The sequence below is a fragment of the Prevotella sp. tf2-5 genome (genome assembly GCF_900115435.1).
Taxonomy (GTDB): domain Bacteria; phylum Bacteroidota; class Bacteroidia; order Bacteroidales; family Bacteroidaceae; genus Prevotella.
Genome location: NZ_FOWK01000001.1, coordinates 346,029 through 403,699, shown reverse-complemented (window position 1 = coordinate 403,699; position 57,671 = coordinate 346,029). Strand labels below are relative to the sequence as shown.

Sequence of the window (57,671 nt, the reverse complement as noted above, 5' to 3'; positions counted from 1 at the left end):
GAATAACACGATGCGCAGCGACCGTTCCGGAGCCGTCACCACCCTGAACGCACAGGCGATGTCTGTGATACCGACAGTAGGTCACACCATGACAGACATCATGAAGATGACGCCACAGTCAAGCTCTGCCAGTGGTATGGCTATCGGAGGTGGAAACTACCGCCAGTCGAGTGTGACCATCGATGGTGCTTCTTTCAATAATGCCTTTGGTCTCGGTGGTGTCGGTGGTGCCTCCCCGCTTCCTGGTGGCGGTACCCCTATCTCCCTGGAAGCCCTTGAGCAGATGACTATCAGTGTCACACCCTATGATGTCCGTCAGAGCGGATTCACAGGTGGTGGTATCAATGCTGTCACTAAGAGTGGTACGAATGAGTTCAAGGGCAGCGTCTATACCTATCTTACCAGTACCAGTCTGAGGGGATCACGTGTAGGTGACGCCACCCTTACCATTGATAATGGTCATAATAACACCTACGGACTGACCTTTGGAGGTCCTATCCTGAAAGACAAGCTCTTTTTCTTCGTGAATGGTGAGATAGATGATAATGTGACGACAGGACCTGCGTCACGTGCCGGAAATGGGGCTCCTCCATATACCGTCACAAACACTCGTCCGCAGCTCAGTGAGTTGGAAAGTCTTTCTTCCTATATGAAGGACACCTACGGTTTTACGACGGGTCCCTGGCAAAGTTATAATGTCAAGACCCCGAGCTACCGTATCCTTGCCCGTCTCGACTGGAATATCAATGACAACCATAAGTTCAATATCCGTTTCACGAAGTCGAACCGAAAACTGTCCAATAATGCCTCTGCCTCCCGTTCTATCGGCAGCAGCCAGGCGACAGCGATCTATGGCGGTAACCAGAACAGTTATGGTAGTCTGACCACTTATTCGATGAACTCGCTCTCCAGCCGTTACTATGCTGAGTACCGTTTCACCTCCTTCGCCGCGGAGTTGAACAGTAAGTTCGGGAAGATCCAAAACACACTACGTGGCACCTATTCTTTCCAGGACCAGCCCCGCTCGACAGAATATAATGACGCGGCTCCTGTGGTGGAGATCGTGATGAGTGACGGACAGGGTCATTATCCCTCTTGGGCGATGATGGGTGACCTCTTCACCTATGGTAATCTGGGACAGACCAAGACGACGGTGATTACTGATGAGCTTAACATGATGCTTGGCAAGCATAACCTCTTCGCTGGTATCCAGTATGAGCATAACTATGCGTCCAACGGTTACGCACAGGCTGCCGCCGGTTATTATGCCTATGAGGCGACACCAGAAGAGGTGAGCACAGGGAACTGGGGAGCCGTCTTCGGTCGCCAGCCCCGTCTGTTTGGTATCACCTATGGGAATAACGATGCCCATTCGATGTTCGTCTCTGAGATGAAGACCAACCAGTGGTCGTTCTATCTGCAGGATAATATCAGCTGGTCGGACCGTTTCCGCACCTCCGTCGGTGTGCGTTTCGAGCTGCCTACCTATCCCTCCCTGAAAAACAATTTCAATAAGGAATACTATGATATCGATTTCGGAGGCAGACATTTCCGCACGGATAACGTGCCTGATGCCAGCATCAGTGTCTCTCCACGTATCGGCTTCAACTGGGATATCACAGGTAATAGAAAGTATATCCTCCGTGGTGGTACGGGTATCTTCGTAGGACGTATGCCGTTTGTATGGCTCGTCTCCGCTGTCGGTAACTCGGGAATGGGACAGACCTCCTATGTGGCTACCGCTGCCAATGGTAAGACGATGCCTGCCTTTACGATGAGTCAGCAGGAGATGCTGCAACAGATAGGAGCCACCAGCACCACTACCGTGCCTGTCAGTCCTACCATTCTCAGCGAGGACCTCCGTATGCCGAAGACATGGAAGGCGTCTCTTGCTTTTGATGCGAAGCTGCCCTGGGATATTGACTTCACCCTGGAGGGGATCTTCAACAAAGACCTGAACCCTGTCGTGGTGTCTAACGCGGATATCTATTGGGACGGGAACTCCACCGTCGACCTTGGTCATGGGGATATACGCCATAAGATGTCGTACTATGACGCGGGGCATTCCGCCTATGTGTTGGAGAACGCAGGCTCGAAGGCTTATTACATGTCCCTGAGTGCTCAGCTGCGTAAGTCGTTTGACTTTGGACTCGACCTCTCTGCCTCCTATACCATCTCCAAGGCGAAGAGCTATACAGAGGGTATTGGCGACCAGGTGTCGTCTGCCTATAGTAACTTCCTTAGCTCTATTCATGCCGTCAACGACCATGAGACGGGCTATGCCAGCTACGTGGCTCCTAATCGCTTGTTGCTCTCCGCCAGTTACAGACTCAAAGAGTCAAAGTATGCGACTTCCACGTTCAGTCTCGTTTACGATGGTTATCAGTATGGGTTCCTTGGTAATTACTCATACAGCCGGTACTCTTATATCTTCAGCAGTAATGTCAACAGCGACCCCTCTGCCCCGGGTAACCTGATCTATGTGCCTGCCTCCCGTGAGGAGCTTGACGGATGGGATTTCGCAGAGAACGGTGTCATCGACGGACAGCCGTATACTGCTGACATGCAGCGTGACGACTTCTGGACGTTCATCAATCAGGACGACTACCTGAAGGATCGTAAGGGGCAGTATACGGAACGTGGAGGTGCCAAGATGCCGTGGCATCACCAGCTCGACTTCAAGTATACTCGTGACATGAGTATTCAGTGGGGGAAGACCAGGCATACCCTGCAGTTGGGTATTGACATCCTCAACCTGCCTAACTTCCTCTGTAAAGACTGGGGTGTCTACAAACAGATTACCGGCAATGACCTGTTGACTTACAAGAAAGGTAAGTATTCTTATAATATGGTGAATGGAGAGCGTCATCTCAGTACCTCCCAGAACTTCCTGGATATAGCCTCCACCTACCAGATCATGTTCACCATCAGATATCTGTTTAATTGATGAGAAGAGTTTTCCTTTCTTTATTACTCACAGGTGTCATCTTGTCGCTGGAAGCACAGCAACTACCCATGCGTCTGTGGTACGACAAACCTGCACGGTATTTTGAGGAGTCACTGCCTATAGGAAATGGAAAGTTAGGTGCATTGGTCTATGGCGGGACAGATACCTGTCTCATCCATCTGAATGATATCACGTTCTGGACAGGGAAACCGGTAGACTGCCAACTTGACGCGGAGGCTCACCAGTGGATCCCGGAGATCCGCAAGGCACTCTTCAATGAGGACTATCAACTTGCCGACTCGCTGCAACTGCATGTGCAGGGTCCGAACTCACAGTTCTACCAACCCCTGGGCTCCCTCTGTCTCATTGACGAGAACGAGGGTGCGGTGACCAACTATCAGAGAGTGCTCGACCTCGACAGTGCTCTGGTAAACGACCGTTTCGAACGGAACGGAAAGTCTTTCGTTAGAGAATATTTCGCCTCCTATCCCGATAAGCTTATCGCCATCCGACTGAAGGGTGACATCAACTGCAGATTAGTGATGACGGCACAGGTGCCCCATCAGGTAAGTGGCAAGGGTAACCAGTTGACGATGACAGGACACGCGACGGGTAACCCGATGGAAACGATCCATTTCTGTACAATGCTATTGGTGTGTACAGACGGAGCGGTGAGTGCCGCAGACTCCACGCTGACAATCACAGAGGGAAAGGAAGCAACGATCTATCTGGTCAACGAGACCAGCTTCAACGGCTATGACAAACATCCTGTCCAGGAAGCAACCCCCTATTTGGAAAAGGTGACTGATGAGTTGTGGCACACCCGGAACCTGACTTATGCGGAGTTCCGTGACCGTCATATCAAAGACTATCAGCAATATTATGACAGGGTGAAACTGGATCTGGGAGGAGAGATGCCTTCTGTACCTACAGACCAGCTGTTGAAACGCCTCTCCTCTACAGAGGAAAGGCTACGGGTAGGCGAACAAAGTTCGGGAATGGTAGGAGGGACCTTCGACCGTTATCTGGAAACCCTCTATTTCCAATATGGACGTTACCTGCTCATCTCTTGTTCACGGACACCTGGCGTTCCTGCTAACCTGCAAGGACTATGGACTCCTTATCTATGGTCACCATGGAGAGGAAACTATACCGTGAACATCAACTTGGAGGAGAACTACTGGCCTGCCTTTGTCGCCAACCTCGCAGAGATGGCACAACCCTTGGACGGTTTTGTCAAGGCTCTCTCAGAGAACGGCAAATATACGGCAAAGAACTACTATGGCATCCATAAAGGATGGTGCTCCAGTCATAACTCCGACCTCTGGGCGATGACGAACCCGGTGGGTGAGAAACGGGAGTGGCCTGAGTGGGCTAACTGGAACATGGGGGGTGCCTGGCTCGTACAGACACTCTGGGAGCGGTACTTGTTCACACAAGACAAGGAATACCTGCGTACTGTCGCCTATCCGTTGATGAAGGGTGCTGCCGACTTCTGTCTGAAATGGCTGGTCATCAACCCCAAGAATCCCAAAGAGCTGATCACGGCACCCTCGACATCACCTGAGAATGAGTATATCACAGACAAGGGCTATCATGGTATGACCTGTTATGGAGGTACTGCCGACCTTGCCATCATCCGTGAGCTGCTGGGGAATGTCATCTCCGCAGGTCCTCTCTGCAACGATGATGTCACAGCCTATAAGACCGCCCTGCGGAAGCTCCATCCTTATACCATCGGCAAGGAAGGTGACCTGAACGAGTGGTATTATGACTGGCAGGACAAAGACCCCCGACATCGTCACCAGAGTCACCTCATCGGACTCTATCCGGGGAGTCACCTCGGAGGACTCGGAGAACTCGGAGAACTCAGAGAACTCAGAAAAGCCTGCGAGCAGACCCTCATCCAGAAAGGTGACGAGACGACAGGATGGAGCACGGGCTGGCGTATCAACCTGTGGGCGCGCCTTCATCATGGTGAGGAGGCATATAAGATATACCGTAAGCTCCTTACCTTCACAGATGCTCAGGACGACCAGCGTCCTGGCACCCGTCATGCCGGTGGTACCTATGCCAACCTGATGGACGCTCATCCTCCTTTCCAGATTGATGGGAACTTCGGAGGTACGGCTGGTGTCTGTGAGATGCTGATGCAGTCGTCAGCCAACGCTCACTCCACTACCATCGCCCTTCTTCCCGCCCTTCCCCAAGCATGGAGCGAGGGAAAAGTCAGTGGGCTCTGTGCCCGTGGCGGCTACGAGGTCAGTTTCCAGTGGAAGGGTGGCTATGTGCGTCAAGCCCAGATTAAAGCGAGGAAGTCTGGTACCGTTACCTTATTATATAATAACCAGAGCAAGACGCTCAAGCTAAAAGCAGGACAGACCCTGCCCGTGAAGACATGGTAAAGAAAAAGAATCACATCAGAGAGACGACTCTCGAGGAGGCGAAGCTATGGGGTAATGCCGAGTATATGGAGGAGGGTTTGATCCTGACAGACAATATTGCCAACGCCCCCATCCCACAGGAGCCTACCCGTATGAATTTTATCATGATGGCATTATGCCGTCGTGGTAAGGCACAGTATTCCATTGACACCTGTGAGCAGACAGTACATCCCGGTGATCTGTTGTTTATCTCCGAGAAACGTATCATCGACAATTATACGGCATCACCGGATTTCGAGTGTCTGTGTATCATCGTGTCCACCGCCTACTATCATGGCTTTATCCAGAATGTAAAGAACGTGTCCTCCCTGTTGTTATTCTCGATGAATAACCCCGTGGTGCCTTTGACACCCAGAGAGATACAGGTGTTCAGCTCCTATTTCCAGATGATTCGTGAGAAGATGGGCGACAAGGAGCATCATTATCGGAAAGACCTGATCAAGAGCCTGTTGCTGGCGATGTTCTATGATATGAGTAATGTCATCTGGCGTGTCGAGCAGAACGAGACCAAGACGAAGTCCCGTGCGGATGCTATCTTCGCGGATTTCGTCCGTTTGCTGGAACAGCATTTCCGTCATGAGCGTCGTGTCAGCTGGTATGCCGAACAACTCTGTATCACCCCCAAGTATCTCTCGGAGGTCGTCAAACAGGTCAGCAAGCGTACCCCTAACGAGTGGATAGAGAGTTATGTGGTACTGGAGATCCGTGTCTTGCTCAAGAACTCCACCAAGAATATCAAGGAGATCACCGAGGAGCTCTGTTTCCCCAACCAGTCATTCTTGGGGAAATACTTCAAGGAGCATGTCGGGGTCAGTCCTTCGGAGTATCGAAAAGGGTAGCGACCTCACAGAGCTCGTCGTACCACTCTTGTCCGAAGCGACGGATCAGGGGCTCTTTCAAGAACTGATAGACGGGAAGGTGTAATGCCTTCCCTTTCTCTACGGCATCCTTGCATACCGCCCAGCGGTTATAGTTGAGTCCGATGAGCCCGCCGGAGAATTTCTTCTCACGGATAGGGTAGAGGGCACAGCTGATAGGTTTGCAAAACTGCGTCTTGTCGTTGCGGTAGGCTTTCTCTAAGGCACACAGGCAGTTGTCTCCGTCATAACAGGTAAACACACAGTCTTTGCCTCTGACGATACTCGTCACTAAGTCCCCGTCTTTGTCGGTATAGGCGACGCCCTGCTTGTCTATCACACTCTGAGCCGATGCGGAGAGGTCGCCCCAGACGGTATCCAGCACCTCCTCGATATCGGCGATCTCCTCCATGGTGACAGGAGCACCGGCATCACCCTCTACGCAGCAGATGCCTTTGCATTTCTCATAGTCACAGCAGAAATACTCTGTGAAAAGGTCGGAGGATACCAGGATGCCTCCTATTTCTATTATGGGGGGAATCTTATCTACCATTGGATGGGTGTGGTGCCGTTTTGTTCCAGATAGGCATTACAACGAGAGAACTGGTGTTGCCCGAACCAGCCTCCACGGTTAGCACTGAGAGGAGAGGGGTGTACAGACTCCAGGACGAGGTTCTGCGACTTGTCAATCATATACGCCTTCGAGCGGGCATAGCCTCCCCATAACAGATATACCAGATGGTGACGATGGGCGGCTAATGCCTGTATGGCGGCATCCGTGAATTTCTGCCATCCTAACATGGAATGGCTGTTTGCCTGATGGGCACGGACCGTCAGGGTGGCATTGAGCAGCAGCACCCCTTGTTCTGCCCAGCGAGTCAGGTTTCCTGATGTGGGGACGGGGATTCCCAGGTCAGCTTGTATCTCCTTGAAGATATTCTGCAGGGAGGGAGGAAACTGAACCCCGTCCTGTACGGAGAAGCTCAGTCCGTGAGCCTGTCCTGGCTCATGATACGGGTCCTGGCCGATGATCACCACCTTCACCTTGTCGAACGGACAGAGGTTAAAGGCGTTGAAGATCAGTTTTCCTGGCGGATAGCAGGTGCCGGCACTATATTCCTGTCTGACGGCATCGGTGAGTTGTTGGAAGTAAGGTTTCTCAAACTCCTGGCTGAGATACGCTTTCCAGCTCTCCTCTATCTGTACACTCATAACACTTTTTTCTGGTTTTGCTTGCAAAGGTAAGACAAAAAATGTATCTTTGCAAACAAATTATAGAGATTATGTTACCTTTCCTCAAGAAAAAACCGATAACAGGTTATCCAAAGTCTTTTGCCAAACAACTCATATGGCGTATCATGCTGAGGATGCTCATTATCATGATTTTACCTGTGTTCCTGCTGTTCTGGTTGACATACGGTGTTGTGACGATAGGTGCCCTGGGGATCGGTGACCGTGTGCTGAAAGGTGAGAAAGAAGAGGTACGGCGTATCGCATCCGACCTCTATATGGCAGCTAACAATATAAGACCTTTCATTGAAGAGGATCTGGACAAGCCTGATAAGATGTATGACATCATGAATCAGACGCTTAAACTGAATCCGTATATGCGCAGTTGTGGCATTTACTTCATTGAAAGTTATTTCCCACAGAAAGGGCGTTTGTTCGCACCCTATGCCTCACGGCGTGACAGTGTCATCATGGAGTCGCAGGACGCTTGTGATCAGGGAAATGATTACGTGAAAGCGGAGTGGTTCAAGGAAGCCGTTTCCAGCAAGGAAGGCTATTGGGCAAAGCCTTTCCTTGACAACGACAGTGCGCAGTCGCCATTGGTGTCCTACCTCCTGCCCATCCATGACCGTCAGCATCGTACGGTAGCGGTATTAGGTGTTGACCTGTCACTCTCCTGGTTGAATGAGAAGATACAACCTTACACCTTTATCCAACATCAGGACGAGATATGGAATCCGGAATATCAGATCTATTACTACATGACTGACAGTGCGGGCACGGTGTTGATACATCCTGACACGAGGCGTTTGGTAATAGAGAACATTAAGTCTTATATGACAAATGAAGCGGACAACGCTCTCGGGCATCTGACAATCAACGATAGCAAGCAAGACCAGATCGTCCTGGATGGCGAGAATGTTTTTATCAATACCCAGAGTGTGAAACACACCGACTGGTACATCTCCATCGTCATACCTAAGTTCTTTATCCATACCGCCGGGTTTATCGTTGCCGGTATCGCCATCACATTTATCCTGATAGGTCTGCTGGTCGTCTATTTCTTCGGTCGCAAATCCATTAAAAAGGCTGTCAGACCGCTGAATCAGTTGGCAACCACTGCCGACGAGGTGGCAAAGGGAAACTTCAAGACAGAGCTGCCAGAGCTGGAGAGTCACGATGAGATACACCTGCTGCGCGACTCCTTCGAGGAGATGCAGCTCTCCCTGACACAGTATATTGAGCAGCTACAGACCACCACAGCCCAGAAAGCCACGATGGAGAGTGAGCTGAACATCGCCCATAACATACAGATGTCGATGCTGCCAAAGACCTTCCCGCCATACCCGCAGCGCTCCGATGTCGATATCTATGGCATGCTGGCACCAGCCAGAGCCGTCGGTGGCGACCTCTTCGACTTCTACATCCGTGACGAGCATCTGTTCTTCTGCATTGGCGACGTGTCAGGCAAGGGAATCCCTGCCTCACTGGTCATGGCGGTCACCAGGTCACTGTTCCGCAATATCTCTGCGCATATCTCCGAGCCTGCTGCCATTGTGAGCTCCATCAACGAGGCACTTGTCGACAGCAACGATACGGGTATGTTTGTCACTTTGTTCGTCGGTGTCCTCGACCTGAAGACGGGACGCCTGCTCTACTGCAACGGAGGTCATAACCCTCCTTTGCTCATCAGTGATAAGGTGGTGGAAATGACCTGCGACCCCAATCTGGTGGTCGGTGTCATGCCGGGCTTTACGTTCGTTGCGGAGGAGATCACCCTTTCCCACGGCACCACCGTCTTCCTGTTTACCGATGGGTTGAACGAGGCAGAGAATGCCGCCCTCTCCCAGTTCGGTGACAAGCGCATCCATGATGTTGCCACCTCAGCCGTCGCCGAGCATATCACCAAGCCCGCCGACCTCGTCAGACACATGGAAAATGCCGTCCGCCAATTTGTGGGGACGGCAGAGCAGAGTGACGACCTGACCATGCTGGCGATCAGGTACTACTAAGCTTATCTCAGGATCACTTTCTTTCCGTTGATGATATACAGACCCTTGCCCGTCTTGCCGCTGACACGACGGCCCTGCAGGTCGTAGATGTCCCTCGTCAGCTGACGGTCCTGTCGTACGACGTTGATACCCGTCGGTGTGCCGTCGTTCACCAGGTAGAGGTCGGAGAAATACAAAGGTATTTCCTCACCTAAGTAATCAGGGATGAATGTGATCTCAAAATCCACCATCACGCTATAGTCCGGATCCGTCACCAGTCCCTCCATGTCGAAGACCTGTGAGTAGTCCACACTGCCGTTGGCAGGGATGGTCACCTCCGTCGCATAGATCTTGTCGCAGTCGATGTAGTAGTCGCCGTCCTCGTCCTGCTCCACTTCCTCACTCATGTCTATCGTGTAGCGTTTGATCATCACGAGACCATTGAAAGCCTTATCCTCGGGATTGCTGATCTTACCGCTCACCGTAGCCTGGTTGCCGTTGATGATATAATCGGCATACGCGTCCTCAACGGCTTTAGAGGGTGTCACGCTGAAATTACTGAACTGCAGGTCATAGACAGGACGGACGGAGAACTCCTCGCTGTTGTCCACCGCGAATAGCTGACCGTCGTTGTTATAAGAGACGACATCTATCCTATGTATCTGGCGGGGGTTGTCCTCGTTACTGATCGTCAGTCTCAGCTCCCCTGTCTCATCAGGTTGCAGTCTTACCAGATCACCATGGCGTAGGTAATCCTCGAAATCCATGTCATCAATGTCTCTGACAGTGTCAATCAATCCCAGATAACCGGCGAAATAGGCAGTCCCTGCGTTCTTAAACTGATAGACCACCTCATAGGTGTCGTCAGCCTTCAGCACATACGACTTGTCAGGCAGTTGCTGGAGGTCGCTTGTCAGGTTGAAGCTGCCTTCAACCGAGGGCGATCCTGATGTCGTGGGGACATCTATCTCAGCCTTGCACAGCGGTGTTCCTTCCTCCATCGTTGACAGGTAAAGTGATTTGGGAGTATAGAAATCCGCCTCGTAGAGTATGTTGTAAACCTTTTCCTCCCCGGGTTCCACTAAGGCGGCGATTCTCGGATTCTGCGTAGTCCTGCCATTGTTGTCAAGTGACAGGATCAGGGACCGGTGGAACGTCTTGTCGGTGCTGTTGTTCTTCAGGTTCACATTAATCACATAACAATCCTCTTCCGTATCCTCCACTTTTGTCGCTATCATCTTCGCCTCCAACCAGTCGGGGCAGCTGCTGAAGGTAAGGGTGTTGCCGGTAATCTTAAACATCACGTTGATGTTAGGATAGAAGGAGTGCCACTCTCCCCCTTCACCGACGCGATACTGGAACTCCAGGAAGTAAGTGCCGTCTCCCAGTCCCGCACCCAGTTTCAGGGGCTGGGTGTTAAAATAGATACTACGACCAGGTTCTAACGAGAAACTCTTCGTCTCGTCGCTTAGCGGCAGCAACTCCTGCACCTTTGTCCCGTCCTCTTTCTTGACGACGACACCATAGCCGAAAGGTTGAGAGACGTGTACATAGCTTTGGGCATTCTGGAGAATGGTATTTGTCAAGTCGAAAGGGTCGTTGACAGACGCCCGCTGGTGGCTGTCTTTGTTCGTCCACTTGAAGAATCCCTTCAGTACGGGGTCAGCGTGCTGCGGAGAGGTTGCCGGCTTGATGCCTATGATAGCCTCCTGGCGACATGCGTATCCTTGTGAGCCGCTGCCGCCGCCCTCATATTTCTTCTTGGCGTCACACAGTTGCAGACGGAAAGCATTGTCCTGGTTGCCGTACCATCCCCAGTTGATGTAGAAGAAGTCCTCGTTCTTATAGCCCTCCACCACAAAAGCGTGGCCGGCGCTGCTGGATTTTCCGCCATAGTACACAGGTCTCCTTTCTTTCGCCACTTCGTTATATATGATCTTGACCCACTCATCGTATGAATAGTCACTCCGCTGGATGTGCTTGATAGATTGTGCGTCGTAGTTGAAGAAATTGACGAAACTTGAATAGGCGGCGCTCTCGTTTGAGCCGGAGGAGGAAGGCGTATATGTCATACAGACAGACTGTCCCACCAGTCGCAGCAGTTTCGCAACGGCGTCCTGCTGCTCCTGGGTGCCCCCAACGTCATAGCGTGTACCATACGTGGGCAGCATCTTGTCCCACTCCAGCGTCTTACTGGAGAACGACGGCTGGGGTACCATCTTACCCTTACCCTTATTGTAGTAAGCCCCCGGTATCTCGTTGATCTCAGCAGGATACTTATGGTAATACATGATCTGCGCCATCGCCACGGCGACACATCCTGCCAGACTCGACGTAAGGGTCTTGTTTTTTTTGTATTTCGGACTCATGTAGTTATAGGGCGCACCCTGTCCCCACTTCGATGCCATCAGCGGCTTGACCTCTTCCCCGAGGGTGGCTGTCTCACTGGCTTGCAGACCGTTCTGTATCATGAACTGCATGTCCTCCTGATACTGCTCAAAGAGATACTTCATACCGTCGGGGATGTCCTGAGGGTCAATCACCGATTTCTCACTGAAGCCCAGGATGGCTGGCGCACAGTCGTCACCTGCCACCACCACAAAGCCGCCACCCTCGATGTTGAAGGCATAAACCAGCGACTGTCCTGTCTCCACTTCATGGAGGGAGATCGTCCCTGCTGTCCTTCGTGCGGCACTCTTCTCACTAAAGTTCTTTGACATATAGTCGCGGGCAAGCTGGGCAGCCTGCTGGCGGTTAATACCCGTCGCGTAGACGGCACACGATATAAACACGGCAACAGCCAGTGTGAATAAATTCCTTTTCATCATTCTTATCACGTAGATTTAAATATGGTTTCCTATTTGTTGACGTACTTGTGGCCTTTGTAGATGACGAGACCCTTATACGACTTATCCACTTGCTGTCCCTGCATGTTATATACCGGAGCATCAATGCTGTACATAGTAGCAGGGGTCGCATGACGGTGTTTGTCGTTAGTGACGACGTCGATGTCTGTATTGTTCAGTATTTTCTTCAAACCAGCTAGACAGTCTATCTTTCCATAGCCCGCCTGCGTCTTGTTGTGAGAAGGAATCTTGTCAATGTTGGTGGTCCACTCATCATTGATGCTGGTTTCTTTCATTATCTGTTTTATTTCATTGACGGTGAGGTTCGGATTTGCCTGCATCCACAGAGCCACGATGCCCGCAACCACAGGACTCGCTAGAGAAGTACCTTCAGAAAGTGCATACCAGTTGGTGCGTCCGAACTTTGTAACCTCAGGGCATAGGGTTGTGAAGTCTTTGTCTTTATTATCTTTATTAATCACTCCTGGCTGTCCACTGATAAAGTAGTCGTCGTAGTCGTAGTTATTAGCTGCCGCAATGATGCCCTTTCCTGGTGCCAACACTGTGGGGTGAGCCAGACCGTTGTCATCAATGCCATAGCTGGAGAAGTCGGCTATCTCGCCTATTTCCTGCTTCTTGCCTGTCAGCCTCGACTCTGAATAGCTTTGGCTTTTGCCGTCGTAGCTGGTCCAGTCGGTGCGAGTTACATAGGCTCCCACACTGATAGCTGCATCAACGCAAAAGTCCGTACCAAAGTTAAAGTCGCCGTTGCCTTTGGTGTAACCAGCTTTGGCAAAATCGTAGTTGTTCCAATTGGGCGCGTCGAAGCAAGGCTCTCCATTTTCGTCAGCGTCACACATCAGTTTTACGGTCTGTCCAGCATTTCCTGCTTTAACCACCAAGGCAAGACGATATTTCGGGTCGTCCATCTTATAGTTTTTGAGTCCCCAATTATAGTATACAGCATCTTTGCCGTCTAAGTTTTTGATGATCTCTCTGTGTTTCTTCTTCAAATCGATTACAGGTATGACGGCACCAGTCTTGGCATCTCTCACATGTTCTGCCCAGTCACAAAACGTACCGTTAGAGGTGTCCACCACCTTCAGTTCTATCATGAAGTCCTGATAATCGTCGGCATAGGCGCTGTAAAATGCATCATAGGTCACAGGCTTCGTAGGTTCTTCCACGATAGAAAAGGTATTGGAACCCAGCACCGTTTTCAGTTCCTCGCTGGTGCTGTTGAATTTCCTTGTTATTGACTGCCAGTTTGATGCAGAGTTGCCTGTAGCAAAGATGATAGCGCGACCTGGCTTCGAGCCGTTTTCTGTCTGTATGGCTGTGGCTATGGCGGTCACATCACTGCCATCGTGCAGTCCTAAATTGTCTCCGAGGCTGATATTTATTACTGCAGGTTTGCCCACACTGGTAGCGTAGTCGAAGATTTCTTTTATGCACTCGTTGACGTTTTCGCCACCGATGTAATCTCCCATTCCGCACAAGATGAGGTCGGCCTCAGGAGCCATACCCTGCAGGCCATTTCCCAAGTCAGAACCTCCAGCGATAGACGAAGTCATAGTGCCATGTGAGTCGTTTTTGTCTGCAGTCAGCGCCATGATTTCCTGTTCGGTTGAGAACACCCTCTTATTCTTTTGCGAGAAATCTATGACCTTCACAATGCGCGACTTGCCGTCAGTGGGGTTGCGGAAGGCAGCGTGATTGTAGTCTATACCGCTATCTATGACACCCAGCACGACCCCCTTGCCTGTATAGGCTTGGGGCAAGTGCTGCGCCTGGGCTTCCTCTGCGGTATTCACCTTCTCTACATTCGTATATTTGCGAGCCTCATGGGTCAACGTGCGTTTCTTCTCACCAGCCTTCACTCCTGTTGCCGTCAGTAGCAGCAAGGTAGCTATCATTAGGATATTTCTTTTCTTCATTCTTATCACGTAGATTTAAATATAATTCAATAGTTTTAAACAACAAAGGTACACCTTTTCCCGATAAACAGGATTCATATTTCTCTTAAAAAATATTAATGAACCCTTCCTCCTGTCTCAGCAAGCTCCGACGTGGGAGGTCGTTCCTAATGCCATCGAGCAGGTGCTGGACAAGTATCTCAGTGGTAAGTAAAAAAAGCCCTGCCAAGCATGATGCCTAACAGGGCTTTTACTTTGTTCAGCAGGCTCCGACGCAGGAGGTCGTTCCTAATGCCGTCAGCAGGGCTGTGGCGATGGAAGCGATGATCTGAACGATCCATTTGAGCGTTTCTTTCTTCATTACTCACCTCCCTCCTCTGCTTTCTCCGACTCCACGCTGTTCTCGTGCGTCTCCTCGAAGACTACATCCTTGACCAGCTGCTTCGCTACGGCAAACTTCTGGTAGATGGTGCCGTTGGCACGGCGAGCCTGACCAGTGATCACTCGGACGGTCTCAGGGGCGAACAGCACTCGGCGGGTCGTGATGTTCTGCGCTCCCACATCCTCAGGCTTGGTGGCACCGATGCTGGAGAAGCCCACCTTGAAGATGCCGATGCCGTCGAGTTTCACCTTCTGACCCATCTCGAAGAAGTGCTTCATGGCAGCTCCTAGCTCATCGAGCACTGCGATGATGTCGCTTCGCTTCACACTTGCCTGCGACTGGATGTACTCGGCGAGTGCCTTGGTCCCGATGAAGTTCTTGTCGTAGACTGCCTTGGCGAAGTACTTGCCGCATGCGCTGGATCGAGCGTTTGTGTTCTGTTGCTTGATAAATTTCTGACTCATAGTTTTTGTGTGTTTAAAGGGTTAATGATTTGGTTGATTGTGTGTCTTTCATCGTTGCGCAACATCTGATTGACAATGCAAAGGTACTATATTTAACACGCCATGTCAATAGTTTGGCGGATATTTTCTGTGAAAATCTGTTAATAAAATGCGAATTTCATGTTAATTTGTGTTAACATATTCTTAGAAATTTATAGTAGTATCTACTATCCCTTATTCCAGTATCTATTATCGTTAATCCCAGTATCTACCGAAGGGCACGGGAGATACTACTATACCCCTTTACAGGCTATTCCAATGGAGGGATGGCAGTGCGTTGAATGTGTTTGCTGCGGTAAAATCTCAAATCTCAAATCTCAGTTTTTTGTTTTAAATTTCCGACCGAGTGTTATTTTTATATTATTATATATATATAATATATATATTATATATATATAATAAAAATAAATACGAATTTTTTTTCAATAACTGAGATTTGAGATTTGAGATTTGTGATATTTCTGACACACAACCAATGTTTAGAAGAATGTGATTTCCGCATAATCTGTGAAGGTTGTGCGGATTTTTAATGTTTTTAACTCAAAATCGATGGGGATGAGACAAATATATAAGGAATTGAGACAAATTTGAAAATTTGTCTCCCTTTTGTTTCGTAAATTTGCAGGCGATATGGAACACAATGTAAAGTCAATCCGGAATCACTCTTAAAGGCATAATTATTATTAAAAATAAAAGACATCAATACTTTTCTAACAAATAATGTGTAAATTTGCAGCTAAATGAAAAGAAGTGTAAGTACAGACATGAATCTCGAGTCCTTTCCCGAAGAAATAACAGAAGAAGGTGTAAAAATATATGGCACAACCTCTTATGAGACACAAGTTGCCATATTAAGCCATCATCTTCACTCTTTGGATGGTAAGCACGACATAAAATCGGGTGAAAAACGTGACGAGATTATTGCCACAATACGTGACTATATTAGCTATAAACAACAGCATGACAAGAAAAACCCGAAGTGGGAGGACGTTAGTGATGACGAAGTAGCAAAGGCGGCAGAGAGCCCACTTGAAAGTGATCTCTTCTCGGATTTTTTCAATGTGCCATTCCCAGCTCCTAAAAATCCCAAGTTTACATTTATCGACTTGTTTGCCGGAATGGGGGGCTTTCGTTTGGCGATGCAGGCTCAAGGAGGAAAATGTGTTTTTTCATCTGAGTGGAATTCCTATTCTCAGAAGACCTATTTTGCCAACTTCGGTGACATGCCTTTTGGCGATATAACAAAAGAAATAACCAAATCTTTCATTCCAAAGAATTTTGACGTATTATGTGCAGGTTTTCCTTGTCAGCCATTCTCTATCGCAGGTGTTTCAAAGAAAAAAAGCCTAGGCAGAGAAACAGGATTCAAAGATAAAACGCAAGGCACGCTATTCTTTGATGTTGCCGATATAATCAGTAGACATCGCCCAAAAGCTTTCTACCTTGAAAATGTTAAAAATCTTACTTCACATGATAAAGGAAATACGTTCCGAATTATTCGTGAGACTTTGGAAGAATTAAACTATTCACTTCATTATCAAGTGATGGACGGGCAAACATACGTACCACAACATCGTGAACGTATCATGATAGTTGGATTTGATAAAGAACGGTTTTATGGTGAGGAAAATTTTGTTTTTCCAGAACAGCATGAGGCAACCAAAACGATCAAGGAGATTCTCGACCCAAACATTGATCCAAAATATACACTAAGTGATAAGTTATGGCTGTATCTTCAAAAATATGCCGAGAAACATAAAGCTAAAGGAAATGGTTTTGGGTTCGGACTTGTTGACCTTAATGGCATTTCAAGGACATTGAGTGCAAGATATTATAAAGATGGATCTGAGATTCTGATACCACAAGATAAGGGAAGGAACCCACGAAGATTGTCACCACGAGAGTGTGCTCGTTTAATGGGTTATCCTGATATCTACAGAATAGACTGTGTTTCGGATGTCCAAGCCTACAGGCAATGCGGAAACTCAGTAATTGTACCATTAATTACAGCTGTATCTGAGCAAATTATAAAAACTATACATAGCGCATAATTATTATGAGTGAAATCCTAAATTTAGTAACTAGCAAGGTCCAACAAGCTAAAAGTGCTCTATGCAAGTTTATTACTGCCAACGATACAGGCTTAACAGGCGGTCATCAGTGTGGCTTTCATATTTCTAAAGAAGCGTGGACAATGTTTCTTGATAAGGAGCCTATCAAGGGGGTAAATATTGATATACCCATAAGGATTCATTGGCAAAATGATTTTGATACCGACAGTAGATTCAAATACTATGGTGTAGGTACAAGAAACGAATATCGTATTACACGTTTTGGGCGAGGCTTTCCATTTTTAAATGATGAAAACGTAGGCGATCTGCTGGTTCTTGCCCGTTTTGATAAAGATTATTATGAAGCTTTTGTATTACAAACAGACGATGATATTGATGAATTCTTCTCTTTCTTCAATTTGTCATACGATAAAACCAATCAGATTATCGACGTTAAGCAAACAGGGCAACCTGAGCAACGTTTGAAAAATTTGATTAATTCATTTGTGGCTAAGTTTGACAGATTCCCAGAAACCCGTATAATGGCAAAGGGTGCTAGAGACTGCTATAATGAAGCTAACAGAATCATAAATCAAAATATATTAAAGGCTCCAGATGATGTCCTTCTTGGTTGGCTGGATACAGAATATACACTTTTCAAGTATATGGAAGAAAAGGTTTATTCAGATGTTATTTCAATGCCTTTTCCATCTATTGATGCTTTTGTATCAATGGCCAATGAAGTCTTAAATCGTAGAAAATCACGTGCAGGAAAGTCGCTAGAACACCATTTGGCAGACATCTTCACACAAAACAGTTTGCTGTTTGAAGAACAAGTAATCACGGAGGATAATAAGAAACCGGATTTCGTTTTCCCTAATGGTGAATGTTATCATAATTTGGCTTTCCCAGGCGATTTGCTCACAGTGTTAGGGGCAAAAACTACATGTAAAGATAGATGGAGGCAAGTTCTTAACGAAGCAGACCGTGTTGACGACAAATTTTTGTTTACTCTTCAGCAGGGTGTGTCATCAAATCAACTAAAGGAAATGCAAGACTATCATTTACATCTAGTTGTCCCTCACAAATACCTGACATGTTTTCCTAAAGAATACAGGACGGGAATATGTGATTTGTATACGTTCATCGGGATGGTGAAAGAAAGACAGGAAAGAATGCCTAAACAATATTTATTTTTATAGTAAACACACAGGGGACATCCCCTTGTGATAAAGTCATATCAAACTTTTACATTATATCATTAAAAGATGTAAAAGCCTTTGCATATTGTCAATAATTTTATACCTTTGCAAACATATTGGGCTGAGCCCGTAGTATTCGTATTCCCAATAGTCCGCAACTAAAAAGAATTACGTCTACGAAACTACCTGCTCGCACCCCTAGGGGCGCGGGTATAGGTGTTGTTTCAACATGACGTTAGGGAAGCGGACCCCTTGGGAATATGTTGTTAACTTACCATTCCTTTGCGCCCCTTCTTTTTAATAATTTATAAAGTCAAACGCAATGGAAAAATTCTTTAACACCTCATGAGAAATATTTTATATTTCGAGATCATTTAGTCATTGGTATTTTTCACAAATTACTAACGACTTATTAACAACTGTAATTTTAAAACCTATAGCAAAACTATGAATCAAAAAGAAGAAAATTTTGTGATGTCTCTCATTCGTGAGAGACTTAAAATGCAATCGTTAGGTAATAGTATTGTAATCAATACGCAAATACACATTGTAAACACATACAATCTTAATTTCTTTGCCCCTGTAGCAAAAGTAACGGATAATCATTTTTCAAGAAAGGAGGATTCTTATGGATCGTGATGGAAAGCCAACCTTTAATATTAACTTTCACGGACCTGTAGGAAGTTATCAGTATATTGAGAATTTTGGTACCCTCAACCAGTTCAAAGATGGTGAATATGTGGACGCAGAGGAAGTAAAGGAAGTAGAGATACCAGAGCCGTTAAAGACGGACGAGGCAAAAGATGTTTTGGGTAACTTTATCTATAACAGGCTACTTACAGAAGAGTTACAGCCTATTGACCTTAGTAAACCCGAACAGGCAATATTAGCAAGAGTCATAAGTGAAAGACTGGAGATAAAAGATGTCTGGCAGGTGTTCGGCAAACTATGGCAAGTACGACCAGAAACACTAAGAAATTATTATAACAAAGCACTTGATCAAAGAAAGTCTTTAGATTTTCAAGATAAGTTGAAAAATATTTTAGACTGATTATCAATTACTTAGATTAATCCGTACCCCCTACGCGTACCCCCTACGTAGGGGGTTTTTCTTTTTTTGATGCTGTACCTTTGCACTGTCAACGAACGGAAACGGGAAAATGACAGCGCTCTTTGAAATGTTGAAACAAAAATCCAAACGGCTGGGGAAAAAATGTCGAAAATCGAATACGCACACACACGCACACACACGTACATTTTATTAATTAATTAACCAATTCAAAAATAAAAGATAAATGGAAAATTTAACAACCGTCGTCGAGGAGCTTGCAAAGGCAACTCGCCATAATGAAAAAACTGTTGGCTGCGTCACTACCACTGACATAGCTAAGATGTACAATATGTCAACAAAGGATATGGTTTCCTTCCTGCGTGACATTGGTATCCTGACGCCTAGAGGTATGCACCTCACCCCCAAATACATTGGGATGGGGCTGACACTGGAAAGGCAATGCGTGCATTTCTCTTTGGAGGGACAGATGAAAAGTCACACCTACTTGGTATGGACACAGAAGGGTAAGAGTTTTCTTAAGGAACTCATTGGGAAATACAACTAATTCAATTTTTATTTATTAACCCCGAGTTGGAGTGGAGGGAATTCTAGAATACAAAGGTGGCCACCTTCCTAAAACTTCTCTCACAAATCCAACTAAAATGAAAAATTCGATTAAGAGAGAGCAGAGAAAACAAGTTTACTCTGCCGAACGTGAGAATTTTGGACAAAGTGTCAAGAAATTAATTCTAATCAGTGAAGAAACAGTAAACGCCTTGAAACAAGGCAAGTGTGTAGACGGTTCCATCCGCATGACCCCGGAAGGTCTTGCTTTCCGAGCTTATAACCATCAGAAAAAGTGCGGCAGCCGTGAGCCGGACAAGATCCTCTACCAGACAGGATGCGGGCACCTCAAGGAGAGCCGCCAGCGTTACAGGCTGTGGGTCAGCGTCCCCAAGGCGATGGGAACATGCAGGGCTGCAGGGCTGATGAGCCAGGAGAGCAATGAGATGACCAATTTCCTCTATGTCAAAGGCGAGGAGGAAGAAGGCGGTGTAGTAGAGTTCAAACGATAAGAAAGGAGGTAGCGAGTGTTTAGTTTACAATATAACTTACCCCTTCCCACGAAACCCTGTACGAAGGAGGACTTCTACAAAATCGTCAGTTCCGACCGTGTGAAGAACAAGATCACCGATTTCCGCAAGCTGAAAGCGGAGGGTAACGACAAGGAGGCTGATGCCAAGAAACGGTCACTGCCTATCTTCATCTACCAGGCTACCTTTGAGGAGACAGAGTCGAAGAACGGCTCGAAGGCTTGTTGGCGCAAGCAGGAAGCCGCCCACCTGAACGGACTGGTGATGCTCGACATCGACCACATCGACAATCCCGCCAAGTTGTTCATGCACATGCCACCTAACTTATTCGAGGACGGTGCCAAGAACCAGGTGATGCTGGTACACATAACCCCGTCGGGCAAAGGGTTGCGGGTGGTCTTCAAGGCAGATATGGCCGTCGGTGACCTCAGTGCCAACCAGCACCATCTAGCCACCCTGTTAGGTGTGGAGCCTGACGAGGCTTGCAAGGATGCCAGCCGAGCTTCCTTCTCTCCACAACAGGAGGAAATCCTCTATATCAACGACGCAATCTTTGACTATCACGATGACGAGTTTGAGAAACAATTCGGAGAACAGTATAGAAAAGGCTTACCTTCGACAGCTGTTATCTCGACACCAGTACAACCCACAGTTGAGAAAAATAATCTGTCATTCAACGGAATTCCTTACTCTAAGATAATTGAAGAATGGTGGCGAAGAACTGGAGGAATACCCGTTGAGGGTGAGCGTAATGTAAGACTTCATAAGTTGGCGGTCAACCTCCGTGCCATCTGTGACAACAAACGAGAGGTGTTATTACAGGTCATGCCACGATTGGGGTTGTCGGAACAAGAACTGGCAAATATCGTTGACTCTGCTTGTAAGGAAAATCCTAAAGGATTCTCAAAACACCTGTCAAGTATCATTTATGATTTAACACCTGTAAAAGAGGAAGAGGAAGAAAAGGTGGAGACACCTCCAGAGATGCCTAAGAAACTACCCAAGCTCATCCAGCTTCTGATCTCCCGCACTCCTGATGTCTATAAGCCTGCGGTGGCTCATGCGGTGTTCCCCTCTCTTGCCGCCCATCTCTACAAGGTACGCTTCCGCTATATAGACAATGTGTTGCATGAGGCGACTCTGATGAATGTCCTGATGGCTGGAACGGGTGCCGGTAAGGATTGTATCTCACAACCGATTAACTACATCATGGCGGACATCCGTAAGCGTGACGAGGAGAACCTGCAGCGTGAGAAGCAATGGAAACAGGAGGTCAATTCGAAAGGTGCCAACAAGGATAAGCGTCAGCGTCCTGAAGGGCTCATCATCCAAGAGGTGGACCCCGATATGACGAACCCTGCCTTCGTGATGCGTATGGCAGAGGCTGACGGTCATTTCCTCTATACCAAGATGAACGAGATAGACCAGTTTGATGCTCTTCGTGGCTCCAGCAAAGGCAGTCAGCAGTTCCAGATCATGTGTCTTGCCTTCGACCCTGGCAACCGCTACGGACAGACCCGTGTGGGTACCGGCTCGGTGACGGAGAAGGTATGTATCCGCTTCAACTGGAATGCGGCGACGACCATCAACAAAGGTCAGCGTTACTTCCGTAACGTCCTCACGGATGGACCGATCAGTCGTATCAACTTCTGTACGATACCAGAACGTGAGATTGGTGCGGAAATGCCTGTATATGGCACCTACGATGCTGCCTTCGAGGAGGAGCTTCGACCTTACATCGAGAAGCTGACCAAGGCTGTCGGGGAGGTAAACTGTCCGCAGGCTTTCAAACTAGCTCAGAAGATGGTGGAGGAAAATGCGGAGTTCGCAAGACTCTCTCAATCAAGGGTTTATGAAAACCTCTCCTTCCGTGCCAATGTCATCGCATGGCTGAAAGGTTGTCTGCTGTATGTCGCCAACGACTGCAAATGGGACAAGTCCATCGAGGACTTCGTGCGCTGGTCGCTGCAATATGATATGTGGTGCAAGATGCAGTTCTTCGGGGAGGATATTGCGAATGCGGATAAGGTTCAGGATAAAATCAACAAAACAGGACCTCGTAATCTTTTAGATCTATTGCCTGACGAATTCACCTTGCAAGATGCCATCAATGTGAGAAGGAAACAGGGATTAGATGGGAGAAATTGTAAACACATGATTGATGTATGGAAAAATCGTGGATATATCTCTCAAATCTCAAATCTCAGTTATCAAAAATTAAAATTTAAAAACTAAAATCATCATGGAACTAATATTAGAAAGATTCATAAAAACAGAAGAATGCACAGTTGGTCGACTGAGCATCATCAACAGAACGTTCGACGAGTACCTGGGTCGTGAGGATAAGGAGTTTATATGTGACACCCTGGAGCCGCCCATCAAGAAAATGGGGAAAGACCCTGATTATGTACGGCAGTTCAAGTCCGCCATGCCCCCGGGTCGTTACCCTGTAGTCATCAGGCATTCTGAGTCCTTCGACCTCTGTCTGCCCTTGGTGGTAGGTGTCCCCAAGATGACGAGTAAGCAGGTGTTCTTCCAAATCGGCAATTCCGTGGAGGAGATAGAGGTAGGGCTGATACCTGGTGCTTATCGTGGTGACGGAAAGATGGTTGCCTCTCGCAACATGATCTTCACACTCAAGAAACTCATCTTCCAGGCGAAAGCTCGGGGAGAAGGAGTGTTTCTCACTGTCGTGAGAAAGATTAAAGATGAAAGATGAAAAATTAAAGATTAAAAAATTATGAGTACAAAAAAACAAGCAAGAGGATTGCGGAATAATAATCCGCTGAATATCATCAAGAGTAAGTCACAGATATGGTTGGGGGAGACCAACCTCGGAGGTGAGACTCACTTCTGTCAGTTCTCATCCATGCAGTATGGGTTCCGTGCAGCCCTGAAACTGTTGCGGACGTACTACTCCAAGTATGGGTGTATCACCATCCGACAGATCATCTGCCGGTGGGCACCCGAGACGGAGAATCAGGTGGAGGCGTATATCAAGACGGTATGCAGGATCACCCAGATGGGTGCCGATGTCCCCCTGCCCCCGATGAAGTCTGAGACCAAGATTGTCTGGTGTGAGCTCGTCCTAGCCATGGCAAGTGTGGAGTGCGGTCTGTCAGCCGACGATCGGGACACCCTCCGCTATTCCGTCGCCAAAGGGTGGAACATGTTGTTTTAATAGTTCATAATAATTAAGTGTTTTGTGAGGAGTATCATTCCCCTACGTCGTGAGACGTGGGGGATTTTGACTTTCAGTCGAAGGTACTCACGCTCGAGAAAATTCAAATAAAATTTGGTTTTTTGCTCGGTTTGCACTAACTTTGTCACCGATAAACGAAAACCATTAAAACAATTATATTTATGAAAGTAAAACTACTCTTAACTTTTGCCCTCCTGCTGACGGCAGTGACGGGCGCGTGGGCGGACGACAGTGGGTCGTGCGGAACTGATGTTTCTTACTCCTACGAGGAGTCTACTCACACCCTCACCATCAGTGGCACGGGTGCCATGGCGGATTATCCCAATCCTTCCGAACGTCCATGGGATAGTTATGCGACAGAGATCGAAACTGTCATTATCGAGGATGGTGTGACGAGCATCGGTGATTGTGCCTTCGATTATTGCGAAGGTCTGACATCAGTCGCCATCCCTGCCAGTGTGACGAGCATTGGTGTTGGTGTCTTCTATGGTTGCCTTGGTTTGACATCAGTCACCATCGGCAGTGGTGTGACGAGCATCGGTTATGATGCCTTCCGGTCTTGCTCTAGTTTGACATCAGTCACCATCCCAGCCAGTGTGACGAGCATTAGTGTTGGTGCCTTCGCTAATTGCAGTAACTTAGCAACAATGACAGTGGAAGCAGGTAATACGGTTTATGACTCTCGCAATAGTTGTAATGCGATTATAGAAAAAGAGAGCAACACATTGATAATCGGATGTAATGGCTCAACCATCCCTGGCGATGTGACGAGCATCGGCGAGAATTCCTTTCTGGGTTGCGATGGTCTGACGACCATCACCATCCCTGCCAGTGTGACGAGCATCGGTGATTATGCCTTCGATGGTTGCAGCAACTTAGCAACAATGACAGTGGAAACCGGTAATACGGTCTATGACTCTCGCAACGGCTGTAATGCGATTATTGAAAAAGAGAGCAATACAATGATATTCGGATGTAAAAATACTAAAATTCCTGATGATGTGACGAGCATCGGCGATGATGCCTTCCAGGGCTGCGTTGGTCTGACATCAGTCACCATCCCTGATGGCGTGACGAGCATCGGCATTTATGCCTTCGAGAGTTGCACTGGTATGACGACCGTCACCATCGGCAGTGGTGTGACCTATATAGGACGTGATGCGTTCTTTAATTGCACGAAGGTCGAAGTCGTTTATTGCAATGCCGACCCGGAAAAGTTGGAGTGGGAAGAAGATGGCTGTGATGACTTTAAGTATAACGGCTCCACCATTATCAAAGTTGCTGACGCGGCTCCTTGGATTGCCAAGTTTACTGATGTGGTCAATGGTACTTTCAGTGACAAACCTTACGTGCCTCTCACTTGGAATTACGACGCAGGCACCAAGACGCTGACCTTCAGCGGCACAATGATTCCTTCTTATAATGATCCGGATGAGCGCCCTTGGATAGCTTATGTTGCAGAAGTTGAGAATATAGTAATTGAGGATGATGTGACGAGCATCGGCAATTATGCCTTCTATGATTGCACTGGTATGACGACCGTCACCATCGGTAGTGGTGTGACCTATATAGGATATGATGCGTTCTATGATTGCAAGAATGTCGAAGTCGTTTATTGCAATGCTGACCCTACAAAGTTGACGTGGGATGAAAGTGGCTGTGATGACTTTAAACCTGACGGCACCACCATTATCAATGTTGCTGACGCAGCTCCTTGGTATACGAAGTTTGGTAGTGTGGTCCATGGTATTTTCAGAGATCCCTCTACCGTACCTTTCAGTTGGAATTACGACGCAGGCACCAAGACGCTGACCTTCAGCGGCACAGAGGCTATCCCTTCTTGTAATGATTCGGATAAACGCCCTTGGATAGATTATGTTTCAGAAGTTGAGAATATCGTTATTAATGAGGGCGTGAGGGGCATCGGTAAGTATGCCTTCTATGATTGCATTGGTCTGACGACCGTCACCATCCCTGCCAGTTTGACGAGCATCGGCTATGCTGCCTTCGCTGGTTGCAGTAACTTAGCAACAATGATGGTGGATGCCGGTAATACGAAATATGACTCTCGCAACGGCTGTAATGCGATTATAGAAAAAGAGACCAACACATTGATAGTCGGATGTAAAAATACTAAAATTCCTGATGATGTGACGAATATCGGTGACAATGCTTTCGAGGGTTGCATTAGTCTGACGACCGTCACCATCCCTGCGGGTGTGACGCGCATCGGCAAAAGAGCCTTCGAAGGTTGCGGTGGTCTGACGACCGTCACCATCGGCAGTGGTGTGACCTATATAGGAAGTGATGCGTTCTTTAATTGCAAGAATGTCGAAGTCGTTTATTGCAATGCCGACCCGGAAAAGTTGGAGTGGGACGAAAATGGCTGTGATGACTTTAAGTATGACGGCTCCACCATTATACAAGTTGCTGACGCGGCTCCTTGGATAGCCAAGTTTACTGGCAAAGTCAATGGTATTTTCAGCGACAAACCTTACGTGCCTCTCACTTGGAATTACGACGCAGCCACCAAGACGCTGACCTTCAGCGGCACAGCGATTCCGTCTTATAATGATCCAGATGAGCGCCCTTGGATAGCTTATGTTGCAGAAGTTGAGAAGATAGTTATTGAGGATGGCGTGACGAGCATCGGTCATAATGCCTTCGGGTATTGTGCTAGTCTGACGACCGTCACCATCCCTGCCAGCGTGACGAGCATCGGCAGCAGTGCCTTCAGTGATTGCTCAGGTCTGACATCAGTTACCATCCCTTCCAGCGTGACGAGCATCGGCGATTATGCCTTCTATTATTGCACTGGTCTGACTTCGATTGAAATCCCTGCCGGTGTGACGACCATCGGAGAGGCAGCCTTCCAAGAATGCTCTGATTTGGCTACCGTCACTTTTGCTACAGGTTCGAAGTTGGAGACCATCGACGATGCAGCCTTCGCTAGCACTGGTCTGACATCGATTGAGATTCCTGCCAGCGTGACGACCATCGATGATTTTGCCTTCCAAGAATGCTCTGATTTGGCTACGGTCACTTTTGCCTCAGGTGCGAAGTTGGAGACCATCGGTATAGAAGTCTTCGGTAGTTGTAAAAGCTTGAATTCTGTCACCATCCCAGCCAGCGTGACGAGCATAGGTACGAATGCCTTCATTTCCTGCACTGGTCTGACGACCGTAACTTTTGATTCAGGTTCGAAGTTGGAGACCATCGGTGAGGCAGCCTTCGATGGTACTGGTCTGACATCTATCAATATCCCCGCCAGCGTGACGAGTATCGGTGATTATGCCTTCGATGGTTGCAGCAACTTAGTAACAATGACTGTGGAAGCAGATAATACGGTCTATGACTCTCGCAACGGCTGTAATGCGATTATAGAAAAAAAGAGCAACACATTGATAGCCGGATGTAATAGCTCTTTCATCCCTGATGATGTGACGGCCATTGGCGATGGTGCTTTCTTTTATTGTACTGGTCTGACGACCGTCACCATTCCTGCCAGCGTGACGAACATAGGTATGAATGCCTTCCAGGGCTGCACTGGTCTGACAACCGTCACCATCGGCAGTGGTGTGACCTATATAGGAGATGATGCGTTCTATCTATGTACTAATGTCACAGATGTCTATTGCTATGCCGACCCTGACGCTTTGACGTGGAACGAAAGTGGATGTAATGACTTTAAGGATGGAAAAGCCACGAAATGTCATGTGACTGACGCGGATCCTTGGAGTGCGTTTACTGACGTCAATGTCGACTTTGTGGGCGACTTGGCTCCAGAAGCGGAAACAAAGGTTGCAGGAGAGGAATACTGGTCGAGCTATTATAACAGTGCCGCTCATCTGAAGGCTGACAATAATACGACGGTCTACAAGGCGACGCTGAGTGGCACTACCGTTACCCTGACCGAGATCACCGACAAGGTGATCACCGCAGGACAAGCCGTTCTCCTGAAGAAGACGACTGCCGAGCCTGTTGAGTTGACACCATGCGCCGCTGGCAGCGAGGATGACTATTCCGACAATGACCTTGAGGGTGTTGATGCGGAGACGGCGAAGGAATCGGGCTCCGATTACTATGTGCTGAGCTATCAGGCCTCCAAGCTCTCGTTCTACAAGTATTCCGGTGCGACACTGGGCGCTAACAAGGCATTCTTCAAGATTCCAGCTAACAGCAGCCGTGAGTTCCTTGACATCTTAGGCGAGGTGACAGGTATTGATGGAAGATATAAGATGGAAGATGGAAGAAGTGATGTATACTATGACCTCAACGGTCGTCGTGTCATGAATCCGACGAAGGGCATTTACATCGTAAATGGCTCAAAAGTCGTAGTGAAGTAAAATGTAAAAATGTAATAATGTAAAAATTATGAAAAGATTATATATTAAACCGACGATGGAGACCGTTCAGTTGAACGTTCATCAGCCGATGCTGACCATGAGTCTCACTGAAACAGAGTCGCCCATCCAGTACTCGCGAGAACTTGACCCGTTCTCCGATCCTCTTGATGTCCTGTCGCCAACGGACTTCTTCCCTGACATGAACCCGTAATTTACGGTGAGAAATTAATGAGAAATAAATGAGTAGTTTTTTTTATATATTTAAATTTTAATGGCTATTGCTTCCCGCATGGTCTGTGAAGATCGTGCGGTTTTTTTGTTCAAAAAGTTTGTGGTGTTAAGAAAAGTTTGTACCTTTGACCTCTGAAATGAAGAATACAAGATATCTCTACACGACATTATGGCTACTTCTGTCGAGCATGATGCTCCCGGCAGCGGAGATCAGTGAGCAGCAGGCATTGGAGCAGGCTCGTCAGTTTATGCTCCAGGTGACAAACAACAGTCAGACGACATCTCGCCGCACCATGCAGCAGGTCAGCATGAGGGCGGCAGAGACGGGGATCCCCGAGCTCTACGTCTTCAATATCGAGGGCGGCGGCTATGTGATAGCCTCGGCGGACGACCGCACGCTGCCCGTACTGGGATATAGTCTGACAGGAAGCTTCGATGCCAGCAGGATACCTGACAATATGCGAGGCTGGCTGCAAGGCTATGCCGAACAGATCAGACAGCTGGGCGATGCCGTCGTCACCTCAACGGCAGTGAGTGATCCCGGCATGACAGCCATCGAGCCGCTCATCAAGACCCGTTGGGGACAAGATGAGCCTTATAACCTGCAGACACCAATCACTGGTGGTGTCCACGCGGTAACGGGCTGTGTCGCTACTGCTATGGCGCAGTTGTTGTACTATCATCAGTGGCCCCAAACGGCTACCACTGTCATCCCGGCTTATAGTTATTTATTATCAATTACTGAAAGTGCCGCAGTAAAAGGTCTGCCCGCCACCACCTTCAAGTGGGACAAGATGCTGCCAACCTACACCAAGGAGAACCCTGGCACGGAGGAACAACGGCAGGCTGTCGCCGAGCTGATGCGCTACTGCGGACAGTCCGTCAGCATGAAGTATGGTGTTTCTACTTCCGCTTCTCTTACAGAAGAAATCGCCAATGCCCTGAGATACTATTTTGGATACTCGAAAACCGTTCATTCCGTCCAACGTGAAGGTTATACACTCGAGAGTTGGAAGAAACTCATCTGGGACGAACTGAACCAGAAACGCCCTGTCTGTATGGGAGCGTCCTCTAGTGATGGCGGTCATTCCTTTGTTATCGACGGATATGACGGCAACGGTATGTTCCACGTCAACTGGGGATGGGACGGCGGTAGTGACAACTATTACGCCATCGATGTGATGAACCCTGACCCCGACAAATTACCAACAGGATATATCTCTACACAGAGAATTGTCGTAGGTGCCAAGCCAAGACCCGCCAATGAGGAGACACTCCCTGATATAACCAGCGGTCTCCAACTGCGAGGATTCCCATACGTCACCAGAGAAAGTCTGAAGGCCCCCGTCTTTTGTATCGATATGGCGTGTGACGAAATGATATATGACATAGCCCTGGGCACCAAGAATACCGACGGCACCATCTCATTGAAACAGACCTTGAAAGAGTATATAGAAGTTTCCTCAGGGGGAACTGATGTGGCAGGTCTTGAATTGAAGAATCTCACGCTTCCCGACGGCACCTATCAACTGTATGCTTTCTACAGGAAGTCTGGCGATGCAGGGGACACCTGGCACCAATTAGGCTCTGACAGGGACTATTGGGGTGTTCATGTCAAAGACTCGAAGATGTCTTTCTTCTTCGACGCGAAGCTGAAAATCACCAACGCCTATTTAGAGGGTGACAACCAAGCTCCTCTGGACGAGTGTACACTGGTGGTGGAGGTAGAGAACCAAGGCGATGTGATGTTCTGCGCACAGACATTACTCAAGGCAGGAAGAATGGGGGAAGAAGATTTTAAGATGGCAAACGACTATGATAAGTCAAAGACATACCTGATATTACAGCCCAAGGAAAAGACTACGCTACGCTGTCCCCTTATGGTTCCCTCCAAGGGTGATATGGAGGTACGCTTATGTGTACATGAAGCAGACGAGGGTCTGGCGACAGCCGTGGTGCCCATCGATAAGGAGCCTCACTACTATGACATCCAGTTGACGGACTACAAGGTGGAGTACAAGGCTGGTGAGAGTGACCTGACGAAAGCCTTCACATGTACATTATATTTCAAGAATAACGACAGCCGTCCCTTCGATTACTCCATTGTGTCAAGAGTAGGTACAGACGACAGTGTGTATGGCGACTTTAATCTCAACCATCTTTCCTCATTATCATTAAAACCAGGTGAGGATGGGGACGGAACACCTAATCTGTCGTATGACCTGGAGAAGATCAAGGAGCCGACAGACCTCCATCTCGTCATATCGATAGATTATAAATATCCGTTATTCCCTCTCTTCAAATTACTCGACATCGTCGTCAAGCCTGGCACTACCGTCACTCCCAAGGGTACTACAGGGGTGGAAGAATTGAAAAATGGAAGATGGAAGATGGAAGATGGAAGAAGTGATGTATACTATGACCTCAACGGTCGTCGTGTCATGAATCCGACGAAGGGTGTTTACATCGTAAATGGCAAAAAGATTCTCGAGAAATAAAAAAGAAGGAAGGAGAAATAAGGTAACAAAAAAAAGGTCGAATTCTCGACCTTTTTTTATGAATCATATCGGAGAAGCTTAATTGTCCGAAATCAAGCACTCACCCGTCATGTCTGCAGGTTGCTCCAAGCCCATGATATGGAGGATAGAGGGAGCCACGTCGGCAAGACGACCGTCCTTCACAGTAGCACTGTTGTTGTTGGTCACATAGATGAACGGAACGGGGTTCAGGGAGTGAGCGGTATTGGGAGTGCCGTCGGCGTTGATGGCGTTATCGGCATTACCGTGGTCGGCAATGATGATCGCCTCGTAGTCATTAGCCTTGGCAGCCTCGATGACCTCACGGACGCAGTTGTCGACAGCCCATACAGCCTTGGCGATGGCATTATAGACACCAGTGTGTCCCACCATATCACCATTGGCGAAGTTGACGACGATGAAGTCGTACTTGTTCTCATTGATGGCGGCGACGAGCTTGTCCTTGACCTCATAGGCACTCATCTCAGGCTTCAGGTCGTAGGTAGCCACCTTCGGAGAAGGAACCAGGATACGGTCCTCACCCTCGTAAGGAGCCTCACGACCACCGTTGAAGAAGAAGGTGACGTGTGCGTATTTCTCTGTCTCGGCAGTGTGCAGCTGTTTCTTACCCTGCTTGGAGAGGTACTCACCTAAGGTGTCCTCCACGTTCTCCTTGGGGAAGAGGATATGAACACCCTTGAAGTTAGCGTCGTATGGGGTCATACAGTAGTACTGCAGGTTAGGAATCGTCTTCATGCCCTGCTCCGGCATATCCTCCTGGGTCAGTGCGATGGTCATCTCCTTGGCACGGTCGTTACGGAAATTGATGAAGATAACGACATCACCCTCCTCGATGCAGCCGTTGACAGAAGCATTGTGGATCGGTTTGATGAACTCGTCCGTCACACCCTCGTCATAGCTCTCCTGCATGGCGGCAACCATATCCGTAGCCTGCTTGCCGGTGCCGTTGACGATGAGGTCGTAACCCTCCTTCACACGCTCCCAGCGCTTGTCACGGTCCATCGCATAGAAACGACCGACGATAGAGGCGATAGCGGCATCATTGTCGGCACATACCTTGCTGACCTGCTCGATGAAGCCCTTGCCAGAGCGTGGGTCCGTGTCACGACCGTCCATATAGCAATGTACGAACACCTGGTTCTTCAGACCGTATGTCTTACCAATCTCGATGAGCTTGAACAGATGGTCGAGGCTGGAGTGTACGCCACCATCAGAGGTCAGACCCATCAGGTGCAGTTTCTTGTTATTCTCCTTGGCATAGCTGTAGGCAGCCTTCACCTGCGGGTTCTCCAGGATAGAGCCGTCCTTGCAGGCGCGGTTGATCTTCACGAGGTCCTGATAGACGATGCGTCCGGCACCGATATTGAGGTGACCGACCTCCGAGTTACCCATCTGTCCGTCGGGCAGACCGACATCCTCACCAGATGCCATCAGTTGGGAGTGAGCCGAAGTGGCTGTTAACAAATCGAGATACGGAGTCGGCGTGTTATAGATCACGTCACCCTTGCCATGCTTACCGATTCCCCATCCGTCGAGAATCATGAGTAATGCTTTCTTTGCCATAATCTTATTCTAAATTATTAATACTTTGAAATTTGGGTGCAAAGGTACGAATAAGTGAGTAAAGAACAAAATAAATTCATTTATTTTTTCTTTCAAACGAAAGTACCTTCGACAAAGTCAAAGGTACACTTTTTTTTTCAAACTACAGGCAATGGTGGTAAAAATATAATATGAAATTTGGCTACTTGCGTAAAAAACACTATCTTTGCAAGACACTAACGAAACAGCAAAGAATCCAAACATTATGAAAACAGGGAAAGTACTATTATTTGGCATGATAGCCAGTATGACTATGACAACAGCAAATGCACAACCCAAATTGAGAGCCGACAATATCGACGAGGTACTGAAGGCAATGACACTGGAGGAGAAAGCACAACTATTGGTAGGTGGAGGTAATGACTCTTTCACAGGGTCAGGAGCCATGCTGGGACACCAGAAAAGACTGGTTGCCGGCGCAGCAGGTATCACCGTGGCTATTGAGCGGCTGGGTATTCCTGCCACCGTGTTGAGTGACGGACCTGCCGGCGTACATATTGACGCCAAGCGTGAGAACGACCCTCACTCCTATGCCGCAACAGGATTTCCTATCGGTACCTGCCTTGCTTCCACATGGAACACCGATCTGGTGCAACAGGTGGGTGAGGCGATTGGTAATGAGACGTTGGAGTATGGATGTGATGTTATCCTTGGTCCAGGTATGAACCTGCATCGCTCTCCCTTATGCGGTCGTAATTTTGAGTATTATTCTGAGGACCCGATCTTGACAGGACTGATCGGTACGGCGATGACCCTTGGCATCCAGAGTCAGGGTGTTGGTGTCTCTGCCAAGCACTTCGCTGTCAACTCACAGGAGACAGACCGTACCAGTGTCGATGAGCGTGTCAGTCAGCGTGCGGCACGTGAACTTTACCTTCGTGGTTTTGAGATCATGGTGCGCAAGAGTAACCCATGGACACTGATGTCCGCTTATAATAAGGTAAACGGGGAGTTCGCACAAGGCAATAAGGACCTGCTGACGGATATCCTCAGGAAAGACTGGGGATTCAAGGGAATTGTCATGACTGACTGGATTGGCAAGCGTAAGGGACTGCTCACCACAACTGAGGTGACGGCAGGCAATGACCTGATGATGCCGGGGTATGCGGAACAGGCAGAGGATATTGTCAAAGGCGTGAAGGACGGTACCGTGAAGATAGAGGATGTCGACCGTAACGTGCGCCGTATGCTGGAGTATATTGTCAAGACTCCTCGTTTCCGTGGCTATAAGTTCTCTAATCGTCCTGACCTAAAAGCGCATGCCCAGATTACCCGTCAAAGTTCGACAGAAGGTATGGTACTTTTGAAGAACGACGGGGTGCTTCCCATCCGCAACCTCAAGACGGTGGCATTGTTTGGTGTCAACAGTTACGACTTCATGTCCGGTGGTTTGGGATCCGGTGCCGTGAATGTTCCCTATGTGGTCGATATGGTGGAAGGTTTGAGGAATGTGGGTGTTCAGACGACCCCGCAGTTGACGGATATCTATCAGAGTTATGTGAAATATGCCCGTCTGAAACTGAGAGCCGACAAGAACCCCATCATGTGGTTCCTGGATACCGGTACGCCGAAAGTTGAGGAGATAGAGATCTCTAACCGCTGCATAGCCCATGAGGTGAAAGAGGCGGATGCCGCTATTATCACTATCGGGCGACAGGCTGGTGAGGGACTGGACCGTGAGATAGAGGGAGAGTTCAACCTCACTACTACGGAAAAGGACATGATAGCACGTGTCAGCGACCAGTTCCGTCCGCTTGGCAAACCCGTCATCGTCATTATCAATAGTGGCTCTGTGATGGAGACTGCGTCATGGCGTGACCGTGTGGATGCTATCCTCTGTGCCTGGCAGCCCGGTGAGGAGGGTGGAAACTCCATTGCCGACCTGTTGACGGGTAAGGTCAATCCTTCTGGCAAACTGACGATGACATGGCCAATCTCTGCTACTGACCATCCGTCCACGAAGAATTTCCCACAGGAGATGGACAACTACACTTTCCGTGAGGCATTGGGATGGGGTGCCCAGATTCCCGGTCACGACTATACCAACCATGAGGAGGATATCTATGTGGGCTACCGCTATTTCGACAGTTTCGACAAGAGCGTCGCCTATCCTTTCGGTTATGGTCTGAGTTATACAACCTTTGAGTACAGCAAGCCTGCCGTGAAGGTCAGTGGTGACAATATCACAGTCAGTGTGACGGTCAAGAATACAGGAAAGGTGGCTGGCAAGGAGATCGCACAGGTGTATGTCGCTGCCCCCAAGGGAACGATAGAGAAACCTTGTCACGAGCTGAAGGGATTCGCCAAGACCCGTGAGCTGAAACCGGGAGAGAGTCAGACACTGACCATCCAGATGGCGAAGCGCGACCTTGCCTCTTTTGACGAGGCTAACAGCCGCTGGCTCGTCGAGGCAGGACAATATGTCTTCGAGATCGGTGCGTCCAGCCGTGACATCAGGACAAATGTCACAACGAGCCTGACAGCATATACTGAGCAGGTGAGCAATGTGCTGGCTCCGAAGGAGAAACTGAACCTGTTGAAAAGGTAGTAATAGAAACCATACTAGCATCATTACATGAGGAACTTATATCATCAACTATTACTGTCTGCCATGCTTCTCTTCTGTATGAGAGGTATGGCAGACATTGGTCATCTCTATACGCCAGACAAACTGTCGAGTGGCTTGATAACCTGTATCTGTCAGGATCGCTACGGCTATCTCTGGATCGGTACGGAGTATGGCCTGAATAAATTTGACGGTTACCGCTATACCGCTTATCATCATAACAGAAAAGACTCTACGACCATCTCCGACAATGAGGTCGCGTCTTTGTTCGTCGATAAGAGTGGCAACCTATGGGTCGGTGGCTCCAAGGGACTGGCACGCTATGATTATGAGCATGACTGTTTTAAGCGTTATCAATTCCCGGACAACAGATCCCCTCGTGTCAACTCACTGATAGAGTCTGCCACGGGAGACTTGTTGATAGGAACAGCAGGCTATGGTCTCTTCTCCTTGAAAAAGGGGAGTGAGGATATCCACTATGAGGAACTGTTCTGTCAACGGCATATAGACGATTTCTGCAGCCGTATCCATATCGACCGAAACGGTAATCTCTGGCGTAGCAGTCATATCCCCACCATCACCCGCTATACCCTTAAGAACAAGAAGACGGCATCCCTGCGTGACTATCAGTCGGAATGCGGACATCCTGTGGGCTATATCGAATACTCCCCTAAGGAGATGCTGATCGTGTGTATGTATGGGATTATGAGCTATAACTATGAGACGGGGGAGCTACAGAGGGCAGACTTTGACCTCACACTGCTGGATCGTAATGTGAGTATCGAGGGGGTGACGATGGACAGCCAGGGGAATATCTACTTTGCCACTGCCGGTTGCGGACTGATGGTCATCCCCAAAGGGGAGCGCCGCATGCAGCGCATTGAGAACGTCACCGCTAGGATCGACATGACTTCTGCCAATGTGGTGGATGTCATAGAGGACAAAGATCATAACTTATGGGCAGCATTCTACAACAAAGGACTCCTCCTCATCTCCAAACAAAAGGCTTCCTTTAACTCATGGAGCTTCTCTAATCAGCATTATGTGACAGGTGGTAATGTGGCATCTGTCGTACAGGGAGAAGGGGAGGATATCTGGTGTACGGTACAGAATAACGGAATCTATCGTCTCAACGAGATGGGGCATATTATAGAGCATCCTGCCTCGCCAGGTGGTACGCGTATTATGTACCGGGACCGCCTGGGGCAATACTGGCTGACGACGGAGAACACACTCTACAGGTTTCATCCTGCGACGAGACAGGCTGTCATGGAGAAGACTTTTGACGGACGAGGGCTGAACTGTATGGTAGACGACGGACAAGGGCGACTCTATATCTGTGTCTTCGGAATGGGACTCTGCATCTATGATACCCATACCCATGAGACACAGATGGTCAGTATGCAACAGACGCATCGCAGTGAGGGCTATCTTTGTAACGACTGGATCAAGGCAATGACTTTCGACTCACGGGGGATGCTGTGGATAGCGACGACCAATGGTATATCCATGATGAACCCTGAAGGTCTTGTCTTCAACAGCAGGGGATGGAACGCATTGCTCGAAGGACTGCAGTGCTATTCTGTCTGTGAGACACAAAACGGGGATATGCTCATAGGTACTGAGTCTGGACTCTACCGCTATAGCTGGAAGACCAATCAGGTGAAGGAGGACCCTAAAGCCCAGCTTCTCAATGACAGGATGATATGCTCCATGGTGAGGGATAGTCAAGGGGAAATATGGATATCAACGACAAATGGTATCTGGCAATATTCAGATAAACGCAAACAACCAATCGGTTATATTGGAGACAATGGGTTGATGGCGAAAGAGTATATCCTCGGTGCAGCACTCCATCGCAGCGACGACCGTATCTTCTTCGGTACCGCAGATGGCATCACCACTTTCCGTCCTCAGGATATCAACAACCGACAGTATCATCTGGGGAAGGTATATCTCACACGCTTCTTCTGCAACGGACACTCACTGAATCCCTTGGAGGACTATTTCCAGTTAGAGTATGCCGACAACACTTTTACGCTGGAGTTCTCCTTGCTCGACTATCAGAATACGGACAATATCGTCTTCCAATATCGTGTCAACGGGAGCCCTACATGGATGCAGACGAACGAGGGGGCTAACCAGATCACTTTCACGCAACTGCCTCCCGGTCAGTATTTCATGGAGGTGAGAGCCAGCAGCAATGGTATCTTCAGTGAAGATGTACATACCCTTCATATCATAGTATTGAAACCTTGGTATAAGTCGTGGTGGGCATACCTGATCTATATGGCAATCATCATGGGTTTCCTGGCTCTAATCGTTTTTAATGTCGAGAGACAACGTCGTCGTGACTTGGAGGAGTCGAAGATGCGCTTCCTCATCAACGCCACCCATGACATCCGCTCTCCGCTCACCATGATTATGGGACCTCTGGAGAAGTTGAAAAAACGACTGACAGACACGGAGAGCCAGGTCGACCTCAATACTATCGACAAGAACGCCAACCGATTGCTACTGCTGGTCAACCAGATACTGGATGAGCGTAAGATTGACAAGAAACAAATGAGGCTCTCCTGTAAGGAGACTGACTTGACGGCTTTTATCCGTGGTATCTTCAAGTTTTATGAATATAACGCACAACAACGTAATATCAACTTCCGCTTCGAGTATCCGGAAGAACCTGTCAAAGCATGGATTGACCATACGCAATTTGATAAAGTGATCTCCAACCTCTTGTCGAATGCTTTCAAATATACTTTCGACAATGGTGAGGTCATCGTCCGTCTTAGTCAACGGACTGATGTTAAGCAGGTAGCCATCGAGGTCATCGACAGCGGGGTGGGTTTCGAGGATGACAAGACAGAACGGTTTTTCGAACGTTTCTATCAAGGTAAGCACTCTAACGACCTGCATATCGACGGAACGGGTATAGGACTGAACCTCTGTCGTGCCCTGACAGAGATGCACGGAGGAAAAATCAGTGCTGCCAATCGGACGGACGGTACTTCTGGTGCGATACTGACCATCCTGTTGCCCATGGGTAAAAAGCACCTGAAACCGGAGGAGATCGAAGGGAGACAGAAAGCGGAATATGGCACCCATCCTAAGAAACAACGTGCCTCTCGCAATTTCAAGGTATTAATAGTTGACGATGATGAGGAAATAGGAAAGTATATCCATCATGAGCTACAGGAATGGTATCGCTTCTACTATGCCTCCAATGGAAAGGAGGGACTGAAGAAACTGATCACCAATCAGTATGACCTTGTCATTACTGATGTGATGATGCCTGTCATGGATGGTATCTCCTTGCTGCGTGCCATTAAGTCTAATCCTAAGATCAGTGACATCCCGGTCATCCTGCTGACGTCTAAGTCGGAAGTGTCCTTCCGTCTGGAAGGGTTGAAGAAAGGTGCGGATGCTTTCCTTGCCAAACCTTTCGCTATGGAGGAACTGCATATCCTGATTGACAATCTGGTAGATAATGTCAGACGGTTGAAAGGGAAATACTCTGTCGTTTCATTAAAAGAGGAGAAAGTGGAGGATGTAGAGGTGAAAGGGAACGACGAGATCCTGATGGATAAAGTGGTGAACTGCATTAATGAGCATTTGGATGATTCTGAGTTCGATACTGAGCAGCTTGCGAAGATCATTGGTGTCAGTCGCGCACACCTCCATCGTAAGATGAAGAAAATGGTCGGGATTACTCCAGGTGAGTTCCTGAGGAATATCCGAATGGAACAGGGGGCACGACTTATCAAAGAGCAGAAAATCAATGTCTCACAAGTTGCCTATGCCGTAGGCTTCAACACTCAGGCGCATTTCTCTATTGTGTTCAAGAGATATTTTGGTATGAATCCGAAAGACTATGCGATGATGCATCATGTCAATACTACGGAGGAATCAGAGGAAACAACGAATCATCAAGAAAAAACAAAAAAGATATGAAAAAACTATTATTGTCTGTTTTAGTCATTGTCACAGTATCATTTGCAAAGGCAGAAGACGGTCATCGTCTTTGGCTGAGGTATAACCCTGTCCATACCGCATTGGTAGAGGCTCCTGCCGGTTCACCAACTATCAGTATTGCCCAGGGGGAGTTGGAGAAATATTATCAGGGCTCGCATGTGATATTGCGACTCGATCCTTCCATGCCTGATAACGAGGGCTTTGTCATGAACGGGAATGATGACCAGCTGACTATCACGGCACGTCATGATATCGGACTCCTCTATGGGGCATACGAGGCTCTTCGACTGCAGGCTACGGACATGCCTGTCAAAGACGAGAAGCAGGAGCCTAAGTTCAAGTTGCGTCTGCTCAACCACTGGGATAACCTTGACGGTTCTATCGAACGTGGCTATGCGGGAGAGAGTATCTTTGAGTGGTTCAAGCTGGATGAACAACTCATCCGTGACTATGCTCGTGCCAATGCGTCCATTGGAATCAACGGTTCTGTGCTCAATAACGTCAATGCCTCACCGAAGATGCTGACAAAGCCCTATCTGAAAGAGGTGAAGAAAATCGCGGATATCCTTCGTCCTTATGGTATCCGTGTCTTCCTCTCTATCAATTTCGCTACACCGATGGCACTGGGACAGACGACAACGGCAGATCCTAAGGATGCGAGTGTACGTAAATGGTGGAAAGGCAAAGCTAAGGAAATCTATAAACTGATTCCTGATTTTGGCGGTTTCCTCGTGAAAGCTAACAGCGAGGGACAACCGGGACCTGGTGACTACCACCGTACGCATGCCGATGGTGCCAATATGTTGGCTGAGGCTTTGGAGCCTTATCAGGGTATCGTGATGTGGCGTTGTTTCGTCTATGGCGCCAACCATAAGGGGGAGGACCGTGTGAAACAGGCTGTCTCGGAGTTCAAACCGCTGGATGGTAAATTCCATAAGAATGTCATCCTGCAGACGAAGAACGGTCCTTTGGACTTCCAGCCCCGAGAGGCATATAGTCCTGTCTTCGACCAGATCAGCAAGACTCCTAATATGGTGGAATTGCAAATCACGCAGGAGTACCTGGGACAATCTCTCCATCTAGTCTACCTCGCTCCCATGTGGAAAGAGTTCTTCCAGTATGTGGAGCCCAACTGGTTGGCAGGTATTGCCGGGGTGGCGAATATCGGAAAGGATACGAACTGGTGCGGACATCATTTCTCACAGGCTAACTGGTATGCTTTCGGAAGACTGGCGTGGGATCCTTCTTTGTCGTCGGAGAAGATTGCCAGGGAGTGGCTGGAGCAGACTTTCTCCATTGATGAGAACTTCGTTTTCCTCATGTCTACCGTTATGGAGGAGAGTCGTGAGACGTGTGTCAACTACATGATGCCACTTGGTCTGCATCACATCTTCAAGTTCGACCATCACTATGGTCCTGAGCCTGATGGCTTCAAAGCGGAATATCCCTTGGAGTGGTGTCCTGTCTATTATCATAAGGCAGACAAGAACGGTATTGGCTTCGACCGTTCCTCTACGGGGACGGATGCTGTGAGCCAATACCGTGAACCTTATGCCTCTATGTATGATAAGGTAGAGACCTGTCCTGAGAACTTACTATTGTGGTTCCATCATGTCCCTTGGAACTATAAGATGAAAGACGGTTCCACGCTGTGGGAATCATTACAGTATCACTATAACCAAGGTGTCATTATGACGGAGACTTACGAGAACCTCTGGCACAACAAGATGCGCGCTTATGTTGATGAGCAGCGTTGGCGTGAGGTCGATGAGCGCCTTCAGATTCAGGTGAAGAATGCCAAAGAATGGCGTGATGTGTGTCTCGGCTATTTCGGTCAGTTCGCCAAGGACTCCACCAGTCGCACACCATAAATCTCACCAATCTGCTTTTGGGGCTTAGCGACAAACTTGACGCGTATCTGGGATTTTCCCTTTAACACATCTGCGGGCAGGTCGTAGGTCTCATATTTGAACTCAGAGATACGGTACTTACCTGTGTTATTCACTGATCTCACCAGAACATCGTCGACGAAGATGTCGAACTCATGACTCTTCCACTCGCCGACACCCCAGTATTTCAGACGTAAACACAGGTTGGTCTTTCCGCCTGTTTGCATCAGATAACTGAAGTAATGACCGTCTTTGGCATCACGGTAGAACACATCATTCGTGTTGCCCTTGAATGACTCGTCGGTCTCCATGAAGTGGTCACTCTCTGGCTGTTGCTCACCAGGCTGTACCTTGTCAACGGTACGGTTCTCCAGTTCCTGACGTTCTTTCTCTTGTCTTGCCAGATTGTCGAGATATCCTTTGTAGTTATCTTCTGAGAGAGCCAGCCAGTACATCATATAACGTGCGTCATGTAACTCAAAGAATGGGATCAGCTCGTTACGAATCTCGTTAACCATCTTGGTGGAGAGTGTGAAGTGTAGTGGTTTGCCGGCAACAGGTTGCAACTGGTCGGCAATGTTCTCGATATCGTTGTTAATAAGGATAGGAGCCTGGTCGATAGGCAGTTTCTTGCCAACAGCCAACTGACCGAAGCGGCTGTCGTCGGCAATCAGCATGGCAAGGTCCTCTGTCCCTGTTTTCATTGCCAGCATGATAGGACCATGCATCAGTGCAATATACTGTGTCAGGTTCGGCAGATACTTCACGCTGTTATGCATGGGGAATTGGATATCTATCACATCACCTTTCTTCCACTGGCGGTCGATGGTGACATACGATGATGGTCCTGTAATGACGCTGACAGGTTGACCATTTACCTTAACAGTAAACTTTCCAGGTTTTACCCAGCCTGGATAACGTACCTGCATGGCAAACTTACCCTTGCCCTGTGTGATGGTTATACGACTTGTTTCCGCATAGGGGAAACCTGTCTCCTGACGGAGCTGAATACCTTTCTCCTTCCAGTTTAGCTCAGAGGCTACGAAGAGGTTTACGAACAGGGCATCCTCCTTATGGGTATATACAAACTGTCCGTATTTACCATGATTCTCCATACCTGTTCCCACGCAGCACCACATTGCCTCATTGGGTGCTGAGTAATTACGATAATGACGAGGACGGGCAGAGGTGAAATACACATAACCGCCATGCTCTGGGTGCTGGGTGGAGAGGATATGGTTAAACATCGCCAACTCGTAGAAATCGGCAAAGCGTGCCTCAGGATTACGGCGGTGCAGGTCTTCAGTGAGTTTCAGCATGTTATTGGTATTACAACTCTCTGGTCCGTCGATGTCCTCCACGAAATCCTTGCACGCCTCTTTGCTCGGGAAATGTTCTCTGCGGCTGTTACCACCGAAAGCCAGTGAGCGTTCACCAGTGACGATATCCCAGAAAAAAGCACCTGCTGTATGGTATGCTTCGTCACCACCCAGCTCGGCAATACGCTCAAAACCTATTACCTTAGGCACTTGGGTGTTGGCATGCATATTATCCAGACAATCGCGACGTTGCATCAACGGGTTAAGCAGACGGCGGTGTGAGAACCTGCGTGCTGCATGAAGGTATTTCTGCTCACCGGTGATGGCATAGGCATCAGCAAGAACCTCGTTCATTCCTCCGTGCTCGGTATCGAGGATATGCTCCATCTGGGCATCGGAAAGCCCCGCTGTTAGGTCAATTGCCCAGTCACAGAAACCAAGAAACAACAGCCTTGCCTGTTCATTGCCGCAATAAAGCCATGCGTCACGTAGTCCGGCATACATCTTATGAATATTATAGAAAGGCACCCATGAGCCGTAATACGCACTGAAATCTCCCTTCTTGAAGTTTCCCCACACACGGTCACTGCCAGGTACACCACCCACATACCCCTTTCCCCAGGCAGGGTGGTTCTTGGCATTGGCATCGGCACATGCCTGCAGCTCACTGATAAAATAGTCCATGCGCTTTTGGCATTCTTTGTCGCCAGTGGCAGCATTGATAGCCATAGCTGTCAGATAGTGACCACCCACATGACCATCGAGACCATCCCAGTTAGGATATGATTTCCCTTTGGGAGTAAGTCCGGCTTCTTTCAGATATGGTGCCAGCAGACGGTCGCAGTCGTATTGCAGAAGCGTCTTGATGTTCAGGTCACGTGCCCGTTTCAACGGACTGTCGAGTAGGGTAATGTCACCCAGTGGAAATTCATTGGCATAAAGCCGGTCTTGTGCCTCTGCAACTACTGTCTGCAATGCGAAGAGGGCGGAAACTAAATAATATTTCATGTTCTCATTTCTTGTCAACTGCAAAGATAGTGGTTATTTTGTAAACACAATCTTTATCTGTTGTCAGTTTAGGATTAATTTAGAATTTATTTTATGGTAATCCGTTGTACCATTAGTCCAGGATCACCTGTAATGATGGTGATGGAATGATCCTTCTTTTTAGGGTTGACGGCAAAGCGAAGATGGCAAGATGCTTCATTTCTCAATACCTGATCCTTCCAAAGTCGTGAGTACTCGGAAAAGAGATTGTTGAAGACCTGCGGCTGACAACCGTCAATAGAGATTCCAATCTTGTTCTCCCTTCCTTTGTATAACGGCCAGAAAGGTACTGTCGACAACCATACGTCCACGCTATCCTTGTTTTCATGGAAAAATGAATAGGTGATATGTGGACTCTTGAGGGATGTGGCATCGCTCACCACATTTGACGGTTCTGTCATCTGTACTGCCACCCAGTCCATACCTATCCCCTTTACCAATCGGATTCCATCTGACTTACTTGTCGGGGTTGAAAGATTAATAGGCGTATGCTGTTTCATTGTCGGTTGGAGATCTGGTTCAATGATCCCTTCCAGCGCATTGAAAGTGACAGCGGGCTTTTCTTGATAAAGGGCACACCAGCCTGTCGGCAGGTCCATGATTCCTTTCCATTTCCCATGACACTGTTGGTTATACCTGTTGTTGAGTGCCTGGATACTGTCATAGGCGATAGTCATCTGCTGCGCTGCCCAGTTAGCACCTTCCGCATTCAAACGACTTGCCAGCTCATGGTTCAGTTGAGCCATCAAGAACTTCCTGTTCATCTGGTAGGCAGCACAGACAGGAAACTCAACCAATTGGAAATAAGCATCACGGGCTTCTGAGGGAATCATCTCCTGTGTTTTCTCTGCGATCTGATGATAATCAGCCAGGCGTTGTTGTGCTGTACCTGTAAAGAAAGAGAAATCAGTATGATGCAGTCCACTATGTGCGGCATCGTCCCATTCGTATTCATAACCCATGAATTCAGGTTTTCTTGACCACGCAAGACGATAGTAACTGTCCAGTATTCTCTGGAAATCGTCCTCCAGTCTGTCACCAAACATGTTTGCCAGCAGACGTGCCTGATATTTACCCGCCTTATCGGTGTCGAAAGCAGTGAAATCCCATGCCATATCCATGAAGGTCTGTATGCCCAATTCCATAGGTTTGATATCCCCAACGTTCAGCAACCAATATCTGTCAGCCCCTGTGTCGTATGCTTTCTTGAGTTCCTCGTACATCAAGACGGGTGGGGTGGAGTTCAGCCATAGATAGTCGTGAGGAGCCCCCAGGTATGAAAGGTGGTAATAGACCCCTGAGTGTCCTTTCCTTTTCTGCTCTTCCGGATTGGAGACACGTTTCATATAACCATAGTTGTCATCTACCCAGACAAGTGTGATGTCGTCGGGTACGTTGAGTCCATTCTCATAGATGTCCATCGTCTCTTTATATGGAACAAATATCTGTGGAATCTGATCGGCAGGGTTGTCAATGTGTTTCTCAAGCAGTTGTCGCTGGTCGCTGATGACTTGTTCTAATAGTGTGACACGCTGTTCCTTGGATATGTCGCCTCGAAGTCCTGCATCATGGAGTCCTCGCATGGCAACGGTATATATATTCTCATACTGAGCAGCTTCCGTGAGACGCTGATTCCACTTATTCCTGATATGCTCCCCATTTGTCAGGTAATTCCAGTCACCATCTTTCTGCAGGTCCCATTCACTCTTAGCGGCATTATTCAGTAATAACGGCTCACAATGCGAAGTCGTGATGATAATGCCGAAAGAATCAGCTACCAGCTTATTTTCCGGATGGGAATAAAAAGCACCAGTACAAGGGTGCATGGCAGGAGCAAGCATATTCGCCTTGAGTCTGAGCAGTAACTCACACACTTTGGCGTATGTCTTTGGACCGATGTTACCCAGGTTGCGCTCGAAATTCTTGGCAGCCCATGGCTTCAGTCCCCAGTCCTCGTCATTGATGAAAATCCCACGATACTTGACAGACGGTTGTTTGGAGATATAGTCAGCATCCACATAGACCGCCTTCCGCTTCTTAACAGGTACATCTGCCCACCAGTACCAGGGTGATACTCCTATAGCCTCAGATAGCGTGAATACACCATAGGCAGTCCCCCTGCGGTCGCTGCCTATAATATACAACCGATTCTGAACCCATTTGATGAGGAATTGCTCCCAACCGTTCTTGATACCGTCAACCTGAAGATGTCCTTCTTTGACGGCAGCATCAATCAATGGGTTACAGCCCAGTGTTCCAATGATGATGGCAGGAGCAGAAGAGGTTGGGGCAGACTGTTGTCTGCAACTCACTCCAGTAACACGCCGTATGTCATCACCCAGCAACTGTGCAGTTTTCTTTACTACCAATGCTTCCTGGGAAGACACACAGATAGTGGCAGTCTCGGTACCTGTGTATAGCGCAAATCCTTTTGCCTGTTCATGAACCCGCAGGTGATGACCGGCAAAGGCTTGCTGGGGCATGATGAGACATACTCCAATAATAAGAATATGGCACGTAATCACTACGCGCCACATTCTTAATTGAGAAATCTTAAACTTCATTATATTCTATAATTAACTAATCGTTCCCCTTGGATTAATAACCGGGGTTCTGCTTCAATTCAGCATCCTTGTTTGCCTGAATGGCTGACAGTGGGATAGGCAGCAAATCGAAATGAGCATCATAATCTTTGCCGTCAGCACTATGAGCAGCACTGAAGTAGGGGTTGTATTTCTTGATGCGCTCGCTGAGTTTACCAACACGTGACAGGGTCAGACGACGCTTCTCCTCACAGGTGAGCTCACGAAGACGCTCGTCGAGGATATAGTCGAGGTTTATCTGAGCAGCCGTACATGGTTTTGCGTTGGCACGCTTGTGCAACTCATTGATATCGTTAGCAGCTTTCTCCTTGTCACCCTTGTTCATGTATGCTTCAGCACGCAGCAGATAAGCCTCTGCAAGACGGAAGAAGTACTGGTCGGTGTAAGTCTTACCACCTGTTCCGGCAAGTTGGTAGGTGTCTTTGTTCTGATACTGTGCATCAGGATGATGGAACGGAGTGGTCATCTTGGTGGAATAGCCACACATGAAACGGTTAGGAAGCTGTGTGGTAGCATTGACACCACCGCCGAAACCAGTCTCCATAGACCATCCAGCAGGCAATACGGTATTTTCAAGATCGAAGTATCCGTCAGGCATAGCAGCCTTTAACTCAGGATTGTCATCCAGCACGTTGGTGCGGTGAATCTTGAAGCGGCGTGGCCAGTTATACTCTGAGTTACGCATATCGTCAAAGTCGTCAGCCCAAATCTCGTTATAGAGATGGTTAACAGCATAGTGTGTACCGATACCACGACCACCAGTCATGTCACCGATAGGCCAGTTGAAGAGCTGGAGTCTGGTGCCGTCGGGTTTGATAATCTGGAACTTATCCACCTGAGGAGCGAAGAAACGCTCTCCCCAGAAGCTACCTGGATTCCAGAAGAAGTGGCTGGTGTTGTTACCACCACCTTCAATATTCGTCTCAAACTGAATCACCCAGATACCCTCAGTATTACCAGAGGCACGGTTCTGGTTGTTCGGACGGAACAAGTCATAGAAGACATCTCCATCTTCGCTAGCCTGTGAGCCGAAACGGTTCTTCATCAGGGCGAGGTTAGGATTGTTGATGACAGCTGTTGCGGCTGTGACAGCCCCGTCGTTGTTACCTGTAGCCAGACACATCTCAGCCAGAAGCATGTTAGCAGCAGGCTTACTGATCTCACCATCTTTGACAGCGTTAATCTCAGGCAGGTTGGCAGCGGCAAACTGCAAATCTTCTACGACCTGAGCCAAGACCACATCCTTTGACTCGCGAACATAGTCGGTCTTTGGAGTAGACACCTCTTCCAACTGCAAGGGCACATCACCATAGAGCAGTACCAGTGTACGATAAGCCAAGGCGCGGAAGAAGCGAGCTTTAGCCTCATAGACAGCCTTCTCCTCGTCGCTCAGTTTGGATGAGCTAGGCAGACGACTGATGACAGTGTTTGCCTGGGCGATCAGTTTGTAGTTCTCATCCCAGTAGAACTTGGCGATGCCACCAGAGGGCGAGAGGTCAGCGACAACGTTTGACTGAAGTGGGTCAGCGGTGATCCACATATCTGCAAACTTAGAGAGATCCGTCGTACGGTCGTAAGTAGTATAGAACTCTTCTCGGGTCAGGAAGTAGAGCTCAGTGATAGCGGCATCAAAATCGGCGGCTGTCTCGTATGAGTTAGAAGCCGAATTGAAGTCGAGTGGTTTTTCCTCCAGGAATTTATCTTCGTTACATCCCGTCAGCATGAAGGCTGCCAACAAGGAAAAAATTAAAATCTTTTTCATTATGGGTTAGAGATTAATGTTCATACCAAATGTAATACTCTTCATAACAGGACGGTCTTCGTAACGCATACCAGTTACACGGTTCTGACCGTTGATGTCCTGATAAGTTGCGTTAGGCTCAGGATCCCATCCGTTCCAACCAGTGAAGGTCAGCAGGTTCTTGCAGCTCATGTAGATATTGATGCCCTCAATATGGATCTTACGCATCCATTCACGAGGCAGATCGTATGACAGGGTGATATCCTGCAGACGCAAGAATGAGCGGTTCTCATAGCGGAAAGGATTGATGGCAGGGTTTGCATGATAGAGTGCATAGATACCACCAGGATTGCTAGGAGTCCAGAATTTGTCAACCTGCTCAGTCAGTCTGTTATGACGAAGTGTGTTATCATTGACAAGCTCAGCATAAGAGTTCTTACCCAGATAGCTCTTGCTACCACCGACAACGGCATTGAGGAAGAAACTCAGGGTCAGTCCTTTGTACTTGAAGCTGTTCAGCAAGCCCATGCGAACAGAAGGATCTGTCTTACCGATGATGCTACGGTCTTTCTCGTTGATCTCACCGTCATTGTTGATATCGACGATACGGTAGTTTCCAGGATGATAACCCTCAGGGATGTCGTCACCTACCTGGTAGATGCCGTCAATGGTGTAATCATAGATAGAAGAGAGAGACTCACCGATGAACAAAGAAGAAGATGTGAGGTCGTCCTCCTTACCATCACCGTCTGTGTCAAGACCAGCCAGTTTCGTGATCTTATTGCTGTTTGTTGACAGGTTGAACATAGATGTCCACTCAAAGTCCTTTGTGACAATATTGCGAGAGTTGATGGTCATCTCAAAACCTTTGTTCTTGATCTCACCAACATTCGAGCGGATAGAGGTGAAACCAGTGATACTAGGAATAGCCACGTCATAGAGCAAATCCTTGGTCTTAGTGGTATAGAACTCGATATTACCGCTGATTCTGTTGTTAAGTACAGCGAAGTCAAGACCGAAGTTGAAACCAGCAGTCTTCTCCCACTTCAGGTCAGAGTTCTGCATGGAGGCAAGTTCCTGACGCATAGCGCCGGGCTGACCGTCACCGAAGACATAACCGATAGAGGAGTTGACTCTTGCCAGTGAGGAATAGCGGGAAGTCTGGTTACCGCTGACACCATAGCCGGCGCGGAGTTTCAAATAGTCAAGATGAGGAACCTTGAACCATTTCTCATTTGTCACTACCCATCCGAGTGCTACAGAGGGGAACACGGCAAATTTGTTGTTGGAGGCGAAACCAGAGAAACCGTCTCGACGTACAGTGGCGGTAATCAGGTAGCGTCCGTCATAAGAATAGTTCGCGCGAAGCATCTGATAGAGCAGTGTCTCTACCCATGCGTCAGAAGAAGTCTGCTGGATCTCAGCCAGTTCCAGAGAGTTATAGCCCAGTGTCATTCTTGGGAACAGTTTGGAATCTGCAGCTGTGTAGCTATACTTACGGCGTGAAGCACCATAGACAAATGTAGCACCTACAGTATGCTTTCCGAACGTGTTGTTATAGTTCAGGATATTATCCAATGTATAATCATAATAGGTAGAGTGGTGCTTGTAAGCCTGACCCTTGTTGTTCTCAGCGAACTCGCTGGCATAGTTATGCTCACCGACGCGATAGTTGTTACCGAAGTTGATACGATAGGTAAGACCCTTCAAAGGCAACTGCACCTCTGCATAGAGATTAGCGAAGAAAGAGTTGGTACGATCGTAGTCATCTACCAAAGAGCCATGATATGGATTCTCACGTGCATCATGTGCAGGGTAGTGGATCATGTTACCGTCCTCGTCGTATGGCTTTGTAAGCGGGCTGCACTCAATCAAGAACGGCAGGTATGTCTCCTGACCGTCACGATTCTCAAATGAACCGAAAGCCTGTACACCAGCCTTCAACCACTTGACAGGCTGAATGTCGAGGTTGACACGGATAGAGTTACGGCTGTAGTCATCGTTGAGCAGATAGTTCTTCTGCTTGGTGTTACCCAGAGAGATCAGGTAAGACATCGCATCGCTACCACCTGAGATGCTCAGTTTGTTCTCCCAGATAGAACCGTTACGTGTGAAGTCGTCCCACCAGTTGTAGTCACCAGGAATGATATTACCCTGATCGTCAGTCATCCAGGCGTCAGGCATACGCTCAGAGAGTTTGAAGTTAGGATCCTGCTCTCTGTAACCAGAAGCCTCTGTCTTGGAGTACAGCCACAGACACTCGTTGTCGAAGCGCAACATCTCGTCACGATTCATCGTGTGCAACTTGTGCGTAGGTGACTGTATACTATAACTTGTAGAGAAGGTAACCTTTGCCTTACCCTTAGCACCCTTCTTGGTGGTGATCAGCAAGACACCATTGGCAGCCTGTGCACCATAGACGGCAGTGGCAGAGGCGTCTTTCAGAACGTCCACGCTCTCGATATCTGCGGGGTTCAGGCTGGAGATGCTACCTGTATAGATGATACCATCCAGAACGATCAATACTGCGGTGCTACCAGAAATGGTATTCGCGCCACGGATAGAAAGAGCGGGGTCGGAACCAGCGGAGTTAGCCTGACCAACGTTCAGTCCAGGAACGGTACCTTGTAATGACTGTAACAAGTTAGTGTTAGGTGATTTCTCGAATGCCTGGATGTTAGCCCTGCTGACAGCTCCCGTCAGGTCGCTCTTCCTCATGGTACCATAACCAACCACTACGACGTCATCCAACAGGTTGTCATCTTCTGAGAGAACGACTTTGATCTCTCCGCTGCCTGCAGGTGTGACTTCTTTAGTCGTAAAGCCGATGTAAGAGACCACAAGTGTGGCATTCCCCTTCACTGAGAGTTGGAACCTACCGTCCATGTCGGTCACTGTTCCGTTCGTTGTGCCCTTTTCAACGACAGAGGCTCCGATAATCGGTTCCTCATCAGTCGCGGAAATCACAATGCCGCGCAGCACGTTTTGTGCATACGCCCCAACTACACTTAGCAAAAGCACTGGTAGTAGAAGAAATAATTTTTTTCTCATTGTTAGTTGTTTAACTGATTAATAGATGTGAATTGTCTCTGGGCGCAAAATTACGAACATATTGATAATATATATTTAGAAAAACGTTTCATAAGAATTGGAAAATATTTCAATGAAAAAAAAACATGCATTTTGCAACATGTGACAAAATGCATGATACTTTTGGCAAAGTTCACGGGTTACAGGCTCTCTTGCTCTGCATATTCTGAAGGAGTCATGCCGAAATATGTCTTGAACACTGTGGAGAAATGTGTCTGGTCGTTAAAACCGACACAAAACGCCACTTGACTGATATTCACCTTCTCTTCTTTGATCAGACGGGCAGCCTGCTCCATGCGCAGGTTACGTATGAACTTACCAGTTGGAATCCCCGTCATATCCTTCATCTTACGATGCAGTTGGGTACGGCTGAGACCGACATCCGCTGCCAGCACATCCACATTGTAGTTCGGATCCGACATCTTGGCATTGACCGATTTCATGATGCGCTCCATCAGGGCGTCATTATTGCCAGCCACCTCTATGTTCTCCACACGCTCGGTCTGCGAGGAGGCGCCACTGAACTTCCCACGGAGACGGCGTACGTTATTGATGAGGTTGTCAATCTGAATATGTAACTCCTCCATGTTAAACGGTTTGGCGATATAGGCGTCTGCTCCCTTCTTGAGACCTTCAAGCTTGTCGCTGACCTCTGCTTTGGATGTCAGTAATATTACTGGCAGGTCAATGGTCTTTGGATTGCTCTTGATCTGTTTGAGGAATGTGATACCGTCCATCTCCGGCATCATGACATCGCTAATGACCAGATGGTAGGGGTTCGTCAGCAGCTCCTTCATGGCTTCCTTTCCATTGGAGCGGTAGGTGAACCGGTATTTCTCACTAAGCTCTCCCATGATGTAATCAGCAATTTCCGCATCATCATCAACGATAAGGATGTTGAATTCCCTGAAGACCTGTTTACCCTTGTTCTCGGAGATGACTTGTCGGACAGGACTGTCTGTCAGCAGCTCCGCGGGTTTCAGGTGTTTGTTGCCTAAGGGAATGGTGACGACGAACGAGGTGCCTTGCTGTCCGTCCGTCCTACGACGTGCCTTGATCTTTCCACCATGCAGCTCTACGATGGAACGGCTCAGGTTCAGACCGATGCCTGTTCCTTGCATGCCTATACCAAGATTGTTCTTGCCTTGATAGAAACGGTCGAAGAGGTGTTTGAAGTCACTGGGCTTGATACCTACACCATTGTCGATAACCTCTATCTCCAGATGCTGGTCAGTCTCCCTGAGTATGATTTTGATCTCTCCACCGTCAAAGGTGTATTTGAAGGCGTTGGATAGCAGGTTGGAGATGACCTTGTCAAACTGTGTACGGTCAATCCACGCTATCAGGTAGTCTTTCTCGTGCTCTATCGTGTATGTGATGTTTCTCTGACTGGCAGTGTACTGATAGAGTTTGCAGAGGTTACTGACAAATCCTACCATGTTAGTCTCCTGACAGTGGAGGCGCATCTGGTTCTTGTCAATCTTCCGTTCGTCGAGAATCTGGTTGACGAGGAGCAACAACCTTTGCGCATTCCTGTCGATCGTCTCCATATATACCTGACAGTTCTCATCGTGTACCATGTCTTTCAGCTTCGCCAGAGGACCAAGGATGAGGGTCAATGGGGAACGGATGTCATGCGTCGTGTTCATCAGGAACTTCATCTTCTCATCACCCAGCTCCATCCGCTTCATCCTAGCGTAGTACAGGAAGATGGCTACTAAGATAGCACAAAGGAGCAACACATAACAGGCGTATGCCCATGAACTGCTATACCAAGGATCCTTCACGACAATCGTCACCGTAGCATACTCGGTAGAGTAGTGGTTGCCAAACTTCGCGCGTACATCTATTATATATTTACCAGGAGGAACACGGTTGAACGGGAAGGTATTGGTATCGGTGATATTTCCCTGCCATTCTCCTCCATTGATCCGATACTCATAACTAATGTCCTCCGCCCACATGAAGTCAAACAGGGAGGCACTGATAGAGAAGGTGTTCTCATCGTAGTCGACGGTGATGCGTTCCTGGACGGGAGACACCCACTTGCCGTTGATGTTGATGTCTGTGATATGTACGGCACCTATGATATGGTTGCTGTTCTTGATATTCTTGGGATAGAAGGTGGTCAGACCATTGTTGATACCGAAACAGATCATACCGTTATTGGTGCGAATGCCGATATTGCTCAGATACTCACTTGTGACTTGTCCGTTACCCGTGTTATAGGCTATCATCTTCTTGGTCTTTGCCTCATACTGCCAGATACCGATGGGAGTACTTATCCAGAGATTGTCCTCCTCGTCACACTCGACACGGCAGATCTTCGTGTCTGCCAGCGCGTCACCATGTGGCAGCGGTACTGCCTTGTGATGCTGGCGGTCGTATATGAAAAGACCGGCATTTGTTCCGATAATGATATTTCCTTTGGAATCTTGACAGAGAGGACCACAGACGATGGTATCCAAAAGGACTTCCCAGCCATGACTCTTGAAACTGTCATCGGCAATATTCAGACAGCAGAGACCGCGTGCGGTAGAGATCCACAGGTCACCTTGCTTGTCCAGCAGCATGGAGCCTATCCAGTTATTACACGGATGTCCTCCTTCACCTGTCATACGGGTGAAATAGCGTTTGATTTCACCTGTCCGCTTGTCATATCTGAGGAATCCTTGACCGAACTCTGAGACGAAGAGCCATGGTCCCGCGTCACAGATGGTGTTAAGCCATTCCGATGAGGACAATACCAGTCGTGTACTGCCACTATGGGGGTCAAACGTGAACAAGCCCTTGTTCGCACTGACCCAATAGGAGCCGTCGTTATCGCGGTAGATGAGGCTGGTGCCATATGGCATGGAGGGATGGGCTACCACTTTTCCATCAGCGTCAAACAGGTAAAGCCCCTGATACCAGACCGTGCACCATAACCCGTTGTTCTCTGCCAATGCCACCGATGAGATCTGGGAGTTGTTCAAGGCAGCATCCGTGGGAGAGAACGTCCAGGAATGGAAGGCGGTCTGTTGCTTGCTAAGCAGGGCAACACCCTTTAGGAAGCACCCGATCCATAGATTTCCATAACGGTCTTCCTCAAAGGCTGTGGTCGACGATTCTGAGAGTTGGAAGTTCTTGTCACGGAAGTCAATGACATGTGGGGTCGTCTGTCCTTTGGGGATGACGAAGATTCCATGTCCGGAGGTCCCCAGGTATAAGTCACCGTCGCTTCTCAGGAAAGCGCCACGCATGTCGGCGTTATGGACGATGCTTTCTATATGATAACCAGCATCTTTCCACGTCTTTTCCGTATAGTCAAAGTATTGGATACTCTTCGGGAAGACGGCAAGCATCCTCCCGTCAGCATCCGTCAATAACTCTTGGACGGTCTCCTGTGGCTGGTACCTCCTTGCTTGGACAGCCTGTCCTTTCTCCATGAGGAACTGATAGATTTCTATCCCTCTGCCCTTACACCAGATCGCCCCTTGGCGGTCTACATGTAAGCGGCTCAGGAAATTGTCGGGTAGGAGATGATAGAAACTCTTCTCCTCTACCAGCTCGTCCGTCCCCTTCTTCATCGAGAAGATACCCATACCTGCTGTACCGATATACAGGTCTCCGTTCTTGGTTTCTATGATACTGTTCACTCGTGGATGACGACCTCCGGGAAAATGCTGTCGGATGAAACCGTTACGACTGAAGTCATACCTTGCCAATCCGCTTCCTGTTCCTACCCATAACCGTCCTTGGCTGTCGCAGAACAAGGTGCAGATCTCATTCTGGGGAATACTCGTCGAGTCGCTACTGCTATATCTGTAGTTATAGAAGCGGTAGCCGTCAAATCTGTCAAGACCGTAGGTCGTACCTATCCAGATATAGCCATAGCTGTCCTGACTGACACAGGTGACATCACATACGGAGAGTTGTCCAGTAGAAAACAACTTCCCGTTTGTCTGTGCATACCCTGTCAGGGATATGCATGTCAGTATCAAGATGAGAATTCTCTTAAACATCGGCTTACAAAAGTACGAAATTATTTTGTAATACCAAGGTTTTCTACAAGAAAAGTTCCTCTTTTATTTTGTTCTTTACTCGCTTATTCGTATCCTTGCAAAAGCATAGTTACCAACTATTCTAATTAACTTATGGAAACTAAAACGAAACTAATCTCCAACTGTTTTCTTCTGAAATGCCGATGTACAGGGCGTTTGTGGTCAGTTGGAGATTGCTCTAACCTCTAACTGACCTCTCACTAACCTCTAACATAGTGGGAGATGGGTTGGACGTTAGTGGGAGGTTCAGACAACCTCCCACTGGTCTTGCGCCCTTTATTTATCGAGGTTTGCGGCATTTTTAGTGGGAGGTTAGGGCAAGACAATGCCTGTACAATATATAAATTATATAATATTTATTATATAATTCTGAAAATGTATCATTGTGCATTTCAGATTACAGATTACAGTTTGCGATTTCAGATTTCAGTAAGTGAATTTGACAGTTGACAGTTGACAATTAGTGAGAGTCAACTTTTCCAGGGTAAGCGTCAACGTTCTTAGAAAAAGCGTCAATGATCCCCAGAGTAGGGTGTCAACCTTTTCCGTATGGTAATGGCAGTCTCAGAATCTCAGTAAGCAAACGCAAACAAACAAACAGTAAACAGTTTGTTGAGTCGTACTAAAAAAGTTGACCACTATTTTTATTATATATATATTATATATAATATATATATAATAATATATAATATATTAATATATTTATTTTGTGTAGTTATCATTCATTTTCTCTCACTGTTTACTGTTTGTTTGTTTGCGTTTCGGTCATTGTCAAAACACTTGCTGAGATTCTGAGACTGAGACTGTTTTCCTTTTTCGCTAACTGTTATTTGTTATTTGTTTGAAAATCTGGTCAAATGATTAACTGTCAACTGTCAACTGTCAAATTCGCTTACTGAAATCTGAAATCTGAAATCGCAAACTGTAATCTGTAATCTGTAATGCGAGAGATTCCAGTATCTGCGAAGGCTTGCTCCAGTATCTCCTTCACCTTGTTCCAATATCTGTTATAGGGGTATTCCAGATACTGGAACGAGTGATGCAAGGCATTGCCATCAAATGAAGCCTTCAATCGGTAGGAAAAATAAACAACTCCGCCCAGGAACCATCACGGCACCTGGGCGGAGTAGTTGTTTTATATGTTATCCTGAAACAATCTTCTCACCGCTGTGAAAACTTCAAACTACTATTAACTAAATAAACTCTAACCTAATATTGTGTAACCTTTACGTCGCTAATTGTGATAGAACCGCCGTAGTTGTTGATACTCCAGCAGTTCTTCTGGATACCGTAGATGCGCTGGGTGTAGCAGACATTGTCGTTTATATACATCGTCATCACGCTGTTGTCGGTATAGATATCAACCTTATAGACATTATTGTCAGGACGGGCGAAACCATAGCCGTCGATACCACGGATGAAACCCTTGCCGTCTTCACCTTCTTCCTCGAAGTTGATCTTACGCCAGTTCTCGTTCTCAGGATTAACTACCATCGTGTAGTATTTGTTGGAATCCGAGCCACGAACAAGTGAGATGCCGAACTTATCCCAGTTGTTGCTGGTGGTGACGGTGAAAGAGATGTGGTTGTGGTTGCCCAGACGGTTGTAGAGCACATACGCACCGTCACCAGAGAGGGAACCATTGTTGTAACCGTTGCTTGCCATCACATTGACGCTCTGAGCTTGGCTATACTTATTTGCCAGGGCAGGAACAGCACCAAGGGTAAGGGTTCCGTCGGCATGCTGGATGATCTTGTGACATACCAGTGCACCAGCCCATGCAGGCTCACCGTCAGCACCAACATTGACGTTCTTGTCGAAGATGGTAGCACCTTCGCGTTTTGGACACCAACCCCAGATGAGACGCTCAGTACCGTCGGAAGCGGTCTTACCAGCATAGAACGCACGACTGTCGAGTACACCCTCTTTACCATCCTTAGGCCAGTTGGCACCTGGATCGTTGAAGCAAGCCTTCAGGTCGTCATAGCTCTTTGCCATCATATATTTCACCTTGCGGCTCCAGTCGGTACGGTATGCCTCGCTGTAGACGAGATACCAGTAATCGCCCATCTTGAAGATGTCGGGACACTCACACATACGGTCCCAGACCATGTTGAACTGACCTGCAAACTCCCAGTTCTTCAAGTCGCTTGACTTAAAGTCGACAAACTTCAGTTTGGCAGCAATGACCATGTGCCACAGACCGTCGTCAGCCTTGAACACCTGAGGGTCACGGAAATCGCTGGCTGAGGCAAAGTCCTCACCCTTCAACTGCCATGATTGGTCTTTCGTCCATGTCTTGAAATCGGGAGAGGTAGCACGCAAGACGACTTCCTTGGAAGTATGTCCTGTATAATATATGTAATATAGTTTGTCTGCCTCGTTATAAATGGCACAACCTGTTCCGAGGGCAGCGTCTGCTTCTTGAACGGACGTACCTGTCGGCAGCACTTCACCCAGAGACTCATAGTAAGCACCGTCGGTGGTACTGATACCCCAGAAGGGGTGATAGCAAGGACCGTTGTTGTCGTACTCCTGCAGATAAAGCACCTTATATTCACCTTCCTTCTCATCGTAGAACGGCATGGGGTCACCACAGCGTCCGATAGCAGGATGATAGTAGGTGAGGAATCCCTTCTCGTCGGTAGAGTTGAAGAAGGCGGTAGTTCCTGCCCAGTCCTTTTCGGGATCGGGACCAAAGCTGTCCTCGCTGCACGCTGTCAGCGTAAGTGCTGACAGCATGATAGCGAATGTTGAAAATATCTTCGTCTTCATAATCATTATTTCGTTAAGTAATTGATAGCATTCTTTGTCATAATGGCAATGTTCTTGTGGAAGTTCTCCACATAACCTGCCTCGTAGGTGTAGGAGTACCAGTCGTAGCAACCGGAACCGATACAGATGATACCACCCTTACCGTCCTTGGCAGGATATTCCCAAGCAACAACGGCACCGTCGCCACCTACACC

Annotated in this window: 33 protein-coding genes (2 of these 33 cut by a window edge); 19 read left to right on the top strand and 14 right to left on the bottom strand. The window is 48.0% G+C overall.

All coding sequences use genetic code 11. The features are described 5' to 3' along the window. The 3 genes in view from BM257_RS01555 to BM257_RS01545 are tightly spaced (each overlapping or abutting the next) and all read left to right on the top strand, a layout consistent with a single transcriptional unit that may run on beyond the window. Positions 1-2,947, top strand: the 3' portion of a protein-coding gene (locus tag BM257_RS01555; RefSeq protein WP_092067537.1) for a TonB-dependent receptor. 365 nt of this gene lie to the left of the window's left edge; only the last 2,947 of its 3,312 coding nucleotides appear in the window; its start codon lies beyond the left edge, outside the window; it ends in the stop codon at positions 2,945-2,947. After that, positions 2,947-5,352 carry a glycoside hydrolase family 95 protein gene (locus BM257_RS01550; RefSeq protein WP_092067535.1) on the top strand — a complete coding sequence of 802 codons (2,406 nt, stop codon included), beginning with the start codon at positions 2,947-2,949 and terminating at the stop codon, positions 5,350-5,352. The genes BM257_RS01555 and BM257_RS01550 overlap by 1 nt, the downstream gene beginning before the upstream one ends. Next, on the top strand, positions 5,346-6,230 hold the full coding sequence (locus BM257_RS01545) for a helix-turn-helix domain-containing protein (RefSeq protein ID WP_092067533.1): 885 nt from the start codon (positions 5,346-5,348) through the stop codon (positions 6,228-6,230). Before BM257_RS01550 ends, BM257_RS01545 begins: the two co-directional genes overlap by 7 nt. Here BM257_RS01545 and BM257_RS01540 read toward each other — a convergent pair. After that, positions 6,202-6,801, bottom strand: coding sequence for a DUF3109 family protein (locus tag BM257_RS01540; protein ID WP_092067531.1), 600 nt, complete (start codon positions 6,799-6,801; stop codon positions 6,202-6,204). The two genes, BM257_RS01545 and BM257_RS01540, sit on opposite strands and share 29 nt — an antisense overlap. Further along, entirely contained in the window at positions 6,795-7,460 is a 666-nt protein-coding gene (locus BM257_RS01535; protein WP_092067529.1) for a uracil-DNA glycosylase, read from the bottom strand. Before BM257_RS01535 ends, BM257_RS01540 begins: the two co-directional genes overlap by 7 nt. A 71-nt stretch (positions 7,461-7,531) precedes the next feature. Between BM257_RS01535 and BM257_RS01530 the strand changes: the two genes are divergently transcribed. Then, positions 7,532-9,490: a SpoIIE family protein phosphatase gene (locus BM257_RS01530; RefSeq protein WP_177215976.1), complete on the top strand. Its 1,959-nt coding sequence runs from the start codon at positions 7,532-7,534 to the stop codon at positions 9,488-9,490. Positions 9,491-9,492: 2 nt separating this feature from the next. On the opposite strand, the gene BM257_RS01525 is transcribed toward BM257_RS01530, so the two are convergent. The 4 genes from BM257_RS01525 to BM257_RS01515 form a co-directional block, all read right to left on the bottom strand. Then, positions 9,493-12,297 carry a C10 family peptidase gene (locus tag BM257_RS01525; protein ID WP_092067525.1) on the bottom strand — a complete coding sequence of 935 codons (2,805 nt, stop codon included), beginning with the start codon at positions 12,295-12,297 and terminating at the stop codon, positions 9,493-9,495. Positions 12,298-12,326: 29 nt separating this feature from the next. Beyond that, positions 12,327-14,252, bottom strand: a complete 1,926-nt coding sequence (locus tag BM257_RS01520) for a S8 family serine peptidase (RefSeq protein WP_092067523.1) — start codon at positions 14,250-14,252, stop codon at positions 12,327-12,329. Between the two features lie 238 nt (positions 14,253-14,490). Next, a complete protein-coding gene (locus tag BM257_RS14675; protein WP_177215975.1) occupies positions 14,491-14,592 on the bottom strand; it encodes a smalltalk protein in 102 nt (33 codons plus the stop codon). Next, entirely contained in the window at positions 14,592-15,077 is a 486-nt protein-coding gene (locus BM257_RS01515; protein ID WP_092067521.1) for an HU family DNA-binding protein, read from the bottom strand. The genes BM257_RS14675 and BM257_RS01515 overlap by 1 nt, the downstream gene beginning before the upstream one ends. A gap of 779 nt (positions 15,078-15,856) precedes the next feature. Here BM257_RS01515 and dcm point away from each other — a divergent pair. From dcm to BM257_RS01460, 12 genes are all read left to right on the top strand, one after another. Further along, positions 15,857-17,167 (top strand): DNA (cytosine-5-)-methyltransferase, encoded by a 1,311-nt coding sequence (gene dcm / locus BM257_RS01510; RefSeq protein WP_092067519.1) that lies wholly within the window; start codon positions 15,857-15,859, stop codon positions 17,165-17,167. Positions 17,168-17,172: 5 nt separating this feature from the next. Further along, positions 17,173-18,369, top strand: a complete 1,197-nt coding sequence (locus BM257_RS01505) for a type II restriction endonuclease (protein WP_092067517.1) — start codon at positions 17,173-17,175, stop codon at positions 18,367-18,369. A 447-nt stretch (positions 18,370-18,816) separates the two neighbouring features. Beyond that, positions 18,817-19,008 carry a hypothetical protein gene (locus BM257_RS01500; RefSeq protein ID WP_092067515.1) on the top strand — a complete coding sequence of 64 codons (192 nt, stop codon included), beginning with the start codon at positions 18,817-18,819 and terminating at the stop codon, positions 19,006-19,008. Continuing rightward, entirely contained in the window at positions 18,998-19,420 is a 423-nt protein-coding gene (locus BM257_RS01495) for a hypothetical protein (protein WP_092067513.1), read from the top strand. The genes BM257_RS01500 and BM257_RS01495 overlap by 11 nt, the downstream gene beginning before the upstream one ends. Before the next feature lie 244 nt (positions 19,421-19,664). Further along, on the top strand, positions 19,665-19,985 hold the full coding sequence (locus BM257_RS01490; protein WP_092067511.1) for a phage antirepressor KilAC domain-containing protein: 321 nt from the start codon (positions 19,665-19,667) through the stop codon (positions 19,983-19,985). 97 nt (positions 19,986-20,082) lie between these two features. Beyond that, the gene (locus tag BM257_RS01485; RefSeq protein WP_143096701.1) at positions 20,083-20,496 is read left to right on the top strand and encodes a hypothetical protein; all 414 of its coding nucleotides are present in this window, start codon (positions 20,083-20,085) and stop codon (positions 20,494-20,496) included. Positions 20,497-20,511: 15 nt separating this feature from the next. Then, a complete protein-coding gene (locus tag BM257_RS01480; RefSeq protein ID WP_092067507.1) occupies positions 20,512-22,749 on the top strand; it encodes a BT4734/BF3469 family protein in 2,238 nt (745 codons plus the stop codon). A 7-nt stretch (positions 22,750-22,756) separates the two neighbouring features. Then, a complete protein-coding gene (locus tag BM257_RS01475; protein WP_092067505.1) occupies positions 22,757-23,233 on the top strand; it encodes a DUF5675 family protein in 477 nt (158 codons plus the stop codon). Between the two features lie 21 nt (positions 23,234-23,254). After that, on the top strand, positions 23,255-23,695 hold the full coding sequence (locus BM257_RS01470; RefSeq protein WP_092067503.1) for a hypothetical protein: 441 nt from the start codon (positions 23,255-23,257) through the stop codon (positions 23,693-23,695). A gap of 182 nt (positions 23,696-23,877) precedes the next feature. Next, on the top strand, positions 23,878-28,062 hold the full coding sequence (locus BM257_RS01465) for a leucine-rich repeat domain-containing protein (protein WP_092067501.1): 4,185 nt from the start codon (positions 23,878-23,880) through the stop codon (positions 28,060-28,062). Between the two features lie 28 nt (positions 28,063-28,090). Beyond that, entirely contained in the window at positions 28,091-28,273 is a 183-nt protein-coding gene (locus BM257_RS14490) for a hypothetical protein (RefSeq protein ID WP_143096700.1), read from the top strand. Positions 28,274-28,430: 157 nt separating this feature from the next. Next, positions 28,431-30,791, top strand: coding sequence for a C10 family peptidase (locus BM257_RS01460; RefSeq protein WP_092067499.1), 2,361 nt, complete (start codon positions 28,431-28,433; stop codon positions 30,789-30,791). A 78-nt stretch (positions 30,792-30,869) separates the two neighbouring features. Here BM257_RS01460 and gpmI read toward each other — a convergent pair whose 3' ends face one another. Then, positions 30,870-32,393 carry a 2,3-bisphosphoglycerate-independent phosphoglycerate mutase gene (gpmI, locus tag BM257_RS01455; protein WP_092067497.1) on the bottom strand — a complete coding sequence of 508 codons (1,524 nt, stop codon included), beginning with the start codon at positions 32,391-32,393 and terminating at the stop codon, positions 30,870-30,872. A 244-nt stretch (positions 32,394-32,637) separates the two neighbouring features. Between gpmI and BM257_RS01450 the strand changes: the two genes are divergently transcribed. The 3 genes from BM257_RS01450 (at position 32,638) to BM257_RS01440 (ending at position 40,841) form a co-directional block, all read left to right on the top strand. Then, entirely contained in the window at positions 32,638-34,980 is a 2,343-nt protein-coding gene (locus BM257_RS01450; RefSeq protein WP_092067495.1) for a glycoside hydrolase family 3 C-terminal domain-containing protein, read from the top strand. Positions 34,981-35,067: 87 nt separating this feature from the next. Further along, positions 35,068-38,949: a hybrid sensor histidine kinase/response regulator transcription factor gene (locus tag BM257_RS01445; protein WP_177215974.1), complete on the top strand. Its 3,882-nt coding sequence runs from the start codon at positions 35,068-35,070 to the stop codon at positions 38,947-38,949. Further along, positions 38,946-40,841, top strand: a complete 1,896-nt coding sequence (locus BM257_RS01440) for an alpha-glucuronidase (RefSeq protein ID WP_092067491.1) — start codon at positions 38,946-38,948, stop codon at positions 40,839-40,841. The genes BM257_RS01445 and BM257_RS01440 overlap by 4 nt, the downstream gene beginning before the upstream one ends. Here the strand turns inward: BM257_RS01440 and BM257_RS01435 are convergent. The 7 genes from BM257_RS01435 to BM257_RS01405 form a co-directional block, all read right to left on the bottom strand. Beyond that, positions 40,805-43,186, bottom strand: a complete 2,382-nt coding sequence (locus BM257_RS01435) for a glycoside hydrolase family 127 protein (RefSeq protein ID WP_092067489.1) — start codon at positions 43,184-43,186, stop codon at positions 40,805-40,807. The two genes, BM257_RS01440 and BM257_RS01435, sit on opposite strands and share 37 nt — an antisense overlap. Before the next feature lie 86 nt (positions 43,187-43,272). After that, positions 43,273-45,789: a glycosyl hydrolase 115 family protein gene (locus tag BM257_RS01430; protein ID WP_092067487.1), complete on the bottom strand. Its 2,517-nt coding sequence runs from the start codon at positions 45,787-45,789 to the stop codon at positions 43,273-43,275. A 34-nt stretch (positions 45,790-45,823) separates the two neighbouring features. Further along, positions 45,824-47,590, bottom strand: a complete 1,767-nt coding sequence (locus BM257_RS01425) for a RagB/SusD family nutrient uptake outer membrane protein (protein ID WP_092067485.1) — start codon at positions 47,588-47,590, stop codon at positions 45,824-45,826. Between the two features lie 6 nt (positions 47,591-47,596). Continuing rightward, on the bottom strand, positions 47,597-50,620 hold the full coding sequence (locus BM257_RS01420) for a SusC/RagA family TonB-linked outer membrane protein (protein ID WP_092067483.1): 3,024 nt from the start codon (positions 50,618-50,620) through the stop codon (positions 47,597-47,599). A gap of 179 nt (positions 50,621-50,799) precedes the next feature. After that, positions 50,800-54,663 (bottom strand): hybrid sensor histidine kinase/response regulator transcription factor, encoded by a 3,864-nt coding sequence (locus BM257_RS01415; protein WP_092067481.1) that lies wholly within the window; start codon positions 54,661-54,663, stop codon positions 50,800-50,802. Between the two features lie 1,248 nt (positions 54,664-55,911). Further along, on the bottom strand, positions 55,912-57,477 hold the full coding sequence (locus BM257_RS01410; protein ID WP_092067744.1) for a glycoside hydrolase family 32 protein: 1,566 nt from the start codon (positions 57,475-57,477) through the stop codon (positions 55,912-55,914). Positions 57,478-57,482: 5 nt separating this feature from the next. Continuing rightward, a protein-coding gene (locus tag BM257_RS01405; protein ID WP_092067479.1) for a DUF4960 domain-containing protein crosses the window boundary here: on the bottom strand, positions 57,483-57,671 show its final stretch. 1,209 nt of this gene lie beyond the right edge of the window; the window shows 189 of its 1,398 coding nt (coding positions 1,210-1,398); the start codon falls outside the window, past its right edge; it ends in the stop codon at positions 57,483-57,485.

What these genes read in the sequence shown, in the direction of transcription:
- BM257_RS01550 (WP_092067535.1), top strand. Translation starts at nt 2,947, where the DNA reads ATGAGAAGAGTTTTCCTTTCTTTATTACTCACAGGTGTCATCTTGTCG.
- BM257_RS01545 (WP_092067533.1), top strand. Translation starts at nt 5,346, where the DNA reads ATGGTAAAGAAAAAGAATCACATCAGAGAGACGACTCTCGAGGAGGCG.
- BM257_RS01540 (WP_092067531.1), bottom strand. Translation starts at nt 6,801, where the DNA reads ATGGTAGATAAGATTCCCCCCATAATAGAAATAGGAGGCATCCTGGTA.
- BM257_RS01535 (WP_092067529.1), bottom strand. Translation starts at nt 7,460, where the DNA reads ATGAGTGTACAGATAGAGGAGAGCTGGAAAGCGTATCTCAGCCAGGAG.
- BM257_RS01530 (WP_177215976.1), top strand. Translation starts at nt 7,532, where the DNA reads ATGTTACCTTTCCTCAAGAAAAAACCGATAACAGGTTATCCAAAGTCT.
- BM257_RS01525 (WP_092067525.1), bottom strand. Translation starts at nt 12,297, where the DNA reads ATGATGAAAAGGAATTTATTCACACTGGCTGTTGCCGTGTTTATATCG.
- BM257_RS01520 (WP_092067523.1), bottom strand. Translation starts at nt 14,252, where the DNA reads ATGAAGAAAAGAAATATCCTAATGATAGCTACCTTGCTGCTACTGACG.
- BM257_RS14675 (WP_177215975.1), bottom strand. Translation starts at nt 14,592, where the DNA reads ATGAAGAAAGAAACGCTCAAATGGATCGTTCAGATCATCGCTTCCATC.
- BM257_RS01515 (WP_092067521.1), bottom strand. Translation starts at nt 15,077, where the DNA reads ATGAGTCAGAAATTTATCAAGCAACAGAACACAAACGCTCGATCCAGC.
- dcm (WP_092067519.1), top strand. Translation starts at nt 15,857, where the DNA reads ATGAAAAGAAGTGTAAGTACAGACATGAATCTCGAGTCCTTTCCCGAA.
- BM257_RS01505 (WP_092067517.1), top strand. Translation starts at nt 17,173, where the DNA reads ATGAGTGAAATCCTAAATTTAGTAACTAGCAAGGTCCAACAAGCTAAA.
- BM257_RS01500 (WP_092067515.1), top strand. Translation starts at nt 18,817, where the DNA reads ATGAATCAAAAAGAAGAAAATTTTGTGATGTCTCTCATTCGTGAGAGA.
- BM257_RS01495 (WP_092067513.1), top strand. Translation starts at nt 18,998, where the DNA reads ATGGATCGTGATGGAAAGCCAACCTTTAATATTAACTTTCACGGACCT.
- BM257_RS01490 (WP_092067511.1), top strand. Translation starts at nt 19,665, where the DNA reads ATGGAAAATTTAACAACCGTCGTCGAGGAGCTTGCAAAGGCAACTCGC.
- BM257_RS01485 (WP_143096701.1), top strand. Translation starts at nt 20,083, where the DNA reads ATGAAAAATTCGATTAAGAGAGAGCAGAGAAAACAAGTTTACTCTGCC.
- BM257_RS01475 (WP_092067505.1), top strand. Translation starts at nt 22,757, where the DNA reads ATGGAACTAATATTAGAAAGATTCATAAAAACAGAAGAATGCACAGTT.
- BM257_RS01470 (WP_092067503.1), top strand. Translation starts at nt 23,255, where the DNA reads ATGAGTACAAAAAAACAAGCAAGAGGATTGCGGAATAATAATCCGCTG.
- BM257_RS01465 (WP_092067501.1), top strand. Translation starts at nt 23,878, where the DNA reads ATGAAAGTAAAACTACTCTTAACTTTTGCCCTCCTGCTGACGGCAGTG.
- BM257_RS14490 (WP_143096700.1), top strand. Translation starts at nt 28,091, where the DNA reads ATGAAAAGATTATATATTAAACCGACGATGGAGACCGTTCAGTTGAAC.
- BM257_RS01460 (WP_092067499.1), top strand. Translation starts at nt 28,431, where the DNA reads ATGAAGAATACAAGATATCTCTACACGACATTATGGCTACTTCTGTCG.
- gpmI (WP_092067497.1), bottom strand. Translation starts at nt 32,393, where the DNA reads ATGGCAAAGAAAGCATTACTCATGATTCTCGACGGATGGGGAATCGGT.
- BM257_RS01450 (WP_092067495.1), top strand. Translation starts at nt 32,638, where the DNA reads ATGAAAACAGGGAAAGTACTATTATTTGGCATGATAGCCAGTATGACT.
- BM257_RS01445 (WP_177215974.1), top strand. Translation starts at nt 35,068, where the DNA reads ATGGCAGACATTGGTCATCTCTATACGCCAGACAAACTGTCGAGTGGC.
- BM257_RS01440 (WP_092067491.1), top strand. Translation starts at nt 38,946, where the DNA reads ATGAAAAAACTATTATTGTCTGTTTTAGTCATTGTCACAGTATCATTT.
- BM257_RS01435 (WP_092067489.1), bottom strand. Translation starts at nt 43,186, where the DNA reads ATGAAATATTATTTAGTTTCCGCCCTCTTCGCATTGCAGACAGTAGTT.
- BM257_RS01430 (WP_092067487.1), bottom strand. Translation starts at nt 45,789, where the DNA reads ATGAAGTTTAAGATTTCTCAATTAAGAATGTGGCGCGTAGTGATTACG.
- BM257_RS01425 (WP_092067485.1), bottom strand. Translation starts at nt 47,590, where the DNA reads ATGAAAAAGATTTTAATTTTTTCCTTGTTGGCAGCCTTCATGCTGACG.
- BM257_RS01420 (WP_092067483.1), bottom strand. Translation starts at nt 50,620, where the DNA reads ATGAGAAAAAAATTATTTCTTCTACTACCAGTGCTTTTGCTAAGTGTA.
- BM257_RS01415 (WP_092067481.1), bottom strand. Translation starts at nt 54,663, where the DNA reads ATGTTTAAGAGAATTCTCATCTTGATACTGACATGCATATCCCTGACA.
- BM257_RS01410 (WP_092067744.1), bottom strand. Translation starts at nt 57,477, where the DNA reads ATGAAGACGAAGATATTTTCAACATTCGCTATCATGCTGTCAGCACTT.